Source organism: Serratia sp. NFX21 (assembly GCF_048517035.1).
Classification (GTDB): domain Bacteria; phylum Pseudomonadota; class Gammaproteobacteria; order Enterobacterales; family Enterobacteriaceae; genus Serratia; species Serratia quinivorans.
Genome location: NZ_CP183196.1, coordinates 1 through 53,215, shown reverse-complemented (window position 1 = coordinate 53,215; position 53,215 = coordinate 1). Strand labels below are relative to the sequence as shown.

General features: G+C 53.1%; 67 protein-coding genes, 1 tRNA gene and 3 rRNA genes (1 of these 71 cut by a window edge). 63 read left to right on the top strand and 8 right to left on the bottom strand.

All coding sequences use genetic code 11. From position 1 onward, the window contains the following. The 9 genes from ACNT1W_RS00355 to tauD form a co-directional block, all read left to right on the top strand. Window positions 1–875: the 3' portion of a GNAT family N-acetyltransferase gene (locus ACNT1W_RS00355; RefSeq protein ID WP_419246268.1), read on the top strand. Its footprint begins 43 nt before the window's first position; 875 of the gene's 918 nt are visible here — the last part of the coding sequence; the start codon falls outside the window, past its left edge; it ends in the stop codon at window positions 873–875. A 31-nt stretch (window positions 876–906) separates the two neighbouring features. Then, window positions 907–2,166 (top strand): MFS transporter, encoded by a 1,260-nt coding sequence (locus ACNT1W_RS00350; protein WP_017894264.1) that lies wholly within the window; start codon window positions 907–909, stop codon window positions 2,164–2,166. Further along, entirely contained in the window at window positions 2,159–3,238 is a 1,080-nt protein-coding gene (locus ACNT1W_RS00345; protein WP_012147247.1) for a Gfo/Idh/MocA family protein, read from the top strand. The genes ACNT1W_RS00350 and ACNT1W_RS00345 overlap by 8 nt, the downstream gene beginning before the upstream one ends. Next, window positions 3,235–4,299: a sugar phosphate isomerase/epimerase family protein gene (locus ACNT1W_RS00340; protein WP_261139879.1), complete on the top strand. Its 1,065-nt coding sequence runs from the start codon at window positions 3,235–3,237 to the stop codon at window positions 4,297–4,299. Before ACNT1W_RS00345 ends, ACNT1W_RS00340 begins: the two co-directional genes overlap by 4 nt. Beyond that, a complete protein-coding gene (locus tag ACNT1W_RS00335; protein WP_419246267.1) occupies window positions 4,296–5,417 on the top strand; it encodes a Gfo/Idh/MocA family protein in 1,122 nt (373 codons plus the stop codon). Before ACNT1W_RS00340 ends, ACNT1W_RS00335 begins: the two co-directional genes overlap by 4 nt. A 107-nt stretch (window positions 5,418–5,524) precedes the next feature. Next, complete coding sequence (gene tauA, locus ACNT1W_RS00330) at window positions 5,525–6,520, top strand: taurine ABC transporter substrate-binding protein (protein WP_017894260.1); 996 nt, start codon at window positions 5,525–5,527, stop codon at window positions 6,518–6,520. 9 nt (window positions 6,521–6,529) lie between these two features. Next, window positions 6,530–7,297, top strand: a complete 768-nt coding sequence (gene tauB, locus ACNT1W_RS00325) for a taurine ABC transporter ATP-binding subunit (RefSeq protein ID WP_017894259.1) — start codon at window positions 6,530–6,532, stop codon at window positions 7,295–7,297. Next, window positions 7,294–8,133 carry a taurine ABC transporter permease TauC gene (gene tauC, locus ACNT1W_RS00320; protein ID WP_012147242.1) on the top strand — a complete coding sequence of 280 codons (840 nt, stop codon included), beginning with the start codon at window positions 7,294–7,296 and terminating at the stop codon, window positions 8,131–8,133. The genes tauB and tauC overlap by 4 nt, the downstream gene beginning before the upstream one ends. After that, the gene (gene tauD, locus ACNT1W_RS00315) at window positions 8,130–8,978 is read left to right on the top strand and encodes a taurine dioxygenase (RefSeq protein ID WP_218218338.1); all 849 of its coding nucleotides are present in this window, start codon (window positions 8,130–8,132) and stop codon (window positions 8,976–8,978) included. The genes tauC and tauD overlap by 4 nt, the downstream gene beginning before the upstream one ends. Here the strand turns inward: tauD and ACNT1W_RS00310 are convergent. Then, entirely contained in the window at window positions 8,975–10,888 is a 1,914-nt protein-coding gene (locus tag ACNT1W_RS00310) for an ABC transporter ATP-binding protein (RefSeq protein WP_017894257.1), read from the bottom strand. The two genes, tauD and ACNT1W_RS00310, sit on opposite strands and share 4 nt — an antisense overlap. Before the next feature lie 133 nt (window positions 10,889–11,021). Here ACNT1W_RS00310 and kefG point away from each other — a divergent pair, with 133 nt between their 5' ends. The 4 genes from kefG to slyD all read left to right on the top strand — a co-directional run bounded on the left by kefG (window position 11,022) and on the right by slyD (window position 14,327). Then, window positions 11,022–11,573, top strand: a complete 552-nt coding sequence (kefG, locus tag ACNT1W_RS00305; RefSeq protein ID WP_012147239.1) for a glutathione-regulated potassium-efflux system ancillary protein KefG — start codon at window positions 11,022–11,024, stop codon at window positions 11,571–11,573. Window positions 11,574–11,575: 2 nt separating this feature from the next. Continuing rightward, a complete protein-coding gene (gene kefB, locus ACNT1W_RS00300) occupies window positions 11,576–13,384 on the top strand; it encodes a glutathione-regulated potassium-efflux system protein KefB (RefSeq protein ID WP_012147238.1) in 1,809 nt (602 codons plus the stop codon). Between the two features lie 14 nt (window positions 13,385–13,398). Continuing rightward, window positions 13,399–13,602 (top strand): YheV family putative zinc ribbon protein, encoded by a 204-nt coding sequence (locus tag ACNT1W_RS00295; protein WP_012147237.1) that lies wholly within the window; start codon window positions 13,399–13,401, stop codon window positions 13,600–13,602. 122 nt (window positions 13,603–13,724) lie between these two features. Continuing rightward, window positions 13,725–14,327: a peptidylprolyl isomerase gene (gene slyD / locus ACNT1W_RS00290; protein WP_012147236.1), complete on the top strand. Its 603-nt coding sequence runs from the start codon at window positions 13,725–13,727 to the stop codon at window positions 14,325–14,327. 60 nt (window positions 14,328–14,387) lie between these two features. Here slyD and ACNT1W_RS00285 read toward each other — a convergent pair whose 3' ends face one another. Then, complete coding sequence (locus ACNT1W_RS00285) at window positions 14,388–14,615, bottom strand: SlyX family protein (protein ID WP_012147235.1); 228 nt, start codon at window positions 14,613–14,615, stop codon at window positions 14,388–14,390. 369 nt (window positions 14,616–14,984) lie between these two features. Here ACNT1W_RS00285 and fkpA point away from each other — a divergent pair, with 369 nt between their 5' ends. The 41 genes from fkpA to ACNT1W_RS00080 all read left to right on the top strand — a co-directional run bounded on the left by fkpA (window position 14,985) and on the right by ACNT1W_RS00080 (window position 38,393). After that, window positions 14,985–15,818 carry an FKBP-type peptidyl-prolyl cis-trans isomerase gene (fkpA, locus tag ACNT1W_RS00280; protein ID WP_012147234.1) on the top strand — a complete coding sequence of 278 codons (834 nt, stop codon included), beginning with the start codon at window positions 14,985–14,987 and terminating at the stop codon, window positions 15,816–15,818. A 400-nt stretch (window positions 15,819–16,218) separates the two neighbouring features. After that, the gene (locus ACNT1W_RS00275; RefSeq protein WP_012147233.1) at window positions 16,219–16,941 is read left to right on the top strand and encodes a helix-turn-helix transcriptional regulator; all 723 of its coding nucleotides are present in this window, start codon (window positions 16,219–16,221) and stop codon (window positions 16,939–16,941) included. Next, window positions 16,941–17,330 carry a sulfurtransferase complex subunit TusD gene (gene tusD, locus ACNT1W_RS00270; RefSeq protein WP_017894253.1) on the top strand — a complete coding sequence of 130 codons (390 nt, stop codon included), beginning with the start codon at window positions 16,941–16,943 and terminating at the stop codon, window positions 17,328–17,330. The genes ACNT1W_RS00275 and tusD overlap by 1 nt, the downstream gene beginning before the upstream one ends. Before the next feature lie 8 nt (window positions 17,331–17,338). After that, complete coding sequence (gene tusC / locus ACNT1W_RS00265; protein ID WP_012147231.1) at window positions 17,339–17,698, top strand: sulfurtransferase complex subunit TusC; 360 nt, start codon at window positions 17,339–17,341, stop codon at window positions 17,696–17,698. A gap of 8 nt (window positions 17,699–17,706) precedes the next feature. Then, window positions 17,707–17,994, top strand: coding sequence for a sulfurtransferase complex subunit TusB (tusB, locus tag ACNT1W_RS00260; protein ID WP_012147230.1), 288 nt, complete (start codon window positions 17,707–17,709; stop codon window positions 17,992–17,994). Window positions 17,995–18,136: 142 nt separating this feature from the next. Then, window positions 18,137–18,511 carry a 30S ribosomal protein S12 gene (gene rpsL, locus ACNT1W_RS00255; RefSeq protein WP_004930426.1) on the top strand — a complete coding sequence of 125 codons (375 nt, stop codon included), beginning with the start codon at window positions 18,137–18,139 and terminating at the stop codon, window positions 18,509–18,511. Between the two features lie 96 nt (window positions 18,512–18,607). Next, entirely contained in the window at window positions 18,608–19,078 is a 471-nt protein-coding gene (gene rpsG / locus ACNT1W_RS00250; protein ID WP_012147229.1) for a 30S ribosomal protein S7, read from the top strand. 97 nt (window positions 19,079–19,175) lie between these two features. Beyond that, window positions 19,176–21,290: an elongation factor G gene (fusA, locus tag ACNT1W_RS00245; RefSeq protein ID WP_012147228.1), complete on the top strand. Its 2,115-nt coding sequence runs from the start codon at window positions 19,176–19,178 to the stop codon at window positions 21,288–21,290. Window positions 21,291–21,360: 70 nt separating this feature from the next. Beyond that, on the top strand, window positions 21,361–22,545 hold the full coding sequence (tuf, locus tag ACNT1W_RS00240) for an elongation factor Tu (RefSeq protein WP_012147227.1): 1,185 nt from the start codon (window positions 21,361–21,363) through the stop codon (window positions 22,543–22,545). A gap of 132 nt (window positions 22,546–22,677) precedes the next feature. Continuing rightward, on the top strand, window positions 22,678–22,872 hold the full coding sequence (gene bfd / locus ACNT1W_RS00235; protein ID WP_017894251.1) for a bacterioferritin-associated ferredoxin: 195 nt from the start codon (window positions 22,678–22,680) through the stop codon (window positions 22,870–22,872). Window positions 22,873–22,946: 74 nt separating this feature from the next. Further along, the gene (gene bfr, locus ACNT1W_RS00230) at window positions 22,947–23,411 is read left to right on the top strand and encodes a bacterioferritin (protein WP_017894250.1); all 465 of its coding nucleotides are present in this window, start codon (window positions 22,947–22,949) and stop codon (window positions 23,409–23,411) included. 406 nt (window positions 23,412–23,817) lie between these two features. Next, window positions 23,818–24,129 (top strand): 30S ribosomal protein S10, encoded by a 312-nt coding sequence (gene rpsJ / locus ACNT1W_RS00225; RefSeq protein ID WP_001181005.1) that lies wholly within the window; start codon window positions 23,818–23,820, stop codon window positions 24,127–24,129. 32 nt (window positions 24,130–24,161) lie between these two features. Then, entirely contained in the window at window positions 24,162–24,791 is a 630-nt protein-coding gene (gene rplC, locus ACNT1W_RS00220; protein WP_012147224.1) for a 50S ribosomal protein L3, read from the top strand. A gap of 10 nt (window positions 24,792–24,801) precedes the next feature. Beyond that, window positions 24,802–25,407 (top strand): 50S ribosomal protein L4, encoded by a 606-nt coding sequence (rplD, locus tag ACNT1W_RS00215; protein WP_012147223.1) that lies wholly within the window; start codon window positions 24,802–24,804, stop codon window positions 25,405–25,407. Beyond that, entirely contained in the window at window positions 25,404–25,706 is a 303-nt protein-coding gene (gene rplW, locus ACNT1W_RS00210) for a 50S ribosomal protein L23 (protein WP_012147222.1), read from the top strand. Before rplD ends, rplW begins: the two co-directional genes overlap by 4 nt. An 18-nt stretch (window positions 25,707–25,724) precedes the next feature. After that, window positions 25,725–26,549, top strand: coding sequence for a 50S ribosomal protein L2 (gene rplB, locus ACNT1W_RS00205; protein ID WP_012147221.1), 825 nt, complete (start codon window positions 25,725–25,727; stop codon window positions 26,547–26,549). A 14-nt stretch (window positions 26,550–26,563) separates the two neighbouring features. After that, the gene (gene rpsS / locus ACNT1W_RS00200; protein ID WP_004929772.1) at window positions 26,564–26,842 is read left to right on the top strand and encodes a 30S ribosomal protein S19; all 279 of its coding nucleotides are present in this window, start codon (window positions 26,564–26,566) and stop codon (window positions 26,840–26,842) included. A 14-nt stretch (window positions 26,843–26,856) separates the two neighbouring features. Next, window positions 26,857–27,189, top strand: coding sequence for a 50S ribosomal protein L22 (gene rplV / locus ACNT1W_RS00195; RefSeq protein ID WP_004391423.1), 333 nt, complete (start codon window positions 26,857–26,859; stop codon window positions 27,187–27,189). A 17-nt stretch (window positions 27,190–27,206) separates the two neighbouring features. Further along, complete coding sequence (rpsC, locus tag ACNT1W_RS00190; RefSeq protein WP_012147220.1) at window positions 27,207–27,905, top strand: 30S ribosomal protein S3; 699 nt, start codon at window positions 27,207–27,209, stop codon at window positions 27,903–27,905. A 12-nt stretch (window positions 27,906–27,917) separates the two neighbouring features. Next, window positions 27,918–28,328 (top strand): 50S ribosomal protein L16, encoded by a 411-nt coding sequence (gene rplP, locus ACNT1W_RS00185; RefSeq protein WP_004951171.1) that lies wholly within the window; start codon window positions 27,918–27,920, stop codon window positions 28,326–28,328. Next, a complete protein-coding gene (gene rpmC, locus ACNT1W_RS00180) occupies window positions 28,328–28,519 on the top strand; it encodes a 50S ribosomal protein L29 (protein WP_004951169.1) in 192 nt (63 codons plus the stop codon). Before rplP ends, rpmC begins: the two co-directional genes overlap by 1 nt. Further along, window positions 28,520–28,774 carry a 30S ribosomal protein S17 gene (rpsQ, locus tag ACNT1W_RS00175; protein ID WP_012147219.1) on the top strand — a complete coding sequence of 85 codons (255 nt, stop codon included), beginning with the start codon at window positions 28,520–28,522 and terminating at the stop codon, window positions 28,772–28,774. It abuts the gene before it with no gap. 165 nt (window positions 28,775–28,939) lie between these two features. After that, window positions 28,940–29,311 (top strand): 50S ribosomal protein L14, encoded by a 372-nt coding sequence (rplN, locus tag ACNT1W_RS00170; RefSeq protein WP_004951161.1) that lies wholly within the window; start codon window positions 28,940–28,942, stop codon window positions 29,309–29,311. 10 nt (window positions 29,312–29,321) lie between these two features. Further along, entirely contained in the window at window positions 29,322–29,636 is a 315-nt protein-coding gene (rplX, locus tag ACNT1W_RS00165) for a 50S ribosomal protein L24 (protein WP_004951158.1), read from the top strand. 14 nt (window positions 29,637–29,650) lie between these two features. Continuing rightward, window positions 29,651–30,190 (top strand): 50S ribosomal protein L5, encoded by a 540-nt coding sequence (rplE, locus tag ACNT1W_RS00160; protein WP_004951155.1) that lies wholly within the window; start codon window positions 29,651–29,653, stop codon window positions 30,188–30,190. 13 nt (window positions 30,191–30,203) lie between these two features. Next, window positions 30,204–30,509, top strand: coding sequence for a 30S ribosomal protein S14 (gene rpsN, locus ACNT1W_RS00155; protein WP_012147218.1), 306 nt, complete (start codon window positions 30,204–30,206; stop codon window positions 30,507–30,509). Window positions 30,510–30,539: 30 nt separating this feature from the next. Continuing rightward, complete coding sequence (rpsH, locus tag ACNT1W_RS00150) at window positions 30,540–30,932, top strand: 30S ribosomal protein S8 (protein WP_004951149.1); 393 nt, start codon at window positions 30,540–30,542, stop codon at window positions 30,930–30,932. A 14-nt stretch (window positions 30,933–30,946) separates the two neighbouring features. After that, a complete protein-coding gene (gene rplF, locus ACNT1W_RS00145) occupies window positions 30,947–31,480 on the top strand; it encodes a 50S ribosomal protein L6 (RefSeq protein WP_012147217.1) in 534 nt (177 codons plus the stop codon). Between the two features lie 9 nt (window positions 31,481–31,489). Further along, complete coding sequence (rplR, locus tag ACNT1W_RS00140) at window positions 31,490–31,843, top strand: 50S ribosomal protein L18 (RefSeq protein ID WP_012147216.1); 354 nt, start codon at window positions 31,490–31,492, stop codon at window positions 31,841–31,843. A 14-nt stretch (window positions 31,844–31,857) separates the two neighbouring features. Beyond that, entirely contained in the window at window positions 31,858–32,361 is a 504-nt protein-coding gene (gene rpsE / locus ACNT1W_RS00135) for a 30S ribosomal protein S5 (RefSeq protein ID WP_004951140.1), read from the top strand. A gap of 2 nt (window positions 32,362–32,363) precedes the next feature. After that, window positions 32,364–32,543 carry a 50S ribosomal protein L30 gene (rpmD, locus tag ACNT1W_RS00130; protein WP_012147215.1) on the top strand — a complete coding sequence of 60 codons (180 nt, stop codon included), beginning with the start codon at window positions 32,364–32,366 and terminating at the stop codon, window positions 32,541–32,543. A gap of 3 nt (window positions 32,544–32,546) precedes the next feature. Continuing rightward, window positions 32,547–32,981, top strand: coding sequence for a 50S ribosomal protein L15 (gene rplO / locus ACNT1W_RS00125; RefSeq protein ID WP_012147214.1), 435 nt, complete (start codon window positions 32,547–32,549; stop codon window positions 32,979–32,981). A 7-nt stretch (window positions 32,982–32,988) separates the two neighbouring features. Then, window positions 32,989–34,320, top strand: coding sequence for a preprotein translocase subunit SecY (secY, locus tag ACNT1W_RS00120; RefSeq protein ID WP_004929740.1), 1,332 nt, complete (start codon window positions 32,989–32,991; stop codon window positions 34,318–34,320). Window positions 34,321–34,352: 32 nt separating this feature from the next. Then, the gene (rpmJ, locus tag ACNT1W_RS00115; RefSeq protein ID WP_002227352.1) at window positions 34,353–34,469 is read left to right on the top strand and encodes a 50S ribosomal protein L36; all 117 of its coding nucleotides are present in this window, start codon (window positions 34,353–34,355) and stop codon (window positions 34,467–34,469) included. A gap of 146 nt (window positions 34,470–34,615) precedes the next feature. Continuing rightward, on the top strand, window positions 34,616–34,972 hold the full coding sequence (gene rpsM, locus ACNT1W_RS00110) for a 30S ribosomal protein S13 (RefSeq protein WP_012147213.1): 357 nt from the start codon (window positions 34,616–34,618) through the stop codon (window positions 34,970–34,972). Between the two features lie 16 nt (window positions 34,973–34,988). After that, entirely contained in the window at window positions 34,989–35,378 is a 390-nt protein-coding gene (gene rpsK / locus ACNT1W_RS00105; RefSeq protein WP_004951128.1) for a 30S ribosomal protein S11, read from the top strand. A 31-nt stretch (window positions 35,379–35,409) separates the two neighbouring features. Then, a complete protein-coding gene (rpsD, locus tag ACNT1W_RS00100) occupies window positions 35,410–36,030 on the top strand; it encodes a 30S ribosomal protein S4 (protein ID WP_012147212.1) in 621 nt (206 codons plus the stop codon). A gap of 25 nt (window positions 36,031–36,055) precedes the next feature. Beyond that, entirely contained in the window at window positions 36,056–37,045 is a 990-nt protein-coding gene (locus tag ACNT1W_RS00095; protein ID WP_002919219.1) for a DNA-directed RNA polymerase subunit alpha, read from the top strand. 40 nt (window positions 37,046–37,085) lie between these two features. Next, window positions 37,086–37,475 carry a 50S ribosomal protein L17 gene (rplQ, locus tag ACNT1W_RS00090; RefSeq protein ID WP_004929726.1) on the top strand — a complete coding sequence of 130 codons (390 nt, stop codon included), beginning with the start codon at window positions 37,086–37,088 and terminating at the stop codon, window positions 37,473–37,475. Between the two features lie 195 nt (window positions 37,476–37,670). Then, window positions 37,671–38,102 (top strand): Zn(2+)-responsive transcriptional regulator, encoded by a 432-nt coding sequence (zntR, locus tag ACNT1W_RS00085; RefSeq protein WP_012147211.1) that lies wholly within the window; start codon window positions 37,671–37,673, stop codon window positions 38,100–38,102. A gap of 84 nt (window positions 38,103–38,186) precedes the next feature. After that, entirely contained in the window at window positions 38,187–38,393 is a 207-nt protein-coding gene (locus ACNT1W_RS00080; RefSeq protein ID WP_012147210.1) for an alternative ribosome-rescue factor A, read from the top strand. Window positions 38,394–38,450: 57 nt separating this feature from the next. Here ACNT1W_RS00080 and mscL read toward each other — a convergent pair whose 3' ends face one another. From mscL to def, 5 genes are all read right to left on the bottom strand, one after another. After that, the gene (gene mscL, locus ACNT1W_RS00075) at window positions 38,451–38,867 is read right to left on the bottom strand and encodes a large-conductance mechanosensitive channel protein MscL (protein WP_012147209.1); all 417 of its coding nucleotides are present in this window, start codon (window positions 38,865–38,867) and stop codon (window positions 38,451–38,453) included. A 140-nt stretch (window positions 38,868–39,007) separates the two neighbouring features. Next, window positions 39,008–40,384: a Trk system potassium transporter TrkA gene (gene trkA, locus ACNT1W_RS00070; protein ID WP_012147208.1), complete on the bottom strand. Its 1,377-nt coding sequence runs from the start codon at window positions 40,382–40,384 to the stop codon at window positions 39,008–39,010. Between the two features lie 77 nt (window positions 40,385–40,461). Next, window positions 40,462–41,751, bottom strand: a complete 1,290-nt coding sequence (gene rsmB, locus ACNT1W_RS00065; protein ID WP_012147207.1) for a 16S rRNA (cytosine(967)-C(5))-methyltransferase RsmB — start codon at window positions 41,749–41,751, stop codon at window positions 40,462–40,464. Window positions 41,752–41,824: 73 nt separating this feature from the next. Further along, window positions 41,825–42,769 (bottom strand): methionyl-tRNA formyltransferase, encoded by a 945-nt coding sequence (fmt, locus tag ACNT1W_RS00060; RefSeq protein ID WP_419246266.1) that lies wholly within the window; start codon window positions 42,767–42,769, stop codon window positions 41,825–41,827. A gap of 17 nt (window positions 42,770–42,786) precedes the next feature. Next, window positions 42,787–43,296 carry a peptide deformylase gene (gene def, locus ACNT1W_RS00055; RefSeq protein ID WP_012147205.1) on the bottom strand — a complete coding sequence of 170 codons (510 nt, stop codon included), beginning with the start codon at window positions 43,294–43,296 and terminating at the stop codon, window positions 42,787–42,789. Between the two features lie 133 nt (window positions 43,297–43,429). Between def and dprA the strand changes: the two genes are divergently transcribed. From dprA to aroE, 5 genes are read left to right on the top strand one after another with little or no spacing between them, the layout of a single operon-like run. Beyond that, window positions 43,430–44,551: a DNA-protecting protein DprA gene (dprA, locus tag ACNT1W_RS00050; RefSeq protein WP_012147204.1), complete on the top strand. Its 1,122-nt coding sequence runs from the start codon at window positions 43,430–43,432 to the stop codon at window positions 44,549–44,551. After that, the gene (gene smg, locus ACNT1W_RS00045) at window positions 44,523–44,996 is read left to right on the top strand and encodes a DUF494 family protein Smg (protein WP_012147203.1); all 474 of its coding nucleotides are present in this window, start codon (window positions 44,523–44,525) and stop codon (window positions 44,994–44,996) included. Before dprA ends, smg begins: the two co-directional genes overlap by 29 nt. 25 nt (window positions 44,997–45,021) lie before the next feature. Beyond that, complete coding sequence (locus ACNT1W_RS00040) at window positions 45,022–45,567, top strand: type I DNA topoisomerase (protein ID WP_012147202.1); 546 nt, start codon at window positions 45,022–45,024, stop codon at window positions 45,565–45,567. A gap of 7 nt (window positions 45,568–45,574) precedes the next feature. Further along, window positions 45,575–46,144, top strand: a complete 570-nt coding sequence (gene tsaC, locus ACNT1W_RS00035) for an L-threonylcarbamoyladenylate synthase type 1 TsaC (protein ID WP_012147201.1) — start codon at window positions 45,575–45,577, stop codon at window positions 46,142–46,144. 11 nt (window positions 46,145–46,155) lie between these two features. Beyond that, window positions 46,156–46,974 carry a shikimate dehydrogenase gene (aroE, locus tag ACNT1W_RS00030; protein ID WP_012147200.1) on the top strand — a complete coding sequence of 273 codons (819 nt, stop codon included), beginning with the start codon at window positions 46,156–46,158 and terminating at the stop codon, window positions 46,972–46,974. A gap of 37 nt (window positions 46,975–47,011) precedes the next feature. Here aroE and ACNT1W_RS00025 read toward each other — a convergent pair whose 3' ends face one another. Next, window positions 47,012–47,554, bottom strand: a complete 543-nt coding sequence (locus ACNT1W_RS00025; RefSeq protein ID WP_012147199.1) for a gamma carbonic anhydrase family protein — start codon at window positions 47,552–47,554, stop codon at window positions 47,012–47,014. Window positions 47,555–48,090: 536 nt separating this feature from the next. Here ACNT1W_RS00025 and ACNT1W_RS00020 point away from each other — a divergent pair. From ACNT1W_RS00020 to rrf, 4 genes are all read left to right on the top strand, one after another. Continuing rightward, a 16S ribosomal RNA gene (locus ACNT1W_RS00020) occupies window positions 48,091–49,633 on the top strand. Between the two features lie 143 nt (window positions 49,634–49,776). After that, window positions 49,777–49,852, top strand: a tRNA-Glu gene (locus ACNT1W_RS00015). Window positions 49,853–50,087: 235 nt separating this feature from the next. Next, window positions 50,088–52,997 (top strand): 23S ribosomal RNA (locus ACNT1W_RS00010). Between the two features lie 98 nt (window positions 52,998–53,095). Beyond that, a 5S ribosomal RNA gene (gene rrf, locus ACNT1W_RS00005) occupies window positions 53,096–53,211 on the top strand. The 16S, 23S and 5S rRNA genes sit together here with 1 tRNA gene alongside, the layout of an rRNA operon. Window positions 53,212–53,215: the final 4 nt, after the last annotated feature.

The following is a 53,215-nucleotide window of genomic DNA, read 5'->3' as shown; positions in this document are numbered from 1 at the left end:
CGGTCGCACAACTGATTCATCTGTCGACCAATGCCTGGTATCAACGCCACGGCATGGGCGCCATCTTTTCCGCAGCACCGACCAGCTGCGGGCTGTTTGTTGACGTCTATCGCCATCTGGATACCGGACAGCACTGGGTTGCGCACGATGAACAGGGCGTGCTGTGCGGTTCCTGCTTCTTTCACCCGCGTGAAACTCATCTCGGGCTGGGCATCATGAATGTACATCCCGACTACTTTGGTCGTGGTATCGCCGTGCAGCTGATGGCGAAAGCCGACGAACTGGCGGGATCGCTACCTATACGCCTGATTTCCAGCGCGTTAAATCTGGACTCCTACGCGTTGTACCACCGTGCCGGCTTCACGCCCTATGCGATTTATCAGGATATGGCGATCCCGGTGCCGGTAGAGGGATTTTCCTTCCCCAGTCTGACGCGCGGCAGAGTGCGCGCCGCCCAGCCAGATGATCTGCCCGGCATCCTGCAGTTGGAACGAATGCTGTTGGGCATCGAACGTCGGCGCGATATTGACTACTTCCTCAATGACGCCAGCGGGCTATGGCGCACTGCCGTGTGGGAACTTGACGGCAGCATGGGCGGTTATCTGGCTTCGGTGGCGCATCCGGCTTCCCGCCTGTTGGGGCCGGGCTGTAGCCACAGCGAAGAGATTGCCCTGGAGTTGATCGGTTGGATGCTGGATCGCCACCATCGCGGTACCACGCCTGTGGTGCTGGTACCGGCGCAACGTTCCGCCCTCAGCCAGGTGCTGTTGCGGTGGGGCGGGCGGATTTGTGAATTGCATTTGGCGCAGGTGAAAGGCCGTGCGCTACAACCCGGCGGTGTGGTTATGCCGTCCTTCCTGCCGGAAAGCGGTTAGACAACACCACAACAAGACCAATGGGGGAATTATGCAAACTGACAGCGCGGTCCTGGGGACCAAAAGCGTCACATTCAAATGGGTGGTGCCGCGGTTGGCACTGATGATGTTTCTGCAGTTCTTTGTTTGGGGGGCGTGGTACGTCACGCTCGGCGTAGTGATGGGTAAGTTCGGCCTGGCGGCGATCATCGGCGATGCTTACTCGACCGGGCCGATCGCTTCGATTCTGTCACCGTTTGTGCTGGGCATGCTGGTCGATCGCTTCTTCGCCTCGCAGAAGGTGCTGGGGGTACTGCATCTGATCGGTGCCGGGTTGTTGTGGCTGATGCCCGGCTTCTTCAGCAGTGGACAGAGCGGCCTGTTGTGGATCATTTTCGGTTATATGTTGTGTTATATGCCGACTATCGCTCTCAGCAACAACGTGGCGTTTTATAGCCTGAGCAACAGCGAAAAAGCCTTTCCTGTGGTGCGGGCGTTCGGCACCTTTGGCTGGATTGTCGCTGGGCTGATCGTCGGTGCCAGCGGATTGTCAGACAGTACCGGTATTTTCACACTGGCGGCGGTGGCCTCGTTGATGTTGGCCATTTACAGCTTCACCTTGCCACACACCCCGGCACCGGAACGCGGCAAACCGATAAAAATGCGTGACCTGCTGTGTGCCGATGCTTTCGCCATGCTCAAGCAGCGGCACTTCCTGGTGTTTATCATCTGCGCGACGCTGATCTCTATCCCGCTGGCGGCCTACTATGCCTATGCCGCGCCTTTCATCGCGGCGACCGGTTTCAGCAATGTCGGCGGGGTGATGTCGCTGGGGCAGATGTCCGAACTGTTCTTTATGCTGCTGATCCCGTTTCTGTTTGTACGGCTGGGCATCAAGGTGATGCTGTTGATTGGCATGTTGGCGTGGTTCCTGCGCTACGTGATGTTTGCGCTGGGGATTACCGAAGAACTGCGCTGGATGATTTACCTCGGCATCATTCTGCACGGTATGTGCTACGACTTCTTTTTCGTGATCGGTTTTATCTACACCGACAAGGTGGCCGGTGACAAGGTCAAGGGCCAGGCCCAGAGTCTGCTGGTGTTGTTCACCTATGGTCTGGGCATGTTGATCGGTTCGCAAATCAGCGGTGCACTGTTCAATCGTTTGGTGACGGCGGAAGGGGCGGCAGCGCTGCCACAGTGGCAGAGTTTCTGGTGGTATCCGGCCATCGGTGCGCTGGCGATCGCGGCACTGTTCTTCTTCACCTTCAATTACCGGGAAATCCCGCAGGGGGAGAAACGCGATGACTGATTTGCGTGTGCTGGTGGTGGGCTGCGGCAATATGGGGGCTTCACATGCTGAAGCCTATCACGATATGGACGGCGTCGAGATTTGCGGCTTGGTGGCGCGCGGTGATTCCCGACATCGGCTCAATACCCGGTTGGGGGGCGGTTACCCGGTGTTCAGTGATTTCGCCCAGGCGCTGACGGTGACGCGTCCGGATGCGGTTTGCCTGACCACCTGGCCAGATACCCATGAAGCCTACGCGTTGGCGGCGCTGGCTGCCGGTTGCCATCTGTTCATTGAAAAACCGCTCGCCACTACCCTTGTCGGTGCGGAGAGAGTGATTGCCGCCGCGCGGGCCGCCGGGCGGCAACTGGTGGTCGGCTATATTCTGCGTCACCATCCGTCATGGCAACAATTTGTCGAATTGGCCCGTGACCTGGGCAAACCGCTGGTGATGCGCATGAACCTCAATCAACAGAGTCACGGTGCGATGTGGGATGTGCACCGCAATTTGATGCAGTCGCTGTCGCCGATTGTCGACTGTGGCGTGCATTACCTTGACGTGATGTGCCAGATGACCCAGTCGGAGCCGGTCAGCGTCAGCGCCATCGGAGCACGACTGAGTGAGGAGCTGCCGCCGGAAATGTACAACTATGGCCAGTTACAGGTGCGTTTTGCCGATGGCTCCGTTGGCTGGTACGAAGCCGGCTGGGGGCCGATGATCAGCGAAACCGCCTACTTCGTCAAAGACGTGATTGGACCGCGTGGCTCAGTCTCGATCGTCGCGCGGCAGGCGGATGCGGATTCAGATAACGTCGACGGCCACACCCGTACCGACTCGTTGCGTATCCACAGCGCGGCGTTGGATAGCACTAATCAGTTTCTCCAGTCGGACCGCTGGATTGACTGTCAGGACGAACCGGACCATTTGGCGCTGTGCCTGAGCGAGCAGCGCTATTTTCTTCAGGCGATCCAGGACGGGTTGGATCTCGACCGGCATTGGCAGGATGCCCTGAACAGCCTGCGGGTGGTACTGGCGGCGGACGAAGCGGTGCGCAGCCGGCAAACAGTAATGTTAGGGAGGTCATCAGCATGAAAACCATTCAGGGGCCGGGGCTGTTTCTGGCCCAGTTTATCGGCCCGCAGGCGCCGTTTGATTCGCTGGACGGGTTGGCCGCTTGGGCCGCCGGGCTGGGGTTTAAAAGCCTGCAGATCCCGACCACGTCCCCTGCTATTTTTGATCTCAAGCGGGCGGCCCACAGCCAGGAGTATTGTGACGAGGTGCGCGCGTTGCTGGCGAGGCACGGCTTGGCGATCTCCGAGTTATCCACCCATTTGCAGGGGCAACTGGTGGCGGTGCATCCGGCTTACGATCCGGCTTTTGACGGCTTTGCTCCGGTTCAGGTGCGCGGCAATTCTCAGGCCCGGCAAGCATGGGCAACGGAGCAATTGCTGATGGCAGCACAGGCATCGCAGAGGTTGGGATTAGCCGCACACGTGACTTTTTCTGGCGCGCTGGCCTGGCCCTATTTTTACCCCTGGCCACCGCACAATGCGCTGTTGCTGGAGGAAGCCTTCGGGCAACTGGCACAGCGTTGGCGGCCGATCCTCGATGCTTTTGACGACGTCGGTGTCGACCTTTGCTATGAACTGCACCCAGGGGAGGATCTGCATGACGGTGTGACCTTTGAGCGCTTTCTACGGCAGGTTGGCAATCACCCGCGTTGCCATATCCTGTATGACCCCAGCCATCTGCATTTGCAGCAGATGGACTATCTTGGCTTTATTGATGTTTATCACCCGCGCATTCGGGCGTTTCACGTCAAGGATGCTGAATATCGGCCCAATGCTCGCAGCGGCGTGTATGGCGGTTATCAGCCGTGGCTGGAAAGACCCGGACGCTTTCGTTCACTCGGCGATGGGCAGATCGACTTCCCTGCAATTTTCAGCAAGCTGGCGCAGTACGATTTTCCCGGCTGGGCCACGCTGGAGTGGGAGTGCTGTCTGAAATCGCCGGAGGCCGGTGCGCGGGAAGGGGCTGAGTTTATCGCCCGCCATATTATTCCAGTCGCTGAGAGGGCGTTTGATGATTTTGCCGCCGTCGGCGGTGAACGCAAACAGGTCAGACAGATGTTGGGTGTGGGAGAGCAACCATGAGATTACGCTTGGGGATGGTCGGCGGGGGCGAAGGGGCCTTTATCGGCGCGGTGCACCGTCTGGCGGCGCGGATGGACGATGAGTTTGAGCTGGTAGCCGGGGCTTTCTCTGCTGATTGGGAAAACTGTCGTCGCACCGGCGAACGGCTACACCTCGACCCACAGCGCTGCTATCACGATTTTAACCAGATGGCGCAAGCAGAGGCGGCGCGCGAAAACGGCATCGATGTGGTGGCTATCGTCACCCCCAATTATCTGCATGCGCCGGTGGCGACCGCGTTTCTTAACGCCGGCATCGACGTCATCTGCGACAAGCCTCTGTGCAACAGCTATGCCGAGGCGTTGCAGTTGGCCGAGACGGTGCGGCGTAGCGGAAAGCAACTGATATTGACCCATAACTACAGTGCCTATCCGTTGGTGCGCGAGGCGCGTAGCCGGGTATTCGCCGGTGAATTGGGGGCGATCCGCTTTATCGAGGTGGAGTATTTGCAAGAATGGCTGGCGCAGCCGCTGGAACTGACCGACAACAAGCAGGCTGGCTGGCGTTCCCAGCCAGAAAAGGCCGGGGCCGGCTGTATTGGTGATGTGGGTACCCATGCCTGGCAGTTGGCGCACTTTGTCAGCGGCCTGTTGCCGCAGGCGATCAGCGCCGAACTCACTGCGTTTATTGCTGGGCGCCAGATAGACGACGATGTGCGGGTGCAGATGCGCTACGCCAACGGTGCCAGAGGCCGACTGTGGGCCAGTCAGGTGGCTTGTGGCCATGAGAACGGCCTGCGGTTGAGAGTCTATGGTAGCGACGGCAGCCTGGAATTTTGTCAGGAACAACCGAATCAGTTGCGGATGCGGCCCCGGGATGCGCCAGCCTATTGCATAACCCGCGCCTCTTCATTCCAGTATGTGGAGAACCGTTCACTGGCACGGGTACCGGCAGGGCATCCTGAAGGCTATCTGGAAGGATTTGGTCAGATTTACCGCGAGGCGGCGGCACGATTGCGGAATGGGCCGCAGGCGGCCCCCCTGTTACCGGGGATTGAGACCGGGGTGCAGGGCATGGCATTTATCGATGCTGCCCAACGTAGCAGTGCTGCCGGCGGGCAATGGATCGACCTGAATTAATTTATATTCCCATAAGTAATAACGCAGTTTTTTTTATTCTTTTATAGCTCGTCACCGCTCAGATAAAACTGTCAGCAACTGAACAGACTTTTATCAACGGAGCGATCATGGCGAGCAAACACTTTTCATTACGCGGCGCGGCACTGCTGGTGTTATCACTTGCTGCGGCTAACGCCTATGCGGTGGACGTGACCGTGGCGTACCAGACTTCGGCGGAACCCGCCAAGGTGGCGCAGGCGGAAAACAGCTTCGCCAAACAGTCTGGTGCCACCGTTGACTGGCGTAAATTCGACAGCGGCTCCAGCGTGCTACGCGCGTTGGCCTCCGGTGACGTGCAGATCGGTAATATCGGTTCCAGCCCACTGGCGGTGGCCGCCAGCCAAAAACTCCCTATCGAAGTCTTCCTGATCGCCTCCCAGCTCGGCAGCTCCGAAGCCCTGGTGGTGAAGAAAGAGATCAAAACCCCGCAGGATTTGATCGGCAAGCGAATCGCCGTGCCCTTTATCTCAACCACCCACTACAGTCTGCTGGCCTCGCTCAAACACTGGGGCATCAAGCCTGAGCAGGTCAAAATTCTCAATCTGCAACCGCCGGCCATTGCCGCCGCATGGCAGCGCGGTGACATCGACGGAGCCTACGTCTGGGCGCCGGTAGTCAATGAATTAGCCAAGCAGGGCAAGGTACTGACCGATTCCGCCCAGGTTGGACAATGGGGCGCGCCGACGCTTGACGTCTGGGTGGTGCGCAAGGACTTTGCCGAAAAACACCCGGAAGTGGTGACCGCCTTTGCCGCCAGCGCGTTGAACGCCCAAAAAGCCTACCTGGCGCAGCCGGAGCAGTGGCTGAAGGATAAAGGCAATCTCAACACGCTGTCCCGTTTGAGCGGCGTGCCGGAAGAACAGATACCGGTGCTGGTGAAGGGCAATACCTATTTGCCGGTGGCGGAGCAAATAACCCAACTTGGCCAGCCGGTGGACAAGGCTATCCGTGATACCGCCGAGTTCCTTAAACAGCAGGGCAAAATTCCGCAGGTCGACGGTGATTACAGTGCCTACGTCACCGATCGCTTTGTGAAACAGGTGCAGGCTGCGCCGCAGTCGTAGGGGAGCAGCATGTTAAACGTTAATCACCTTTCAGCAGAGTATCAGGGGCGCCCTGCGCTGCGCGACGTCTCGTTCCAGATTGACGCCGGGCAACTGGTGGTGGTGCTTGGCCCTTCGGGCTGCGGCAAAACCACGCTGCTGAATTTGATCGCCGGGTTTATCGAGCCTTCAGCTGGCAGCATCACGCTTGACGAAGTTCCCGTAAAAGGCCCCGGAGCCGAACGGGGCGTGGTGTTCCAGCATGAAGGTTTACTGCCGTGGCGCAACGTGGTGGATAACGTGGAGTTTGGTCTGCAACTGGCCGGCGTCGGCAAACAGCAGCGACGTCAGGTGGCACAAGAGATGTTGCAACGCGTCGGATTGGCCGGCTATGAACAGCACTTTATCTGGCAACTCTCCGGCGGCATGCGTCAGCGGGTAGGGATTGCCCGTGCGCTGGCTGCCGATCCGCGCCTGTTGCTGCTGGATGAGCCGTTTGGCGCGCTGGATGCATTTACCCGCGAACAAATGCAGGAACTGCTGTTGACCATTTGGCGGGATACCGGCAAACAGGTGCTGCTGATCACCCACGATATTGAAGAAGCGGTGTTTCTGGCCAGTGAACTGCTGTTGCTGTCGCCGGGACCGGGGCAGGTGGTGGAACGCCTGGCGCTTAACTTCGGCCAACGTTATGCCAACGGCGAGGCGTGCCGCTCGATCAAGTCCGACCCTGAATTTATCGCGCAGCGCGAATATGTGCTGGGCAAAGTCTTTCAACAGCGCGAGGCCTTGCTATGAGCCTGCATTCCGCCCTCAAAGAAGTTGTTCAGCCGCAGGCTGCAGCCCCGACGCGCCGTTTTAGCGTGCCGCGTAACCTCTGGCTGAGCAGCGCCACCCTGCTGGTGGTATTGGCCATCTGGTGGGGCGTGACCGCGCTGAACCTGATCAGCCCGTTATTTCTACCGGCACCGCAGCAGGTGCTGCATCAACTGATTACCATCGCCAGCCCGCAAGGCTTTATGGACGCCACGCTATGGCAGCATTTGGCCGCCAGCCTGGGGCGCATTCTGGTGGCGCTGTTGGCGGCGGTGATTATCGGTGTACCTGTGGGTATCGCCATGGGGCTGAACGATACGGTGCGCGGCATTCTCGATCCGTTGATTGAAATTTACCGCCCGGTGCCGCCGCTGGCCTATTTACCGCTGATGGTGATTTGGTTCGGCATTGGCGAAACCTCGAAAATCTTGCTGATTTATCTGGCGATCTTCGCTCCGGTGACATTGTCTGCCGTAGCCGGTGTGCGCAGTGTGGCGCAGGTTCGCGTGCGGGCCGCCCGTGCGCTGGGGGCCAACCGTTGGCAGTTGCTGCGTTTTGTTGTGCTGCCTAGCGCCTTGCCGGAGATTTTAACCGGCATCCGCATTGGGCTGGGGGTCGGTTGGTCGACGCTGGTGGCCGCAGAACTGATCGCCGCCACCCGCGGCCTGGGATTTATGGTGCAATCCGCCGGTGAGTTTCTGGCTACCGATGTGGTGCTGGCCGGTATCGGCGTGATTGCGATTATTGCATTTGGGCTGGAGCTGGGGCTGCGTGCCCTGCAGCGCCGATTGACCCCGTGGCACGGAGTAAACCAATGAACGAACGTTTAAATATCACCCCATTGGGGCCTTATATCGGTGCGCTGGTGGAAAACGTTAATCTGGCACGCCCCCTGGGTGATGGCCAATTCGAACAGCTCTACCATGCATTGCTGAAACATCAGGTGCTGTTTCTGCGTAATCAGCCGATCACCCCGTTGCAACAGCGGAATTTGGCCGGTCGCTTCGGCGACCTGCATATTCACCCGGTCTATCCGCAAGCCGCCGATGTGAAAGAGATTATCGTGCTGGATACCCATGACAATAATCCGCCGGACAATGATAACTGGCATACCGACGTGACCTTTATCGAGAATCCGCCGCTGGGGGCGATACTGGCGGCGAAAACCCTGCCTTCCACCGGCGGCGATACGCTGTGGGCCAGTGGTATTGCGGCCTTTGAAGCGCTGTCTGAGCCGTTCAGGCAACTGTTGGCCGGGCTGAAGGCGGAGCATGATTTCACCAAGTCATTCCCGGAACACAAGCATCGCGGCAGCGAAGAAGAGCGCCAGCGCTGGCAGGTAGCGGTACAGAAAAATCCGCCGTTGCTGCATCCGGTAGTGCGCACGCATCCGGTCAGCGGCCGGCAGGCCCTGTTCGTCAATGAAGGTTTTACGACGCGGATTGTTGATCTGGCACCGAAGGAAAGCGACGCGCTGCTGAACTTTCTGTTCGCCCACATCACCAAGCCGGAGTTTCAGGTGCGTTGGCGTTGGCAGGAAAATGACATTGCCATCTGGGATAACCGCGTGACGCAGCATTACGCCAACGCGGATTATCTGCCGCAGCGGCGCATTATGCACCGCGCGACCATTCTGGGGGACAAGCCTTTCTACAAGGCTTAAAGGTCAAACTCGTTGGTGAACTGTTCCAACTGCTCTTGCGCATCCAGCCAGGTCATTTCCGTTTCTTCCAACGCGGACTTGGCCTGGCTTTGCTGTTGCAGACAAAGCGTCAAATCGGCCTTGCGGCTGATGTCGTACAACGCGGAATCCGCCAGCTTCTCTTCCACCGCCGCCAATTCGGCACTCAGTTTTTCCATCTGCTGTTCCAGCTTGGCGATCTGCTTGCGCAGCGGCTGAGTCTGGCTGCGGAACTCGGCTTCCCGACGTTTCTGATCTTTACGGGCTTGCGCGCTGTTGGCGTTGTTTTCCTTGTCCGGCGCGTCCTGCTGGTTTTCCTGACGTTGCAGGTCAACCAGCCATTGCTGATAGTCGTCCAAATCGCCGTCGAACACTTCCACCTGGCCATCGTGCACCAGATAGAGATCGTCAGTGGTGGAGCGCAACAGGTGACGGTCGTGCGAGACCACCACTAACGCGCCTTCAAAGTCGATCAGCGCTTCGGTCAGCGCCTGACGCATATCCAGATCCAGGTGGTTGGTCGGTTCATCGAGCAGCAGCAGGTTAGGGCGCTGCCAGACAATCAGCGCCAACACCAACCGCGCCTTTTCGCCACCGGAGAAACGTTCGGTAATCTCAGTGACCTTATCGCCCTGGAAGCCAAAACCGCCCAAATAGTCGCGCAGCTGCTGTTCCAGCACCCGCGGGGCGATGCGGCTCAGATGTTGCAACGGGGATTCGTCGGCGCGCAAGAACTCCAACTGATGCTGGGCGAAGTAACCCAGCTTGATGCCTTTCGCCAGACCAATCTCACCGCTCAGCGGCTCCAGCGAACCGGCCAGCATTTTGATCAGGGTGGATTTACCGGCGCCATTACGGCCCAGCAGACCGATACGTGAGCCGGGTACCAGGTTCAGTTTGATCGAGTTCAGGATCACCTTGTCGCCATAACCGGCGCTGACCTTCTCCATGCGCAGCAGCGGGTTCGGCAGGCTTTCCGGCTGGCGGAAACTGAAGCTGAACGGGTTATCGACGTGGGCCGGTGCAATCAGCTCCATGCGTTCAAGCATTTTGATACGGCTTTGCGCCTGCTTGGCCTTGGTGGCCTGCGCGCGGAAGCGGTCAATGTAGCTTTGCAGATGCGCCACTTTCTCCTGTTGGTTCTGGTACAGCGCCTGCTGCTGTGCCAGTTTGGTCGAACGTTGGCGTTCGAACGAGGAGTAGTTACCGGTATATTCGTTAATGGTTTCTTGTTCGATATGCAGAATCTTATCGACGATCGGATCAAGGAAATCGCGGTCGTGCGAAATCAGCACCAGCGTGCCTGGGTAGCTTTTCAACCAGCGTTCCAGCCAGATCACCGCGTCCAAATCCAGGTGGTTGGTCGGTTCGTCGAGCAGCAGCAGGTCTGAACGACAGACCAACGCTTGTGCCAGGTTAAGGCGCATACGCCAGCCGCCCGAGAAGGCGCGTACCGGATTGAGCAACTGTTCGTTGGAAAAGCCCAGGCCGTGCAGCAGGCTGGCGGCGCGAGAACGGATGGTCCAGGCATCAAGGGCATCGAGTTTGCCGTGCAGTGTGGCGATGGCGTGGCCGTCGTTTTTATCGTTTGCCACCTGCAATTCGGCTTCAAGCTGGCGGAATTCGCGATCGCCGTCGATCACATACTCAAGCGCAGGCACGTCCAGCGCCGGTGTTTCCTGATTAACCCAGGCCAGGGCCCAGTTGCTTGGAAAGGTGTAGCTGCCGCCGTCCGCGGCCATCTCGCCCTTCAGCAATGACAGCAACGTGGATTTGCCGCAGCCGTTTTTACCCACCAGGCCGACCTTCTGACCTGGATTAACCGTCGCCGTGGCGTTGTCCAACAGGACGCGGGTGCCGCGTCGGATTTGTAGCGAGGAAAATACAATCATAAAGTGCCGTATGTTCAGAGTATGTTAAATTGAGTGAGTTCTAAGTTAACAGGACGCAGACTGTCCTATTATTAGTCTTTGCGGAGCATGGTAACGGAAAACCGCTACCCTGACGACGCTTTGGAGGGGAATGATGTCGCAGCCGCCGAAGGTCTTGCTGCTGTATGCCCATCCGGAATCCCAGGACTCGGTCGCGAATCGGGTTTTGCTTCGACCGGCACAGCAGTTGGAACATGTCACCGTGCACGATTTATACGCGCACTATCCTGATTTTTTTATTGATATTCACCACGAACAACAACTGCTGCGTGAACATCAGGTCATTGTTTTTCAACATCCTCTCTATACCTACAGTTGCCCGGCCCTGCTGAAAGAATGGCTGGATCGCGTGCTGTCGCGTGGTTTTGCCAGCGGCATGGGGGGCAATGCGCTGGCGGGAAAATACTGGCGTTCGGTGATCACCACCGGTGAACCGGAGGGCGCCTACCGTACCGGCGGTTATAACCGCTATCCGATAGAAGATATTTTGCGCCCGTTTGAGTTGACCGCCGCCATGTGCCATATGCACTGGCTGACGCCGATGCTGGTGTATTGGGCGCGTCGGCAGAAGCCAGAGGTGCTGGAAAGCCATGCCACGGCGTATGGCGACTGGTTGCGCAACCCGCTGCCACACGGAGGGAGGTAAACATGGAAGGCTCAACCTTACTGACCGCAATTTTACTGTTTCTGTTCGCTGCGGTGGTCACGGTGCCGATTGCACGCCGCCTGGGTATTGGCGCGGTCTTGGGCTACCTGATCGCCGGCATTGCCATCGGCCCCTGGGGGCTGGGCTTCATTCGCGACGTCGACGAGATCCTGCACTTTTCCGAACTGGGCGTGGTGTTTCTGATGTTTATCATCGGCCTGGAGCTGAACCCCAGCAAGCTGTGGGAGTTGCGGCGTTCAATCTTTGGCGTCGGTGCCGGACAGGTGCTGATCACCGCCGCGGTGCTGGGGGCCCTGCTTTATCTGACCCATTTTGCCTGGCAGGCCGCCGTGATAGGCGGTATCGGGCTGGCGATGTCGTCAACCGCCATGGCGTTGCAGCTAATGCGCGAGAAGGGCATGAACCGCAATGAGGGCGGCCAACTGGGGTTCTCGGTGCTGCTGTTCCAGGATATGGCGGTGATCCCGGCGCTGGCGCTGATCCCGATCCTCGCCGGGGCCGGGGGTAGCAGTGACGACTGGGCACAAATTGCACTCAAGGTGGCGGCGTTCGGCGGCATGCTGATTGGCGGGCGGTTCCTGTTGCGGCCACTGTTCCGCTATATCGCCTCTTCCGGAGTACGCGAAATCTTCACCGCTGCCGCTCTGCTGGTGGTGTTGGGGGCGGCGATGTTTATGGATGCGCTCGGCCTGTCGATGGCGCTCGGCACCTTTATCGCCGGCGTGTTGCTGGCGGAGAGTGAATATCGCCATGAGTTGGAGATTTCAATCGAGCCATTCAAGGGGCTGCTGCTGGGGCTGTTCTTTATCTCGGTGGGCATGGCGCTGAATATCGGCGTACTCTATACCCATCTGGCCGAAGTGCTGCTGGGCGTGGTGCTGCTGGTGGCGATCAAGTCGGGCGTCCTGTATTCGCTGTCGCGTATTTTTGGCCTGCGCAGTTCGGTGCGTTTGCAGTTTGCCGGCGTGCTTAGCCAGGGCGGCGAGTTTGCCTTCGTACTGTTTTCGGCGGCGGGCACGCAGAAGGTGCTGCAGCCCGATCAACTCGCGCTGTTGCTGGTGGTGGTGACCTTGTCGATGATGACTACGCCGCTGTTGATGCAAATTATCGACCGTATTTTGGTGCGCCGATACAACGCCAGGGATGAAGACGAAGAGACACCCTATGTGGAGGACGATGACCCGCAGGTGATCATCGTCGGCTTCGGGCGTTTTGGTCAGGTGATCGGCCGATTGCTGATGGCCAACAAGATGCGCATCACCGTATTGGAGCGCGATGTCAGCGCCGTTGGCGTGCTGCGCCGCTACGGTTACAAGGTATATTACGGCGACGCCACCGAGCTGGAGCTGCTGCGTGCGGCCGGTGCGGCGAAGGCCAGGTCGATCGTGATCACCTGTAATGAGCCGGAAGACACTATGGAAATTGTGCGGCTGTGTCAGCAGCATTTCCCCGATCTGAGCATTTTGGCGCGAGCACGCGGTCGTGTTGAGGCGCACGAATTGCTGCAGGCCGGGGTCAAGCAGTTCAGCCGCGAAACCTTCTCCAGCGCGCTGGAACTGGGGCGAAAGGCACTGATGGAGTTAGGTATGCATCCGCATCAGGCCTATCGTGCGCAACAGCACTTCCGCCGGCTGGACATGCGTATGCTGCGTGAATTGATGCCGCCGCATCACGGCGATGTGGCGCAAATTTCCCGCGTGAAAGAAGCGCGGCGTGAGTTGGAAGAACTTTTCCACCGAGAAATGCAAAAAGAGAGTCGCCAGTTCGACGGCTGGGATGAATACGAATAATTTGGAGCACTGAGATGTCTGCAACACGTAAAAGATTTATCGCCGGAGCAGTCTGCCCGAGCTGTAAGGCTATGGATACGCTGGCAGTTTGGCGTGAAGACCAGGTCGAAGTGGTGGAGTGCGTCAAGTGCGGCCATCACCAGCGACAGACCGAAGAACAGGTGGAAAAGCACGTCCGGCCGCAGGAGCAGGTGATCGGTATTTTCCATCCGGAGTAGCGTTATCGGGCGCGATTTTTTATGCTGAAGGGTACAGCGGGAAAGATTTCCGATACAATCTGTCCGGTTAAGGCGCGGCCCCCATGACGGTTGCGTCCAAGTATCCAACGGTAGGAGATATCATGAAAGTAGCAAAAGACTTGGTGGTCAGCCTGGCTTACCAAGTACGTACAGAAGACGGTGTGTTGGTTGATGAGTCTCCGGTGAGTGCGCCGCTGGACTATCTGCATGGGCATGGTTCACTGATTGCGGGTCTGGAAAAAGCACTCGAAGGCCACGAAGCGGGCGATCGTTTTGACGTGAATGTTGGCGCTAACGATGCGTACGGCAACTACGACGAAAACCTGGTGCAGCGCGTGCCGAAAGACGTCTTTATGGGCGTTGACGAGTTGGAAGTGGGTATGCGCTTCCTGGCTGATACCGATCAGGGCCCAGTGCCAGTCGAAATCACCGAAGTGGACGGCGACCACGTAGTGGTTGACGGTAACCACATGCTGGCGGGTCAGAACCTGAACTTCAACGTGGAAGTTGTCGCGATCCGCGAAGCTACCGCTGAAGAACTGGCGCACGGCCACGTACATGGCGAGCACGATCATCATCACGACCATGAACACGGTGAAGGCTGCTGCGGCGGTCATGGCCATGACCACGATCATGACCATGCACATGACCAGGCTCCGGCCAAGAAAGGCGGTTGCGGTAACGGCGGTTGCGGTTGCCACTAATCGCAATGCTGTAACGGCAAAAAAAAGGGCGGCCCTGGGGCTGCCCTTTTTTATTGTTTATCAATAATGTGGCGGCGGAGTCTCTTCCGACTGCGAAGCTATCATCGACGTCTGGCTCGAACGCAGTTTATCGGTCAGCACGCGCAGGTGCTCTTGTAATTTCAGCATTTCAAACTGGTGCTGCACCACGATCTGATTGAGCTCTTCGATGGTGACTTCCTGGAAGGCCTGGCGGCTCTCCAGCTCTTCCAGCCGCAGTAACAGGCTGTGGTTATCGGCGTTGTGCATGGTGCTACCTCTGACGCGGTTTAATCCTGAATCTGACGCTATGTTAACAGCTGCCGCCGGCTTTGCGCTGCGCTATTTCACCCCGTTTCATGGGGGCGATAACCGCACGCGTCATAGCACTGTGTAAAGTGCTGAAAAATAGAGCGCTTACCATGGGCGGATTTGTTACCGTTGGGCGTCGGATGATGGAAAAATCTGATTTATCATACGGGTAGCACATTAAACGAAACTTCTGTTTAAAGCTGGAGTCACACTTTGACTCGATTGGTTACCTGTGTGACTGTTTTGTTTTGTTTCGGACAGCTATAGTAGCCCGGTTATCTTACTTAATGATTGTTTGGGGCATCGCTTCAGACACTGGAGAAATGGATGAAATCTTTGTTTAAAGTCACGCTTCTGGCAACCACCATGGCTTTTGCTTTGAATGCGACCCAGGTTATGGCTGCTGATGCAGCTAAACCAGCAGAAGCGGCTAAAGCTGCCGACGCGGCACCAAGCACTGGCAAGTTCAAGAACGATGACGAGCAAGCGGCTTACGCACTGGGTGCATCCCTGGGCCGTTACATGGACAACTCGCTGAAAGAGCAAGAAAAACTGGGCATCAAACTGGATAAAGACCAGTTGATCTCAGGCGTTCAGGACGCTTTTGCCAACAAGAGCAAGCTGAACGATGCAGATATCGAAAAAACCCTGCAAAGCTTTGAAGCACGCGTGAAGGCTTCCGCTCAGGCGAAGATGGAGCAGGATGCGAAAGATAACGAAGCGAAAGGCACCAAGTACCGTGATACCTTCGCTAAAGAAAAAGGCGTGAAGAAAACCGAGTCTGGCCTGCTGTATCAGGTAGAGAAGCCAGGTACCGGCGCGGCGCCTAAAGACAGCGATACCGTTGTGGTGAACTACAAGGGCACCCTGACCGACGGTACCGAGTTTGACAACTCCTACACCCGTGGTGAGCCACTGTCATTCCGTCTGGACGGTGTGATCCCAGGCTGGACTGAAGGCCTGAAACACATCAAGAAAGGCGGCAAAATCAAGCTGGTTATCCCACCGGCGCTGGCCTACGGTAAAACTGGCGTCCCGGGTATTCCGGCTAACTCCACTCTGGTGTTCGACGTTGAGCTGCTGGATGTGAAAGCCGCGCCGAAAGCGGACGCCAAGGCTGAGAAACCGGCTGACGCAGCGGCCGATGCCAAAGCGCAGTAAGTCTGCCTGAGCCCCACACCGCCGCGAACATTCTTCGCGGCGGTGTTCATTTCAACCTGCCAAATCAGGCGTAACTTTCACCTCCTCCCCCACTGATCGCTTGACGCCTGCCGGGCATCGGGCTTAACGTCAATACCACGCGCAAACGCAAGGACTTTACTCTGGCTGTTTTGCTAGACTAATTATCCGGACTTATAAGTCATGCGCCTGCCCCTTAGGGCGTGTACCTAAAACTGTTCCTGGTCGTCAAGGCCGGCGGACGCACATCGTGCTGTTTCAGACTGATATCAGCCAGCCACCCTGCGTATTCACAAGGGTGTGCCGCCTGTGGAAGGGAACCCGCACGAGCAGTTTTAGCTGCGCCCCCTGGCACAGGCGATCTTTGAGGGTGGTATTTTCGATGTCTAATTCGCTTTTATCCAGCGAAGCCAGCGAACTTGATTTGCTGAACGAACGTCCGTTTACCCAAACGGATCATGAAATTTTGAAGTCTTACGAAGCGGTAGTTGATGGCCTGGCGATGTTGATCGGCGGGCACTGTGAGATCGTGCTGCACGCACTGGAAGATTTGAAATGCTCGGCGGTACGTATTGCCAACGGTGAGCATACCGGGCGGCAAATCGGTTCGCCGATTACCGATCTGGCGCTGCGCATGTTGCACGATATGGCCGGCAATGACAGTAGCGTATCGCAGGCCTATTTTACTCGCGCCAAGAGCGGTGTGCTGATGAAGTCGGTGACTATCGCCATCCGCAATCGCGAGCAGCGAGTGATCGGCCTGCTGTGTATCAACATGAACCTCGACGTGCCTTTCTCGCAGGTGATGCAGACATTTATGCCGCCGGAAACCCAGGAAGTGGCCCCTTCGGTCAACTTTGCGTCCTCCGTTGACGATCTGGTGGCACAAACGCTGGAGTTCACCATCGAAGAAGTTAATGCCGATCGTAACGTTTCCAACAATGCCAAAAATCGTCAGGTGGTGCTGAACCTCTATGAGAAGGGCATTTTTGATATCAAGGATGCGATTAATCAGGTGGCGGATCGTCTGAATATCTCCAAGCACACCGTCTATCTGTATATCCGCCAGTTCAAAAGCGGCGATCTGTTGGGAACTGAACGCTGATGCTGGATTACTGCCTTGTGGTCACCGGTCCGGCGTATGGCACCCAGCAGGCCAGTAGCGCCTATCAGTTTGCTCAGGCTTTGCTGGCGAAAGGGCACCGCCTCTCCAGCGTGTTTTTTTACCGTGAAGGGGTGTTGAACGCCAACCAGCTGACGGCACCAGCCGGTGATGAGTTTGATTTGGTCCGTGGCTGGGTACAATTGGCGCAGCAGCATGGCATCGAGCTCAATGTCTGCGTTGCCGCTGCGTTGCGACGTGGGGTGACCGATGAGCAGGAGGCGGCACAACAGGGGTTGCCCGCGGCAAACCTCCAACCGGGTTTTATCCTCAGCGGGTTGGGCTCACTGGCCGAGGCTGCGCTGAGCAGTGACCGCCTGGTGCAGTTCTGAGAGAATTTATGAAACGAGTTGCTTTTGTTTTTACCCAGGGCCCTCACGGCAACGCCGGCGGCAGGGAAGGGCTGGATGCGTTACTGGCCACCTCGGCGCTGAGCGAAGATCTGGGCGTGTTTTTTATCGGTGATGGCGTATTGCAGCTATTGCCGGGGCAGCAACCGGAAAAAATTCTGGCTCGCAATTACATCGCCACCTTTGGTGTACTGCCATTGTATGACGTTGAACGCTGCTATCTGTGCCAGGCATCCTTGCAGGAACGCGGTCTGAGTCAGGTGACTGACTGGGTGCTGGACGCCGAGGTATTGGCACCGGACGCGCTGGGCCAACTATTGGCCGGCTATGATGCGGTGATGACTTTTTAGGAAACCTGATGCTGTATACCCTTAGCCGTTCCCCCACTCAATGCGATTTGCCTGCGCTGCTGCGCCTGACGGCAGCGGGCGACGACCTGCTGCTGCTACAGGATGGTGTGCTGGCCGGCCTGGCCGGTAGTGCGCATCTTGAATTGCTGCTTAATGCCCCCATATCCCTTTATGCACTGCAAGATGACCTGGAAGCCAGAGGCTTGACTGGTCATTTTTCACACAAAATCACTGTCATCGGCTATAATCACTTCGTTGAATTAACCGAAAAGCATCGCAGTCAAATGTCCTGGTGATGAGAGTAATGTTGTATATTTCTTGACACCTCTACTGCTCAGCCATAAAATTCTGCGTCCCGTACTTTGCCTGTAGTGCATACGGGGGGATTTATCACATGTTTACGAAGCAACAAACGAAGCAAAAACCAGGAGCTTTTTAATGGCAACAATTAATCAGCTGGTACGCAAACCACGCTCTGTGAAGGCTGCTAAAAGCAACGTTCCAGCGCTGGAAGCTTGCCCGCAGAAACGTGGCGTATGTACTCGCGTATATACCACCACTCCTAAGAAACCAAACTCCGCACTGCGTAAAGTATGCCGTGTGCGTTTGACTAACGGTTTTGAAGTTACCTCCTACATCGGCGGTGAAGGTCATAACCTGCAGGAACACTCCGTGATCCTGATCCGTGGCGGTCGTGTAAAAGACTTGCCAGGTGTGCGTTACCACACCGTCCGTGGTGCACTTGACTGCTCCGGTGTTAAAGACCGTAAGCAAGCTCGTTCCAAGTACGGCGTGAAGAAGCCAAAGGCTTAATGGTTCTCCGTTAAGTAAGGCCAAACATTTTCACTTTAATGTCAAAATAAACTCGTAGAGTTTTGGACAATCCTGAATTAACAACGGAGTATTTCCATGCCACGTCGTCGCGTAATCGGCCAACGTAAAATCCTTCCAGATCCTAAGTTCGGATCCGAACTGTTGGCCAAATTTGTAAACATCCTGATGGTAGATGGTAAAAAATCTACTGCAGAAGCAATCGTCTATACCGCGCTGGAAACCCTGGCTCAGCGTTCTGGTAAAGATCACCTGGAAGCTTTTGAAGTAGCTCTCGACAACGTTCGCCCGACTGTAGAAGTTAAGTCGCGCCGCGTTGGTGGTTCTACTTATCAGGTACCAGTTGAAGTCCGCCCGGTCCGTCGTAATGCTCTGGCAATGCGCTGGATCGTTGATGCTGCTCGTAAACGCGGTGATAAATCCATGGCTCTGCGCTTGGCGAACGAACTTTCTGATGCAGTTGAGAACAAAGGTTCTGCTGTTAAGAAACGTGAAGACGTTCACCGTATGGCAGAAGCCAACAAGGCGTTCGCCCACTACCGCTGGTAATTGCCACGCAGTAGTTATGCTAACCAAGCGGGCGCTTCAAGAAGCCAACCCGCTTGGGTTAACTGAACTTGAACGCCTAAGGCAATAGAGGAATCAAATGGCTCGTAAAACACCCATTGAGCGCTATCGTAACATCGGTATCAGCGCTCACATCGACGCCGGTAAAACGACCACTACCGAACGTGTTTTGTTCTACACCGGTGTAAACCACAAAATCGGTGAAGTGCACGACGGCGCAGCTACCATGGACTGGATGGAGCAGGAGCAGGAACGTGGTATTACCATCACGTCCGCTGCGACTACCTGTTTCTGGTCTGGTATGGCTAAGCAGTTCGACGCACACCACATCAACATCATCGACACCCCAGGACACGTTGACTTCACCATCGAAGTAGAACGTTCCATGCGTGTTCTTGATGGCGCGGTAATGGTTTACTGTGCAGTTGGTGGCGTTCAGCCACAGTCTGAAACCGTATGGCGTCAGGCTAACAAATATAAAGTTCCACGCATCGCGTTCGTTAACAAAATGGACCGCATGGGTGCTAACTTCCTGAAAGTTGTTGATCAGATTGAAAAACGTCTGGGCGCAACTCCGGTCCCTCTGCAGCTGGCTATCGGCGCAGAAGAGAAATTCACCGGTGTTGTTGACCTGGTGAAAATGAAAGCCATCAACTGGAACGAAGCCGATCAGGGCGTGACCTTCGAATACGAAGAGATCCCGGCTGATATGCAAGAACTGGCTGAAGAATGGCGTCAGAAGCTGGTAGAGTCCGCTGCTGAAGGTTCTGATGAGCTGATGGAGAAATTCTTTGGTGGCGAAGAGCTGACTGAAGAAGAGATCAAAACTTCTCTGCGTAAGCGCGTTCTGAACAACGAAATCATCCTGGTTACCTGTGGTTCTGCGTTTAAAAACAAAGGCGTACAGGCAATGCTGGATGCTGTTGTTGAGTATCTGCCGGCACCAACTGACGTTGCAGCAATCAACGGCATTTTGGATGACGGTAAAGACACTCCAGCAGTTCGTCGTTCTGACGATGCTGAGCCGTTCTCTGCTCTGGCGTTCAAAATCGCTACTGACCCATTCGTGGGTAACCTGACGTTCTTCCGTGTTTACTCCGGTCTTGTTAACTCAGGTGACACTGTATTTAACCCAGTGAAATCTCAGCGTGAACGTCTGGGCCGTATCGTTCAGATGCATGCTAACAAGCGTGAAGAGATCAAAGAAGTTCGCGCAGGCGACATCGCTGCAGCTATCGGTCTGAAAGACGTGACTACCGGTGACACTCTGTGTGATCCGAACAACGTGATCATTCTGGAGCGCATGGAGTTCCCTGAGCCGGTAATCTCCGTTGCAGTTGAACCAAAAACCAAAGCTGACCAGGAAAAAATGGGTCTGGCTCTGGGCCGTCTGGCGAAGGAAGATCCATCATTCCGCGTATGGACTGACGAAGAATCAGGTCAGACTATCATCGCAGGTATGGGTGAACTTCACCTGGACATCCTGGTTGACCGTATGCGTCGTGAATTCAACGTTGAAGCAAACGTGGGCAAACCTCAGGTTGCTTACCGTGAAGCGATTCGTTCGAAAGTTACCGATATCGAAGGTAAACACGCCAAGCAGTCTGGTGGTCGTGGTCAGTATGGTCACGTTGTGATCGACATGTACCCACTGGAGCCGGGCTCAAATCCGAAAGGCTACGAGTTCATCAATGACATTAAAGGTGGTGTAATCCCAACGGAATACATCGGTGCCATTGATAAAGGCCTCCAGGAGCAGCTTAAGTCTGGTCCGCTGGCCGGTTACCCGGTAGTTGATCTCGGTGTGCGTCTGCATTTCGGTTCTTACCACGATGTTGACTCCTCCGAATTGGCGTTTAAACTGGCCGCTTCTATCGCCTTTAAAGATGGCTTTAAGAAAGCGAAACCTGTTTTGCTTGAGCCAATCATGAAGGTTGAAGTTGAAACGCCGGAAGAGAACACTGGTGACGTCATCGGTGACCTTAGCCGTCGTCGTGGTCAACTGAAAGGTCAGGAATCCAACGCTACTGGCGTTCAGATTCACGCTGAAGTTCCGTTGTCCGAGATGTTCGGCTACGCAACTCAACTGCGTTCTCTGACCAAAGGCCGTGCTTCTTACTCCATGGAGTTCCTGAAGTACGATGATGCGCCGAACAACGTCGCTCAGGCCGTTATTGAAGCCCGTGGTAAATAAGCTTTCGGGTTTAACACATTGATCAGTGCTCTCTCCATGAGGGGAGAGCATAAGAGTAAGGAATATAGCCGTGTCTAAAGAAAAATTTGAACGTTCCAAACCGCACGTTAACGTTGGTACTATCGGCCACGTTGACCACGGTAAAACTACCCTGACTGCAGCAATCACCACCGTTCTGGCTAAAACCTACGGCGGTTCTGCACGTGCTTTCGACCAGATCGATAACGCGCCAGAAGAAAAAGCTCGTGGTATCACCATCAACACTTCTCACGTTGAATATGACACCCCAAGCCGTCACTACGCGCACGTTGACTGCCCAGGGCACGCCGACTACGTTAAAAACATGATCACCGGTGCTGCTCAGATGGACGGCGCTATCCTGGTTGTTGCTGCGACTGATGGCCCTATGCCTCAGACCCGTGAGCACATCCTGCTGGGTCGTCAGGTTGGCGTTCCTTTCATCATCGTATTCATGAACAAATGCGACATGGTTGATGATGAAGAGCTGCTGGAACTGGTAGAAATGGAAGTTCGTGAACTTCTGTCTGCTTATGACTTCCCTGGTGATGACCTGCCGGTTGTTCGTGGTTCAGCGCTGAAAGCACTGGAAGGCGAAGCTGAGTGGGAAGCTAAAATCATCGAACTGGCTGGCTACCTGGATTCTTACATCCCAGAACCAGAGCGTGCTATCGACAAGCCGTTCCTGCTGCCAATCGAAGACGTATTCTCCATCTCCGGTCGTGGTACTGTTGTTACCGGTCGTGTTGAGCGCGGTATCGTTAAAGTTGGCGAAGAAGTTGAAATCGTTGGTATCAAAGACACCGTTAAGTCTACCTGTACTGGCGTTGAAATGTTCCGCAAACTGCTGGACGAAGGCCGTGCTGGTGAGAACGTTGGTGTTCTGCTGCGTGGTATCAAGCGTGAAGACATCGAACGTGGTCAGGTACTGGCTAAACCAGGTTCTATCAAGCCACACACCAAATTCGACTCAGAAGTTTACATCCTGAGCAAAGAAGAAGGTGGTCGTCATACTCCATTCTTCAAAGGCTACCGTCCACAGTTCTACTTCCGTACAACTGACGTGACCGGTACCATCGAACTGCCAGAAGGCGTTGAGATGGTAATGCCTGGCGATAACGTGAACATGGTTGTTACCCTGATTCACCCAATCGCGATGGACGACGGTCTGCGTTTCGCAATCCGTGAAGGCGGCCGTACTGTAGGCGCTGGTGTTGTTGCTAAAGTTATCGCTTAATCGCGAATAATTTTTCGACACAAAAAGAGGGCACTTCGGTGCCCTTTTTTTATGCAATTTTTCCAAATCTTAATTGAAATAAAAAGCATTCCTATTTAGACTTACAGCATTGGTTAAGAAGTGAGTCCCCCTATGTATGTATGTCTGTGTAATGCCGTGACTGACAAAGCGATCCGCAAGGCCGTGCGTCAGCACAATCCGCATACCATGAAACAACTGCGTGAACTTGTACCTATTGGTACCGATTGTGGAAAGTGCATTCGCCAGGCGAGACAGATTATGGTGGAGGAAAGCGGAACCATTATCCATATGCACGAAGTTGCCTAACTAAAGGTAAGGTTATTTTTTGACTCTTGGCTTTCAGCTTCTACACTTTTAGAACTGGCCAGGAGGAGTTACCTATGAAAGGCGATAAAAAGATCATTGCTCACCTCAACAAACTGCTCGGCAACGAGCTGGTTGCCATCAATCAATATTTCCTGCATGCCCGAATGTTCAAGAACTGGGGTTTAACTCGCCTCAATGATAAGGAATACCACGAGTCGATCGACGAAATGAAGCATGCCGATCGTTACATCGAACGTATTTTGTTTTTGGAAGGTATCCCGAACTTGCAGGACCTCGGCAAGTTGAATATTGGCGAAGATATTGAAGAAATGTTGCGTTCAGATCTGACTCTGGAGTTGGACGGTGCCAAGGGGCTGCGTGAAGCTATAGCTTACGCCGATTCCATCCATGACTACGTCAGCCGTGATTTGATGATAGAGATCCTGGCAGATGAGGAAGAGCATATCGACTGGCTGGAAACAGAACTTGATTTGATCGACCGCCTGGGTATTCAGAACTACGCACAAGCCCAACTTTAGCAATGTAAAAGCTGTTTCTCCGACTTAACAACAATGCTTCCCTGCCGGCATGTTTTATCTCCGGCAGGGCAGGGGAGCAGCCTCAACGCCCCACTGATTTCCTCGCAAGCCAATGCTCCCAGCTTACCGAATCGTCATCCAAGAGCTAAAACTGTATTAAATGTCGATATCCTGAGCATATTTCCATCTGCGCCTTGCTTCTCGCTCTGTTTTGCGTATAATGCGCGGGCTTACCTAATCTTGGTAAGCCTGATTTTAGCGAATCAGTCGATAGGCAAGTTCGTTTTGCCCTTCGAACAATACTCCCGATATGGGGGTTATATGTTGACGATTACACTCCCCCATCAATCGAAATGGGTGTGAGGAGTAATTATTTACGTTTATAAATAATTGGAGCTCTGGTCTCATGCAGAACCAAAGAATCCGTATCCGCCTGAAAGCGTTTGATCATCGTCTTATCGATCAATCAACCGCGGAAATCGTCGAGACTGCTAAGCGCACTGGTGCGCAAGTCCGTGGTCCGATCCCGCTGCCAACTCGCAAAGAGCGCTTTACCGTTCTGATCTCTCCGCACGTTAACAAAGACGCGCGTGATCAGTACGAAATTCGCACTCACAAGCGTCTGGTTGACATCGTTGAGCCAACCGAGAAAACCGTTGATGCTCTGATGCGTCTGGATCTGGCTGCTGGTGTAGACGTGCAGATCAGCCTGGGTTAATCAGGTCATTGAGCGATTGAGAGGTTGAAACAATGATTGGTTTAGTCGGTAAGAAATTGGGCATGACTCGTATCTTCACTGAAGATGGCGTTTCTATCCCAGTAACCGTGATTGAAATTGAAGCGAACCGCGTGACTCAGGTCAAAGACCTGGCTAACGACGGGTACCGTGCTGTGCAGGTTACTACCGGTAGCAAAAAAGCTAACCGCGTAACCAAGCCGGAAGCGGGCCATTTCGCTAAAGCTGGCGTTGAAGCTGGCCGTGGTCTGTGGGAATTCCGCACTGCTGAAGGTGAAGAATTTACTGCAGGTCAAAACATCAGCGTAGAAATCTTCGCTGAAGTTAAAAAAGTCGATGTTACCGGTACTTCTAAAGGTAAAGGTTTTGCTGGCACTGTAAAGCGCTGGAACTTCCGTACCCAAGACGCTACCCACGGTAACTCCTTGTCTCACCGCGTTCCGGGTTCTATCGGTCAGAACCAGACTCCGGGCAAAGTGTTCAAAGGCAAGAAAATGGCTGGCCACCTGGGTGACGAGCGTGTAACCGTTCAAAGCCTGGACGTAGTACGTGTTGACGCTGAGCGCAACCTGCTGCTGGTTAAGGGTGCTGTACCGGGCGCAACCGGTGGCAACCTGATCGTTAAACCAGCTGTGAAGGCGTAAGGGGATAGCAATGGAATTAGTATTGAAAGACGCGCAAAGCGCGCTGACTGTTTCCGAAACTACCTTCGGTCGTGACTTTAACGAAGCGCTGGTACACCAGGTTGTTGTTGCTTATGCAGCAGGTGCCCGTCAAGGTACTCGTGCTCAGAAGACCCGTGCTGAAGTAACTGGTTCCGGTAAAAAACCGTGGCGCCAGAAAGGTACCGGCCGTGCGCGTTCAGGTTCTGTAAAGAGCCCGATCTGGCGTTCAGGTGGCGTGACCTTTGCTGCGAAGCCTCAGGACCACAGTCAGAAAGTAAACAAAAAGATGTACCGCGGCGCGCTGAAAAGCATCCTGTCCGAACTGGTACGTCAAGATCGTCTGATCATTGTCGAGAAGTTCTCTGTAGAAGCGCCTAAAACTAAGCTGCTGGCACAGAAACTGAAAGATATGGCTCTGGAAGATGTGCTGATCGTAACCGGCGAACTGGATGAGAATCTGTTCCTGGCTGCTCGCAACCTGTACAAGGTTGACGTGCGCGATGTAGCAGGTATCGACCCGGTTAGCCTGATCGCCTTCGACAAAGTGGTTATGACTGCTGATGCTGTGAAGCAAGTTGAGGAGATGCTGGCATGATCCGTGAAGAACGTCTGCTGAAAGTGCTGCGTGCACCGCACGTATCTGAAAAAGCATCCGCTGCGATGGAAAAAACTAACACCATCGTTCTCAAAGTTGCCAAAGACGCGACCAAAGCAGAAATTAAAGCTGCAGTGCAGAAACTGTTTGAAGTCGAAGTCGAAGACGTTAACACCCTGGTAGTTAAAGGGAAAGTGAAGCGTCACGGTCAGCGTGTTGGTCGTCGTAGCGACTGGAAAAAAGCTTACGTCACCCTGAAAGAAGGCCAGAATCTGGACTTCATCGGCGGCGCAGAGTAAGTCGGAGGAGTAAGAACAATGGCAATTGTTAAATGTAAACCTACATCTCCGGGTCGTCGCCACGTTGTTAAAGTGGTTAACCCTGAGCTGCACAAGGGTAAACCTCATGCCCCGCTGCTTGAGAAACTGAGCAAAAGCGGTGGCCGTAACAACAATGGCCGTATCACCACCCGTCATATCGGTGGTGGCCACAAGCAACATTATCGTCTGGTTGACTTCAAACGCAACAAAGACGGTGTGGCTGCAGTGGTTGAGCGTCTGGAGTACGATCCGAACCGTTCCGCGAACATCGCGCTGGTTCTGTACAAAGACGGCGAACGCCGTTATATCCTGGCGCCGAAAGGTCTGAAAGCTGGTGACCAGATCCAATCTGGCGTTGATGCTGCAATCAAGGTAGGTAACGCCCTGCCAATGCGCAACATCCCAGTGGGTTCAACGGTTCATAACGTAGAAATGAAACCAGGTAAAGGCGGTCAAATCGCTCGCTCTGCTGGTGCCTACGTTCAGATCGTTGCACGTGATGGTTCCTACGTAACTCTGCGTCTGCGCTCAGGCGAAATGCGTAAAGTTCCAGTTGATTGCCGCGCCACCCTGGGTGAAGTCGGTAACGCTGAACATATGCTTCGCGTTCTGGGTAAAGCAGGTGCTGCACGTTGGCGTGGTATTCGTCCTACCGTTCGCGGTACGGCGATGAACCCGGTAGATCACCCGCACGGTGGTGGTGAGGGTAAAAACTTTGGTAAACACCCAGTAACACCATGGGGCGTTCAGACCAAAGGTAAGAAAACCCGCAGCAACAAGCGTACTGATAAGTTCATCGTACGTCGCCGTAGCAAAAAATAATTAGAGGATAAGCCATGCCACGTTCTCTCAAGAAAGGTCCTTTTATTGACCTGCACTTGCTGAAGAAGGTAGAGAAAGCGGTGGAAAGCGGTGACAAGAAGCCTTTGCGCACTTGGTCCCGTCGTTCAACGATCTTTCCTAACATGATCGGTTTGACCATCGCTGTCCATAATGGTCGTCAGCACGTACCAGTGTTCGTTTCCGATGAAATGGTCGGTCACAAACTGGGTGAATTCGCGCCGACTCGCACTTATCGCGGCCATGCGGCTGATAAAAAAGCTAAAAAGCGCTAAGGTAGGAGGAAGAGATGGAAACTATCGCTAAACATCGCCACGCTCGTTCTTCTGCACAGAAGGTCCGCCTTGTTGCAGACCTGATCCGCGGTAAGAAAGTGTCGCAAGCTCTGGAAACTCTGGCCTACACCAACAAGAAAGCTGCTGGTCTGGTTAAGAAAGTGCTGGAGTCTGCCATTGCTAACGCAGAACACAACGATGGCGCTGACATCGATGATCTGAAAGTCACGAAAATCTTCGTAGACGAAGGCCCAAGCATGAAGCGCATTATGCCGCGTGCAAAAGGTCGTGCAGATCGCATCCTGAAGCGCACCAGCCACATTACTGTGGTTGTGTCCGATCGCTGAGACTCTGGAGACTAGCAATGGGTCAGAAAGTACATCCTAATGGTATTCGCCTGGGTATTGTCAAACCTTGGAACTCTACTTGGTATGCGAATACCAAAGAATTCGCTGACAACCTGGACAGCGACTTTAAAGTTCGCCAATTCCTGATTAAGGAACTGGCGAAAGCTTCCGTTTCTCGCATCGTTATCGAGCGTCCTGCGAAGAGCATCCGTGTGACTATTCACACTGCTCGTCCAGGCATCGTTATCGGCAAGAAAGGTGAAGATGTCGAAAAACTGCGTAAGGTCGTAGCGAACATCGCTGGCGTTCCTGCGCAAATTAACATCGCCGAAGTCCGTAAACCGGAACTTGACGCTAAATTGGTTGCTGACAGCATCACTTCACAGTTGGAACGTCGCGTTATGTTCCGTCGTGCTATGAAGCGTGCTGTACAGAACGCAATGCGTCTTGGCGCTAAAGGTATCAAAGTTGAAGTAAGCGGCCGCCTTGGCGGTGCTGAAATCGCGCGTACCGAATGGTACCGTGAAGGTCGTGTTCCGTTGCATACACTGCGTGCGGATATCGATTACAACACATCTGAAGCGCACACCACTTATGGTGTAATCGGCGTTAAGGTATGGATCTTCAAAGGTGAGATCCTGGGTGGTATGGCTGCAGTTGAACAACCGGAACCGGCTGCTCAACCTAAAAAGCAGCAGCGTAAAGGCCGCAAGTAAGGAGAGTCGCTGATGTTACAACCAAAGCGTACAAAATTCCGTAAGATGCACAAAGGCCGCAACCGTGGTCTGGCGCAGGGTACGGATGTTAGCTTCGGCACTTTCGGTCTGAAAGCTGTTGGCCGTGGCCGTCTGACTGCTCGTCAAATCGAAGCAGCTCGTCGTGCAATGACTCGTGCAGTTAAGCGTCAAGGTAAAATTTGGATCCGTGTATTCCCGGACAAACCAATTACCGAGAAGCCGCTCGAAGTGCGTATGGGTAAAGGTAAGGGTAACGTGGAATATTGGGTTGCCCTGATCCAACCTGGGAAAGTCCTGTACGAAATGGACGGTGTACCAGAAGAGGTCGCCCGTGAGGCATTCAAGCTGGCTGCAGCTAAATTGCCGATCAAAACCACCTTTGTAACTAAGACGGTGATGTAATGAAAGCACAAGAGCTGCGTGAAAAAAGCGTTGAAGAGCTGAACACTGAGCTGCTCAACCTGCTGCGTGAGCAATTTAACTTGCGCATGCAGGCGGCAAGTGGCCAGCTGCAACAAACTCACCTGTTGAAACAAGTGCGTCGTAATGTCGCACGCGTTAAGACTTTACTGACTGAAAAGGCGGGTGTGTAAATGACTGATATTAACCGTACTCTGCAGGGTCGTGTTATTAGTGACAAAATGGAGAAATCCATGGTTGTTGCTATCGAGCGCACGGTGAAGCACCCGATCTACGGGAAATTCATCAAGCGTACGACCAAGCTGCACGTACATGACGAGAACAACGAATGTGGTATCGGTGACGTGGTAGAAATCCGCGAATGCCGTCCACTGTCCAAGACTAAGTCCTGGACGTTGGTTCGCGTTGTAGAGAAAGCGATTCTGTAATAGAGTAGCTGGCTCTAACTTATAAACGGCTCAGAAAATGAGCCGTTTATTTTTTCTACCCATACTCTGGAAGCGGTGTTATAATGCTGCGCCCTTGGTTATGGGGCTTTTCAACGATCTAGTAATAGGTCCTAAAGTTGTAGTTGACATTAGCGGAGCACTAACATGATCCAAGAACAGACTATGCTGACCGTGGCCGACAACTCCGGTGCACGTCGCGTAATGTGTATCAAGGTTCTAGGTGGCTCGCACCGTCGCTACGCAGGCATTGGCGATGTCATCAAAATTACCATCAAGGAAGCAATTCCTCGCGGTAAGGTGAAGAAAGGCGATGTGCTGAAGGCGGTAGTGGTGCGCACCAAGAAGGGTGTACGTCGCCCGGACGGTTCTGTCATTCGCTTCGATGGTAATGCATGCGTTATTTTAAACAATAACAGCGAGCAACCTATCGGTACGCGTATTTTTGGGCCGGTAACTCGTGAACTGCGTAATGAGAAGTTCATGAAAATTATCTCTCTGGCACCAGAAGTACTCTAAGGAGCGAAACATGGCAGCGAAAATCCGTCGTGATGACGAAATTATCGTGCTTACCGGGAAAGACAAAGGTAAACGCGGTAAAGTAAAAAATGTCCTGTCTGCTGGTAAGGTCATTGTTGAAGGTATCAACCTGGTTAAGAAACATCAGAAGCCGGTCCCGGCCCTGAACCAACCAGGTGGCATTGTTGAAAAAGAAGCTGCAATTCAAGTTTCTAACATTGCTCTCTTCAACGCGGCTACCGGTAAGGCTGACCGTGTAGGCTTTAGATTCGAAGACGGGAAAAAAGTCCGTTTCTTCAAATCTAACAGCGAAACTATCAAGTAATTTGGAGTAATACGATGGCGAAACTGCATGATTACTACAAAGACGAGGTAGTCAAACAACTGATGTCTCAGTTTGATTACAACTCTGTCATGCAAGTCCCTCGGGTCGAGAAGATCACCCTGAATATGGGTGTTGGTGAAGCGATCGCTGACAAGAAACTGCTGGATAATGCAGCAGCGGATCTGGCAGCAATCTCCGGTCAAAAGCCGTTCATCACCAAAGCACGCAAATCTGTTGCAGGCTTCAAAATCCGCCAGGGCTATCCGATCGGCTGTAAAGTAACTCTGCGTGGCGAACGCATGTGGGAGTTCTTTGAGCGACTGATTTCCATTGCTGTTCCACGTATCCGTGACTTCCGTGGCTTGTCCGCTAAGTCATTCGATGGCCGTGGTAACTACAGCATGGGTGTGCGTGAGCAAATCATCTTCCCAGAAATCGACTACGACAAAGTCGATCGCGTTCGTGGTTTGGATATTACCATTACCACTACTGCGAAATCTGATGATGAAGGCCGCGCGCTGTTGGCTGCTTTTAACTTCCCGTTCCGTAAGTAAGGCAGGGTTACTGATGGCTAAGCAATCAATGAAAGCACGCGAAGTCGTTCGCGTGAAACTGGCTGAAAAGTACCGCGCTAAACGCGAGGAACTGAAGGCTATCATTTCTGGTGTGAACTCTTCCGACGAAGATCGTTGGGATGCTGTTCTCAAGCTGCAAACTCTGCCGCGTGATTCCAGCCCGTCTCGTCAGCGTAAACGCTGCCGCCAAACTGGCCGTCCACATGGTTATGTGGGCAAATTCGGGTTGAGCCGTATCAAGTTACGTGAAGCCGCTATGCGCGGTGAAGTACCAGGCTTGAAAAAGGCTAGCTGGTAATTACCAATTGAATCACGGGAGTAAAGACAGATGAGCATGCAAGATCCGATCGCGGATATGCTGACCCGTATCCGTAACGGTCAAGCCGCGAACAAAGTTGCGGTCACCATGCCTTCCTCCAAGCTGAAAGTGGCAATTGCCAACCTGCTGAAGGAAGAAGGTTTTATTGAAGATTTCAAAATCGAAGGCGACACCAAGCCTGTTCTGGAACTGGTACTGAAGTACTTCCAGGGCAAGGCAGTGGTAGAAAGCATTCAACGAATCAGCCGTCCTGGTCTGCGCATCTACAAGAAAAAAGATGCACTGCCAAAAGTTATGGCTGGTTTGGGTATTGCTGTTATTTCTACCTCTAAAGGTGTTATGACCGATCGTGCAGCTCGCCAAGCAGGTCTTGGTGGCGAGATTATCTGCTACGTAGCTTAATTCGGGAGGAAAGAATGTCTCGTGTTGCAAAAGCACCCGTCGTCATTCCTGCCGGCGTAGAGGTAAAACTCAACGGTCAGGTTATTTCGATTAAGGGTAAGAACGGCGAGCTGACTCGTACTGTCCACAACGCCGTTGAAGTGAAGCAAGAAGCTAACGCACTGACTTTCGCCCCGCGCGAAGGTTTTGCTAACGCATGGGCCCAAGCGGGTACTACGCGCGCTCTGCTGAACGCAATGGTTGTTGGTGTTACCGAAGGCTTCACCAAGAAGCTTCAACTGGTAGGTGTTGGTTATCGTGCTGCTGTTAAAGGCAACGTGGTGAATTTAGCCTTAGGCTTCTCTCACCCGGTCGATCACCAGCTGCCAGCAGGTATTACTGCTGAATGCCCAAGCCAAACTGAAATCGTGCTGAAAGGCGCTGATAAGCAGGTTATTGGCCAGGTTGCTGCAGATCTGCGTGCCTACCGCCGTCCTGAGCCTTACAAAGGCAAGGGTGTCCGTTACGCCGACGAAGTCGTGCGTACCAAAGAGGCTAAGAAGAAGTAAGGTAACACTATGGATAAGAAATCTGCTCGTATCCGTCGTGCGACCCGCGCACGCCGTAAGATCAAAGAACTGGGTGCAACCCGCCTGGTGGTACATCGTACCCCGCGTCACATTTACGCACAGGTAATTGCTCCAAATGGTTCTGAAGTACTGGTAGCTGCTTCTACTTTAGAAAAAGCTGTCACAGAGCAATTGAAGTATTCCGGTAACAAAGACGCAGCAGCAGCCGTAGGTAAAGCTCTGGCTGAGCGCGCGTTGGAAAAAGGGATCTCTAAAGTATCCTTTGACCGTTCCGGTTTCCAATATCATGGTCGAGTCCAGGCACTGGCAGATGCTGCCCGTGAAGCTGGCCTTCAGTTCTAAGGAAGAGGTTTAAGATGGCTCACATCGAAAAACAAGCTGGCGAACTGCAGGAAAAGCTGATCGCGGTAAACCGCGTATCTAAAACCGTAAAAGGTGGCCGTATTTTCAGCTTTACCGCACTGACAGTAGTTGGTGATGGTAACGGTCGCGTTGGTTTTGGCTACGGCAAAGCACGCGAAGTTCCGGCAGCGATCCAGAAAGCGATGGAAAAAGCCCGTCGCGCTATGATTAATGTTGCTTTGAATAGCGGTACTCTGCAGCACCCTGTTAAAGGTGCTCACACGGGTTCTCGCGTGTTCATGCAACCAGCTTCCGAAGGTACCGGTATCATCGCCGGTGGTGCAATGCGCGCCGTCCTGGAAGTTGCAGGGGTTCATAACGTATTAGCTAAAGCATATGGTTCTACTAACCCGATCAACGTGGTTCGTGCAACTATTGCTGCTTTGGAAGATATGAAATCCCCAGAAATGGTCGCTGCCAAGCGTGGTAAGTCCGTCGAAGAAATTCTAGGGAAATAACCATGGCAAAGACTATTAAAGTAACTCAAACAAAAAGCAGCATCGGCCGTTTGCCAAAGCACAAGGCAACCTTGCTCGGTTTAGGTCTGCGTCGTATTGGTCATACTGTAGAGCGTGAGGATACTCCTGCTGTACGTGGTATGGTCAACTTGGTTTCCTACATGGTTAAGGTTGAGGAGTAACAGATGCGTTTAAATACTCTGTCTCCGGCTGAAGGTGCCAAGCATGCGCCTAAGCGTGTAGGTCGTGGTATTGGTTCTGGCCTGGGTAAAACCGCTGGTCGTGGTCACAAAGGTCAGAACTCACGTTCTGGCGGTGGCGTACGTCGTGGTTTTGAAGGTGGTCAGATGCCTTTATATCGTCGTTTGCCGAAATTCGGCTTCACCTCTCGCAAAGCTATGATCACGGCAGAAGTTCGTCTGTCTGAACTGGCTCTTGTTGAAGGCGACGTAATCGACCTGAACACGCTGAAAGCCGCTAACGTTGTTGGTGTCCAGATCGAATTCGCGAAAGTTATGCTTTCTGGCGAAATCGCTCGTCCGGTTACCCTGCGTGGTCTGCGTGTCACCAAAGGCGCTCGTGCTGCTATCGAAGCTGCTGGCGGTAAAATTGAGGAATAAGTAGCAGATGGCTAAGCAACCAGGATTAGATTTTCAAAGTGCTAAAGGCGGGCTCGGCGAGCTGAAGCGCAGACTTTTGTTTGTAATCGGCGCGCTGATTGTCTTCCGTATCGGCTCTTTTATTCCGATTCCTGGTATCGATGCCACTGTGCTTGCCAAATTGCTCGAGCAGCAGAGAGGCACTATCATTGAAATGTTTAACATGTTCTCTGGTGGTGCCCTCAGCCGTGCTTCTATCTTTGCCCTGGGGATCATGCCGTATATTTCGGCGTCGATCATTATCCAGCTGTTAACGGTGGTTCATCCAGCGTTAGCAGAAATCAAGAAAGAAGGGGAGGCTGGCCGTCGCAAGATTAGTCAGTACACCCGTTACGGTACGCTGGTGTTGGCTATATTCCAGTCGATCGGTATTGCTACCGGTTTGCCGAATATGCCTGGTATGCAAGGTCTGGTGTTAAACCCAGGCTTTGCGTTCTACTTTACTGCAGTAGTGAGCTTGGTTACCGGGACAATGTTCCTGATGTGGCTGGGTGAACAGATTACTGAACGTGGTATCGGTAACGGTATCTCGATCATTATCTTTGCAGGCATTGTAGCGGGACTCCCGCCGGCTGTGGCCCATACTATCGAACAAGCCCGGCAAGGCGACCTGCACTTCCTCCTGTTGCTGTTGGTTGCAGTATTGGTGTTTGCAGTAACCTTCTTCGTTGTTTTCATCGAACGTGGTCAACGTCGTATCGTCGTTAACTATGCGAAACGTCAACAAGGTCGTCGTGTTTATGCAGCACAGAGCACACACTTACCGTTGAAAGTGAACATGGCAGGGGTTATCCCGGCAATCTTCGCTTCCAGCATTATTCTGTTCCCTGCCACGATTGCATCATGGTTTGGGGGCGGTACCGGTTGGAACTGGCTGACAACGATTTCGCTGTATTTGCAGCCAGGGCAACCGCTTTATGTGTTACTCTATGCGTCTGCAATCATCTTCTTCTGTTTCTTTTACACGGCGTTGGTTTTCAACCCGCGTGAGACAGCAGATAACCTGAAGAAGTCCGGTGCCTTCGTACCAGGAATTCGTCCGGGAGAGCAAACGGCGAAGTATATCGATAAAGTAATGACGCGTTTAACCCTGGTGGGCGCGATGTACATTACTTTCATCTGCCTGATCCCGGAGTTCATGCGTGATGCAATGAAAGTACCATTCTACTTTGGTGGTACCTCGCTACTGATCGTGGTTGTCGTCATCATGGACTTTATGGCTCAAGTGCAAACTCTGATGATGTCAAGTCAGTACGAGTCTGCATTGAAGAAAGCAAACCTGAAAGGCTATAACCGCTAACAGGTTCGTTTGAGAAGTTACGGAGAGTAAAAATGAAAGTTCGTGCTTCCGTCAAGAAATTATGTCGTAACTGCAAAATCGTTAAGCGTAACGGTGTCGTTCGTGTGATTTGCAGCGCCGAGCCGAAGCATAAACAGCGTCAAGGCTGATTATCTCGCATATTTTTCTTGCAAAGTTGGGTTGAGCTGGCTAGATTAGCCAGCCAATCTTTTGTATGTAGCTGCAACATTATTTGAGTATCCTGAAAACGGGCTTTTCAGAATGGTGTTGCCGTATAAAATAGTAGGAGTGCATAGTGGCCCGTATAGCAGGCATTAACATTCCTGATCATAAACATACCGTAATCGCCTTAACGTCGATCTTCGGAATCGGTAAAACCCGCTCACAGTCTATCTGTGCGTCTACGGGTATTGCTGAACATGTTAAGATCAGTGAGCTGTCTGAAGAGCAAATTGAACAGCTGCGTGAAGCAGTCGCCAAATTCACTGTAGAAGGTGATTTGCGTCGTGAAGTTACCCTGAGCATCAAGCGTCTGATGGATCTTGGTACTTACCGTGGTTTGCGTCATCGTCGTGGTCTGCCAGTTCGCGGTCAGCGTACTAAGACCAACGCACGTACCCGTAAGGGTCCGCGTAAACCAATCAAGAAATAATCAGGGTGATTGAATAATGGCAAAGGCACCTGTTCGTACACGTAAGCGTGTAAGAAAACAAGTCTCTGACGGCGTGGCTCATGTCCATGCGTCTTTCAACAACACCATTGTGACTATTACCGATCGTCAGGGTAATGCATTGGGTTGGGCAACTGCCGGTGGTTCTGGTTTCCGTGGTTCTCGTAAGTCAACTCCGTTTGCAGCTCAGGTTGCAGCCGAACGTTGTGCTGACGCAGTAAAAGAATACGGTATCAAGAATCTGGAAGTTATGGTTAAGGGACCGGGTCCAGGCCGCGAATCAACTATTCGTGCTCTGAACGCCGCTGGTTTCCGCATCACTAATATTACTGATGTGACTCCTATCCCTCACAACGGTTGTCGTCCGCCGAAAAAGCGCCGCGTATAACGTAAGCTTTTAGGTTTGTTGGAGAAAGAAAATGGCAAGATATTTGGGTCCTAAGCTCAAGCTTAGCCGCCGTGAGGGCACAGACTTGTTCCTGAAGTCTGGCGTTCGCGCGATCGATACCAAGTGTAAAATTGAGCAACCGCCTGGTCAACACGGTGCGCGTAAACCGCGTCTGTCTGACTATGGTGTACAGTTACGTGAGAAGCAAAAAGTTCGCCGTATGTACGGTGTTCTGGAGCGTCAATTCCGTAACTATTACAAAGAAGCAGCACGCCTGAAGGGCAACACCGGTGCAAACCTGTTGCAACTGCTGGAAGGTCGTTTGGACAACGTTGTTTACCGTATGGGCTTCGGCGCTACTCGTTCAGAGTCACGTCAGTTGGTTAGCCACAAAGCAATTATGGTAAATGGTCGCGTTGTTAACATCGCTTCTTATCAGGTATCTCCGAATGACGTAGTCAGCATCCGCGAGAAGGCTAAAAAGCAATCTCGTGTTAAAGCTTCTCTGGAGCTGGCTGAGCAGCGTGAAAAGCCGACCTGGCTTGAAGTTGATGCTGCTAAGATGGAAGGCGTGTTCAAGCGTATGCCTGAACGTACCGATCTGTCTGCGGACATTAACGAACACCTGATCGTCGAGCTTTACTCCAAGTAAGGCTTAGTACCAAAGAGAGGACACAATGCAGGGTTCTGTGACAGAGTTTCTAAAACCGCGCCTGGTAGATATCGAGCAAGTCAGTTCGACGCACGCCAAGGTGACCCTTGAGCCGTTAGAGCGTGGCTTTGGCCATACTCTCGGCAATGCACTGCGCCGTATTCTGCTTTCGTCTATGCCGGGTTGCGCGGTGACCGAGGTTGAGATTGATGGTGTACTGCATGAGTACAGCACCAAAGAAGGCGTACAGGAAGATATCCTGGAGATCCTGCTCAACCTGAAAGGGCTGGCGGTGAGAGTTCAAGGGAAAGATGAAGTTATCCTTACCCTGAATAAATCTGGCATTGGCCCTGTGACCGCTGCCGACATTACCCATGATGGTGATGTCGAAATCGTCAAGCCTCAGCACGTGATCTGCCACCTGACCGATGAAAACGCTGCTATCAGCATGCGTATCAAAGTTCAACGTGGTCGTGGTTATGTGCCGGCTTCTGCCCGAATTCATTCGGAAGAAGATGAGCGCCCGATCGGTCGTCTGTTGGTTGACGCCTGCTATAGCCCTGTAGAGCGTATTGCCTACAATGTTGAAGCAGCGCGTGTAGAACAGCGTACTGACCTGGACAAGCTGGTCATCGAAATGGAAACCAATGGCACGATCGATCCTGAAGAGGCGATCCGCCGTGCGGCTACCATCCTGGCTGAACAACTTGAAGCTTTTGTTGACTTACGTGATGTTCGTCAACCAGAAGTTAAAGAAGAGAAACCAGAATTCGATCCGATTCTGCTGCGCCCTGTTGACGATCTGGAATTGACTGTCCGCTCTGCTAACTGCCTTAAGGCAGAAGCTATCCACTACATCGGTGATCTGGTACAGCGTACCGAGGTTGAGTTGCTGAAAACGCCGAACCTGGGTAAAAAATCTCTTACTGAGATTAAAGACGTGCTGGCCTCCCGTGGACTGTCACTGGGCATGCGCCTGGAAAACTGGCCACCGGCAAGCATTGCTGACGAGTAACCGGATCACAGGTTAAGGTTTTACTGAGAAGGATAAGGTCATGCGCCATCGTAAGAGTGGTCGTCAACTGAACCGTAACAGCAGCCATCGCCAGGCTATGTTCCGTAACATGGCCGGCTCTTTGGTTCGTCATGAGATCATCAAGACGACCTTGCCAAAAGCAAAAGAGCTGCGTCGCGTTGTTGAGCCGCTGATTACTCTTGCCAAGACCGACAGCGTAGCTAATCGTCGTCTGGCATTCGCCCGTACTCGTGATAACGAGATCGTGGCAAAACTGTTTAACGAGCTGGGCCCGCGTTTCGCGAGCCGTGCCGGTGGTTACACTCGCATTCTGAAGTGTGGCTTCCGCGCAGGCGACAACGCGCCGATGGCATACATCGAGCTGGTTGATCGTGCTGAGTCTCAAGCAGAAGTAGCAACTGCAGAGTAATCTGTGGACGCGTGAAAAAACCGGGCTTGCCCGGTTTTTTTACGTCTATCGTCAGCCAAACGTGCGTTCTTTCCCCGCTAGACTTAAGATCCCCGTCTCTATCCGCTATGCTAACGCTATTAACATGAGTACCGATTTCTTGCATGGTGAATATCAACGTGCACTGAGTGGAAAATTTTCACCGGAGAAAGAGTGATGCTTAAAATTGGCCAACTGGCAAAGCTTGCTGACGTGACCCCTGACACCGTGCGTTACTACGAGAAGCAGGGAATGATGGATCATAACATCCGTACCGAGGGCGGTTATCGGTTGTATAGCCAGCAAGACTTGCAGCGGCTACGTTTTATCCGTTATGCCAAACAACTCGGTTTTACATTGGAAACCATTGCTGAACTATTATCTATCCGGGTTGACCCTGTACATCATACCTGTCGGGAGTCGAAGTCGATCGTCGATGCACGGCTCAGTGAAGTAGAGAATAAGCTTAAAGAGCTGACCCGGATGCGTGAGTCGCTAAAGCGCCTCAGCGATGCTTGCTGCGGTAGCGCGCATACCAGCAATTATTGCTCGATTTTGGAAGCGCTAGAACAGGGTGCCAGTGATGAAAAGGCAAAAAAAGATGCCTGAAAGGGCTGGCGGCTCTTTAATTTTTACACGGGCAGCAGTATTATCGCCGTGATTTATATCCATACATAAACAAGGAGAATTACCATGACTAAATACCGTCATACCAAAGGCCAGATACAGGACAATGCCATTGAGGCACTGTTGCACGATCCGTTATTCCGCCAAAGGATTGAGAAAAATACCAAAGGGAAAGGCAGCTACCGGCGTAAAGACAAACACGCAAAAGGCGGTAACTGGGAGGCCAGTGGTAAACTATCAAAGGATAATTTACCACTGGCCTTCTGGTTTTAAGGCATTAAAAAAGCCATCTGAATAAGATGGCTTTTTAGTAATCCCAGATAAACTATTTTATAGTTTTGGCTGTTGCTGTTGGCTCAGTAAATCGCGAATTTCAGTCAGCAATTTTTCTTCTGCAGTTGGCGCAGGCGGCGCTGCCGGCGCTTCTTCCTGTTTACGGCGTACTTTATTCATTAATTTAATTGCCAGGAAAATAGCGAAGGCAACAATCACGAAATCGAAAATGGTTTGGATGAATGAACCGTAGTTCATCACTACTGCAGGAACCGCGCCTTGAGCTTCGCGCAATACCAGGTGGAATTGTTTGAAATCAACACCACCGATCAGCAAGCCTAGCGGTGGCATGATGATATCTGCAACGAAAGACGATACGATCTTACCAAACGCCGCACCAATAATTACACCCACTGCCAAATCAACCACGTTGCCACGCATGGCAAATTCGCGGAACTCTTTCATCATACTCATAGAACGCACCCCTTGCAGAATTTAATAACTCAAGTTTAACAAAGCAATTTCCCTTTGCCACAAAAGGAGCGAAAAGTTTTATCTCTTTCTATGGCAGAGAACAACCTCGCAATTATAGACCATTCATTACTACATTTGTTCTACAGGAAGAAAGGACTTGGCTGGAACAGCCGCTCAACGTCAGGAACGAACTTTTTATCGGTTATAAACATAATGACGTGATCGCCCTGTTCGATTTTGCTGTTACCGTTGGCAATAATAACGTCATCACCGCGCACAATGGCGCCAATAGTAGTACCTGGCGGCAATTTAATATTTTCAACGGTGCGGCCGACCACTTTTGAAGTACTTTCGTCGCCGTGCGCAATGGCTTCGATGGCTTCCGCGACGCCGCGACGGAGTGAGGAAACGCTGACGATATCTGCTTTCCGCACGTGGCCCAACAGCGCTGAAATGGTGGCTTGTTGTGGAGAAATTGCAATGTCGATGACGCTGCCTTGTACCAGGTCAACATAGGCACGACGCTGAATCAGCACCATTACCTTTTTGGCCCCCATACGTTTGGCGAGCATGGCGGACATGATATTTGCTTCGTCATCGTTGGTGATGGCGATAAAAACATCCACCTGATCAACATGTTCTTCTGCCAGCAGCTCCTGGTCAGAAGCATCACCATAAAATACGATGGTGTCATGCAGTTGTTCGGCCAGCTCTGCGGCACGTTGCTGATTACGTTCAATCAGCTTCACGTTGTAAGATTTCTCCAACCTTTGCGCCAGGCCTGCGCCGACGTTGCCACCGCCAACAATCATGATGCGTTTATAGGGCTTTTCCAGTCGTTGCAACTCACTCATTACCGCACGGATATGCTGTGATGCAGCTACAAAGAACACTTCATCGCCAGCCTCGATAATGGTGGAGCCCTGCGGACGAATCGGTCGATCCTGACGGAAGATAGCGGCGACGCGAGTATCAATATGCGGCATATGCTCGCGCATTGAAGACAAGGCATTACCCACCAACGGCCCACCGTAGTAGGCTTTTACCGCGGCAATGCTGACCTTGCCCTCTGCAAAGTTGACCACCTGCAGCGCACCCGGATACTCAATCAATTTATAGATGTAGTCGATAACCAGCTGTTCTGGTGAGATCAGGTGGTCGATGGGTACCGCTTCAGGGTGAAACAGCTTCTCTGACTCGCGGATATATTCTGGCGCACGGATACGGGCGATTCGGTTAGGTGTATTAAACAGTGAGTAGGCAATCTGACAGGCAATCATGTTGGTTTCGTCCGAATTAGTGACGGCAACCAGCATATCGGCATCTTCCGCCCCCGCTTCCCGGAGTACACGTGGATGAGAGCCGTAGCCCTGAACGACCCGCAGGTCGAACTTATCCTGTAACTGACGCAGGCGGCCGGAATCGGTATCCACGACGGTAATATCGTTATTTTCACCCACCAGGTTTTCTGCCAGTGTCCCGCCAACCTGACCCGCGCCAAGAATAATTATTTTCATTCGCTTCTCTGCTTCACACTGAAACCGCTGAAGATTATCTGAAAGGGCGCAACAGCCGCGCCCAGAGTACTGAACAGCTACATTTTAATCAGCTTAGCGTAAAAGAAGCCATCCCCATCCTCTGGATGCGGAAGATTCTGTCGGCCAGGCTGCTGCTGGTTGCCGGTCTCAACCAGACGGGCATCGGCATGACGCTGGAGGAAGGCGCTAACCTGCTCAGCATTTTCTGCCGGCAAGATGGAGCAGGTGGCATACACCATCACTCCTCCGCTTTTGAGATGCGGCCAGATGGCCTCAATAATCTCGGCCTGCAGTGCGGCCAGTTCAGCGATATCACTGTCGCGTCGCAACCATTTAATATCTGGGTGACGGCGGATCACACCGGTGGCAGAGCAAGGAGCATCCAGCAAAATGCGATCGAATTGCTTGTCGCCGCACCATTGTTGCGGAGTGCGGCCATCGCCTTGCTTTACTTCGGCGTGTAAACGCAGACGTTGCAGGTTTTCTTTGACCCGCTTCAGGCGCTGTTCATCGATATCGACGGCCATCACATGGGCTTTGGGTGCCGCCTCTAAAATATGGGTAGTTTTTCCACCGGGAGCCGCACACAAATCGAGGATCTGTTCCCCGTCTTGCGGATCCAGCAGATCGACACAGCCCTGCGCGGAGGCATCCTGCACGGTGACCCAGCCGTCGGCAAAGCCTGGCAGGTCGGTAACGGCGCAGGGTGCCAGCAAACGTACCGCATCGCGATATTCGGCATGAGGTTCCGCGGCAATGCCCGCCTGTTCCATCAACTGCAAGTAGTCTTCGCGAGTATGATGCAAACGGTTGACGCGCAGCCACATTGGCGGCTTCTGATTATTGGCATCGATGATCTGCTCCCACTGTGCGGGATAGGCCTGCTGGATACGTTTCAACAGCCAGCTCGGGTGCAGATAGCGGCTGTCATTATTGGCAGCACGTTGCAGTAATTCTTCTTGCTGGCGTTGGAACTGGCGCAATACGCCGTTGATCAGGCCCTTAAGCTGCGGGCGTTTCAGCGCTACTGCGCCTTCTACGGTTTCCGCCAGCACCGCATGAGCGGGGATACGGGTATACAGCAGTTGGTATAAGCCGACCATCAACAAATAGTGCAGCGTGCGCTGCTTGCCGGTCATTGGCTTGGCCATTAATTGTTGAATACACCATTCCAACTGTGGCAGGACGCGCAGGGTGCCAAAGCACAGTTCCTGCAGCAGAGCACGATCCTTGTCAGAAATGGTTTTTTGCAGTGACGGCAGGACAGTACTGAGTGACTGGCCCTGATCCAACACCTGACCGATGGCAATGGCTGCGATGCTGCGGAGATTGTAATTGTTTTTCATAGGCTAAAGCTGATAACGATCGGCATTAAGAAAGAAACAGCCCGGCGATTATTGGCCGGGCAGTGGGGGCGGTTTATAACCGGTTGCCCGGCGTAAACCATTCACGACGTGAGTTCAGCAAATCCTGAGCAGACATGGGTTTTTTGCCTGCCGGCTGCAGTTGAGTCAGGTTAAGAATACCCTCGGCGGTCGCCACCTGAATACCGTGCTTGTCGGCATGGATGATGGTGCCAGGTTCTGCATCCGCGTTTTGTGCCAGAACCGTTGCCTGCCACACTTTCACCGGTTGATCGTCAATGGTGAAGTAACTGACTGGCCACGGGTTAAAGGCACGAACGCAGCGTTCAAGCTGCACGGCGGGCAGGTTCCAGTCCAGGCGGGCTTCTTCTTTGCTGAGCTTTTCGGCATAGGTGACCAGCGATTCATCCTGCACTTCACGTTTCGCCGTACCTGCAGCCATCTGCTGCAACGTGGTCAGCATGCCCTGCGGGCCGAGCTGCGCCAGTTTATCGTACAGGCTGGCGCTGGTGTCATCGGCTTCGATCGGGCAGGCAATCTTGTGCATCATATCGCCGGTGTCCAAACCCACGTCCATCTGCATGATGGTAACGCCGGTTTCATGATCGCCGGCCCACAGTGAACGTTGGATCGGTGCGGCTCCACGCCAGCGAGGCAGCAGTGAACCATGGACGTTAATGCAACCGAGTCGCGGCATATCCAACACCGCTTTGGGTAGAATCAGACCGTAAGCCACGACCACCATGACATCGGCGTTGAGATCGGCAACCAGGTGCTGATTCTCTTCCGGGCGCAGTGATTTGGGCTGAAACACCGGTAAATGGTGCTGCTCGGCCAGAACCTTGACTGGGCTGGGCGTCAGCCTATTGCCGCGACCCGCAGGGCGGTCGGGTTGAGTGAAAACCCCGACAATCTGGTGCCCAGATGACAACAGCGCGTCAAGATGACGCGCTGCGAAGTCTGGAGTTCCGGCGAAAATAATCCGTAAAGAGTCAGACACGTTGATTTCCTGATCGGTTAGGCGCGGGCGTTAAGCTTGGCCATTTTTTCCAGTTTCTGACGGATACGCTGGCGCTTGAGTGGCGACAGGTAATCGACGAACAGCTTGCCTACCAGGTGGTCCATCTCGTGCTGGATACAGATGGCCAACAGGTCGTCGGCTTCCAGCTCAAAAGGTTTGCCGTCACGGTCCAGCGCTCTGATTTTCACAGCAGCGGCACGCGGGACTAAAGCTCGTTGTTCAGGAATGGAAAGGCAGCCTTCCTCAATCCCGGTTTCACCGCTTTTTTCCAGCAGTTCCGGGTTGATCAGCACCAGGCGCTGATCGCGGTTCTCAGAAACGTCAATGACGATAATGCGCTGATGGATATCCACCTGTGTCGCAGCCAGGCCAATGCCTTCCTCTGCGTACATGGTTTCAAACATATCATCCACGATGCGCTGGATATTCGCATTGACTTCTTTTACCGGGGCCGCGACTTTGCGCAGCCGGTCATCTGGGTAATGTAATACCTGCAATACTGACATATATCTTGAGATCTGTATCCGAGTGATAAACGAGGTTTAGCTTCTATTCTAGACATTTCCCAGCCTGATTGACAGCATTGCGCACCAATTGCTCGAATTGGTAATACCACCATTTTCTGCGAGGGAACAGGCGATGCAGGCACAGGAAATCGGCTTACGGATGCGTGGGGTCACCGGGCTGGGGGCGGCTCAGGCCAGCCAGATAATACGGCAGATGGTGGCGACTGGAGGAGAGCCTTATCTCCTGTTTCGGGAATTGGGGTTGAATGAGCGACAGCAGGCCCAGTTTCGTCAGGCCGATCCGCGCTATCTGGCGGCTACGCTTGCCTGGTTGGAACAGCCCGGCAACTTGATGTGGGTCTACGGTGAGGTTGGTTACCCAGAACTATTGCTCCCTATCGATGATGCTCCGCTGTTGCTGCTGGTAAAGGGGAATCCGGCTGCTGCGCAGCAGCCGCAAATCGCCATGGTAGGTAGCCGTCAGTTTAGTCATTACGGTGAACACTGGGCCAATTACTTTGCCACCGGATTAGTGCACTGCGGGTTTACCATCACCAGTGGTCTGGCGCTTGGAATTGACAGTATTTGCCACCGTGCGGCGCTGGCGGCGGAAGGAGGAACGGTAGCCGTATTAGGCAGCGGCTTGGACAACATCTATCCGCGCCGACATCGCCGCCTGGCAGAACGAATTGTTGAGAACGGTGGGGCGTTGATCTCTGAATATCTGGTCACCGATCTGCCGATGCCCGACCATTTTCCTCGTCGTAACCGTATCATTAGTGGGTTGAGTCTGGGTGTGGTGGTGATTGAAGCCTCTTTGCGTAGTGGAACGCTGATTACCGCACGTTATGCGCTGGAGCAGGGGCGTGAAGTGTTCGCTTTACCTGGGGCGCTGGGCAACCCGATGAGCGAGGGCACGCATTGGTTGATCCAACAGGGAGCCTATCTGGTTACCGGCCCGAAAGAGATCGCTGAACAACTGGGAAGTGGGCTGCATTGGCTGTCACTGAACGAAAATACAACTATTTGTGCGTCAGAGGCCGAAGTTGAATTGCCATTTGCCGATGTGTTGGCTAACGTAGGAGATGAGGTGACACCTGTTGACGTCGTCGCTGAACGTGCCGGCCAACCTGTGCCAGAGGTGGTAATCAAATTACTCGATCTGGAGTTAGCAGGGTGGATCGCAGCTGTACCCGGCGGCTATGTCCGAATAAGGAGGGCAGGCCATGTTCGACGTACTGATGTACTTGTTTGAAACTTATATCCACAATGAACCAGAGATGCGCGTCGATCAGGATCAACTGACTGATGATCTCGCTCAGGCGGGGTTTCATCGGGATGATATCTACAACGCGTTGAATTGGCTTGAAAAACTCGCTGACCTGCAGGAAGGCGAAAATGCGCCGTATTTTATGGATGCCGATCCGCTGGCAATGCGGATTTACACCGAAGAAGAAGGCGTGCGTTTGGATGCCAGTTGCCGTGGTTTCCTCCTGTTCCTGGAGCAGATTCAGGTATTGAACCTCGAAACCCGTGAAATGGTTATCGATCGTGTTATGGCTTTGGATAACACGGAATTCGATCTCGAAGATCTGAAATGGGTGGTGCTGATGGTGCTGTTTAATATTCCCGGATATGAAAGTGCCTATCAGCAAATGGAAGAACTGTTGTTTGAAGTAAACGAAGGTTATCTGCACTGAGCCGATAACATGCATAGAAGAAGTTATGACAAAAGCCGCGATTTTTGCCGCCAGGCAAAATGAACCCTGTCCGGAATGCGGGGCCGAGCTGGTGATCCGCAGTGGTCGCCACGGCCCCTTCCTCGGCTGTACCCGTTACCCTGAATGCCAACATATCCGGCCGCTGAAAGCGCAGGCCGATGGCCATATCGTCAAAATGCTGGATGGACAGGAATGTCCAAAATGCCAGGCGACGCTGGCCTTGCGCCAGGGACGTTACGGCATGTTTATCGCTTGCAGTAACTACCCGGAGTGCGACCACACCGAGGTTATCGATAAACCTGACGAAACCAGTATCAGCTGTCCGCAGTGCGAACAGGGCAAATTGCTGCAGCGGAAATCGCGCTATGGCAAGGTGTTCCACTCCTGCGATCGCTACCCGGAATGCCAGTTTGTTCTCAATTTTAAACCCGTTGCCGGTGAGTGTGAGTACTGCCACTATCCGTTGCTGATGGAAAAGCGCACGGCGAAAGGTCCAACCCTTTGCTGTGCCAGTAAACTTTGCGGGAAACCCGTAGTAACCACAGAATAATGACATCATGAGCTCAGAATCCACAGCCATCTTCACGCCAATTATTGACGCACTGCATAATCAACAGGTCATTGCCTATCCGACCGAGGCGGTGTTTGGCCTGGGTTGCGATCCCGACAGCGAGCAGGCGGTTAATGCCTTATTGGCACTGAAACAGCGCCCATGGGAAAAAGGATTGATCCTGATTGCAGCGGATTACGCACAGTTAACACCTTATATAGATGACACCGCGTTGAACGAACAGCAACGCGCTACGATGTTTGCCAGCTGGCCGGGGCCGGTGACCTGGGTGATCCCTGCCCGGTCGGAAACCTCGCGTTTGCTGACCGGCCGTTTCAATTCGTTGGCTGTACGTGTTAGCGATCATCCGTTGGTACAGCAACTTTGTCGGCAGTTTGGCAAACCGCTGGTATCGACCAGCGCCAACCTCAGCGGGCAGGAACCTTGCCGTAGTGCCGATGAAGTACAGCAGCAGTTTGGTGCCGCTTTCCCGCTGCTGGCCGGCAGCGTCGGTGGCCGTCTTAACCCTTCCGAAATCAGAGATGTCCTGACCGGTGAGCAGATCCGTCAAGGCTAGAGGCAACGTGCATGGAGAAGTTTGCAGTATTCGGTAATCCTATCGGCCACAGCAAGTCACCGCGTATTCATGCGCTATTTGCCGCGCAAACAGGGATAGAACATCCCTATGGCACTGTGCTGGCACCACTGGATGGTTTCGAAACCACTTTGCAGACGTTTATTCAGGCGGGTGGCAAGGGAGCGAACGTCACGGTGCCTTTTAAAGAAAATGCTTATGAAGCGGCGACCGAACTGAGTCAACGAGCCTCGCTGGCCGGTGCGGTAAATACCTTGAAGATACTGCCAGACGGTGGGTTACTGGGTGACAACACTGACGGGATCGGCCTGCTGACCGATCTTGAACGTCAGGGGTTGATCCAACCCAAGGATCGTATCCTGTTGGTGGGGGCTGGTGGCGCGGCACGTGGCGCGATCTTGCCGCTACTGTCTTTTGGTTGTGAAGTGGTGATCACCAACCGTACTTTTAGCCGTGCGCAGACATTGGCGCAGGTGTTCCAGCATCTGGGTGAAATATCCGCGTTACCCCTGGATCAACTTGATCAACAGCGGTTTGATTTAGTGATTAACGCTACGGCATCCGGTATCAGCGGTGACATCCCGGCGCTACCGGTTGGTACGGTCAATGGCCATACGCGTTGTTATGACATGTTTTATCAGCAGGGATTAACTCCGTTTCTGGCCTGGGCGCAGCAACAGGGTGCCACAGAATATGCCGACGGTTTAGGGATGCTGGTGGGGCAGGCCGCGCATGCGTTCCTGCTGTGGCATGGTGTGATGCCGGAGATCGAACCGGTATTGCGCCAGCTGCGTCACGAACTGGCAGTGTAACTCTGAGCCCGTTCCCCTGAGCGGGAACGGGCGCCTGTCAGATATCCTCTGACAAATATTCGTCTTTCCAACGTACATAGTTAGTAGAAGAGTAAAGCAACCCTTCCCGTTCCGCAGCGGTCAATGGGCGAACCTGGCGTGCCGGGCTGCCCATATAGAGATAGCCGCTCTCCAGGCGTTTACCCGGTGCAACCAGGCTGCCGGCACCAATCATCACATCATCTTCTATTACTGCACCATCCAACAGGATCGATCCCATACCTACCAGCACCCGATTGCCAATCGCGCAGCCATGCAACATGGCCTTGTGCCCAACAGTAACGTCTTCACCGATCAATAATGGGTAACCCTCAGGGTTATATTCAGACTTATGGGTTACGTGTAACACGCTGCCATCCTGAATATTGCTGCGTGCACCGATTTTTACTGCGTTCACATCTCCGCGGATAGCAACCAACGGCCAGATACTGACGTCATCGGCCAGCTCAACGTTACCGATCACCACACTGGAAGGGTCGATCATGACGCGCAGGCCCAGTTTAGGAGAGTAATGAAGATAAGAACGTACTGCATCAGACATGGTAATAGGCTCGCATCGGGATCATATTTACCGGCAATACTAGACGTTGGTGGTGGAATTACAACCAACTGAAGTGATGGATCCTGCGGAAAACGGCCCTGATCGCGCAAGATCCACCCGAAAGGGCCGAAAAGTGTGCAAACAGTAAGAAAAGATCAAAAAAGGGGTTGTGCAAAAAACTCGGTTCCCTATAATGCGCCTCCATCGACACGGCGCAAGTGATTCACTTCACATAGCGGCCGGGAAGAAAGAGAAAAAATCCTGAAAATTAGGGGTTGACTCTGAAAGAGGAAAGCGTAATATACGCCACCTCGAGATAGCAAGCTACGGCGGCTAACTCACTGCTCTTTAACAATTTATCAGACAATCTGTGTGGGCACTCCACAAGACGATATCCAGAACCTTCGGGTTCGAAAAAATATCAAGTCTTGAAGAGTGACCAAGCAATAAGTTGTTTCGTTGGCTTGTCCAACTGAATGACTATTACGAAAGTTATTTTCGAGCATCGCTTCACGAGTTGAAGCAAATCAAGCTTTTAATTGAAGAGTTTGATCATGGCTCAGATTGAACGCTGGCGGCAGGCCTAACACATGCAAGTCGAGCGGTAGCACAAGAGAGCTTGCTCTCTGGGTGACGAGCGGCGGACGGGTGAGTAATGTCTGGGAAACTGCCTGATGGAGGGGGATAACTACTGGAAACGGTAGCTAATACCGCATAACGTCTTCGGACCAAAGTGGGGGACCTTCGGGCCTCACGCCATCAGATGTGCCCAGATGGGATTAGCTAGTAGGTGGGGTAATGGCTCACCTAGGCGACGATCCCTAGCTGGTCTGAGAGGATGACCAGCCACACTGGAACTGAGACACGGTCCAGACTCCTACGGGAGGCAGCAGTGGGGAATATTGCACAATGGGCGCAAGCCTGATGCAGCCATGCCGCGTGTGTGAAGAAGGCCTTCGGGTTGTAAAGCACTTTCAGCGAGGAGGAAGGGTAGTGTGTTAATAGCACATTGCATTGACGTTACTCGCAGAAGAAGCACCGGCTAACTCCGTGCCAGCAGCCGCGGTAATACGGAGGGTGCAAGCGTTAATCGGAATTACTGGGCGTAAAGCGCACGCAGGCGGTTTGTTAAGTCAGATGTGAAATCCCCGCGCTTAACGTGGGAACTGCATTTGAAACTGGCAAGCTAGAGTCTTGTAGAGGGGGGTAGAATTCCAGGTGTAGCGGTGAAATGCGTAGAGATCTGGAGGAATACCGGTGGCGAAGGCGGCCCCCTGGACAAAGACTGACGCTCAGGTGCGAAAGCGTGGGGAGCAAACAGGATTAGATACCCTGGTAGTCCACGCTGTAAACGATGTCGACTTGGAGGTTGTGCCCTTGAGGCGTGGCTTCCGGAGCTAACGCGTTAAGTCGACCGCCTGGGGAGTACGGCCGCAAGGTTAAAACTCAAATGAATTGACGGGGGCCCGCACAAGCGGTGGAGCATGTGGTTTAATTCGATGCAACGCGAAGAACCTTACCTACTCTTGACATCCAGAGAATTCGCTAGAGATAGCTTAGTGCCTTCGGGAACTCTGAGACAGGTGCTGCATGGCTGTCGTCAGCTCGTGTTGTGAAATGTTGGGTTAAGTCCCGCAACGAGCGCAACCCTTATCCTTTGTTGCCAGCACGTAATGGTGGGAACTCAAAGGAGACTGCCGGTGATAAACCGGAGGAAGGTGGGGATGACGTCAAGTCATCATGGCCCTTACGAGTAGGGCTACACACGTGCTACAATGGCGTATACAAAGAGAAGCGAACTCGCGAGAGCCAGCGGACCTCATAAAGTACGTCGTAGTCCGGATCGGAGTCTGCAACTCGACTCCGTGAAGTCGGAATCGCTAGTAATCGTAGATCAGAATGCTACGGTGAATACGTTCCCGGGCCTTGTACACACCGCCCGTCACACCATGGGAGTGGGTTGCAAAAGAAGTAGGTAGCTTAACCTTCGGGAGGGCGCTTACCACTTTGTGATTCATGACTGGGGTGAAGTCGTAACAAGGTAACCGTAGGGGAACCTGCGGTTGGATCACCTCCTTACCTAATGATATTGATTGCGTGAAGTGCTCACACAGATTGTCTGATGAAAAAGTAATGAGCAAAAGCGCTACCTGTTGATGTAATGAGTCTCTGACTCATGCTGATACGAACCGATTAAGACGTGAGTCTAATCGGAATTTCGTGTCCCCATCGTCTAGAGGCCTAGGACACTGCCCTTTCACGGCTGTAACAGGGGTTCGAATCCCCTTGGGGACGCCATTCCGATAATGAGTGAAAGACATTATCACCGGTGCTTGCTGCACCGAAAACATCTTAAAGATGACTTTAACGAGTCGTGTTTAAGATATTGCTCTTTAACAATCTGGAACAAGCTGAAAATTGAAACATGACAGCTGAAACTTACTCCTCCGTAGAAGTATTGGAGTAAGGAGTACCCTGTCATAGAGTCTCTCAAATGTAGCAGCATGAAAGTGGAAACACTTTTGGGTTGTGAGGTTAAGTGACTAAGCGTACACGGTGGATGCCTAGGCAGTCAGAGGCGATGAAGGGCGTGTTAATCTGCGATAAGCGTCGGTAAGGTGATATAAACCGTTATAACCGGCGATACCCGAATGGGGAAACCCAGTGCAATTCGTTGCACTATCATACGATGAATACATAGTCGTATGAGGCGAACCGGGGGAACTGAAACATCTAAGTACCCCGAGGAAAAGAAATCAACCGAGATTCCCCCAGTAGCGGCGAGCGAACGGGGAGGAGCCCAGAACCTGAATCAGTTCTTGTGTTAGTGGAAGCGTCTGGAAAGTCGCACAGTAAAGGGTGATAGTCCCGTACACTAAAATGCATTAATTGTGAGTTCGATGAGTAGGGCGGGACACGTGACATCCTGTCTGAATATGGGGGGACCATCCTCCAAGGCTAAATACTCCTGACTGACCGATAGTGAACCAGTACCGTGAGGGAAAGGCGAAAAGAACCCCGGCGAGGGGAGTGAAATAGAACCTGAAACCGTGTACGTACAAGCAGTGGGAGCCTACTTTGTTGGGTGACTGCGTACCTTTTGTATAATGGGTCAGCGACTTATATTTTGTAGCAAGGTTAACCGTATAGGGGAGCCGTAGGGAAACCGAGTCTTAACTGGGCGAATAGTTGCAAGGTATAGACCCGAAACCCGGTGATCTAGCCATGGGCAGGTTGAAGGTTGGGTAACACTAACTGGAGGACCGAACCGACTAATGTTGAAAAATTAGCGGATGACTTGTGGCTGGGGGTGAAAGGCCAATCAAACCGGGAGATAGCTGGTTCTCCCCGAAAGCTATTTAGGTAGCGCCTCGTGAACTCATCTTCGGGGGTAGAGCACTGTTTCGGCTAGGGGGCCATCCCGGCTTACCAAACCGATGCAAACTCCGAATACCGAAGAATGTTATCACGGGAGACACACGGCGGGTGCTAACGTCCGTCGTGAAGAGGGAAACAACCCAGACCGCCAGCTAAGGTCCCAAAGTCATGGTTAAGTGGGAAACGATGTGGGAAGGCATAGACAGCCAGGATGTTGGCTTAGAAGCAGCCATCATTTAAAGAAAGCGTAATAGCTCACTGGTCGAGTCGGCCTGCGCGGAAGATGTAACGGGGCTAAACCATGCACCGAAGCTGCGGCAGCGACGCTTAGGCGTTGTTGGGTAGGGGAGCGTTCTGTAAGCCGTTGAAGGTGGTCTGTGAGGATTGCTGGAGGTATCAGAAGTGCGAATGCTGACATAAGTAACGATAAAGCGGGTGAAAAACCCGCTCGCCGGAAGACCAAGGGTTCCTGTCCAACGTTAATCGGGGCAGGGTGAGTCGACCCCTAAGGCGAGGCCGAAAGGCGTAGTCGATGGGAAACAGGTTAATATTCCTGTACTCGGTGTTACTGCGAAGGGGGGACGGAGAAGGCTAGGCTAGCCGGGCGACGGTTGTCCCGGTTTAAGCGTGTAGGGGGAGTGACCTGGTAAATCCGGTGACTTATCTAACCCTGAGGCGTGATGACGATGCACTACGGTGCAGAAGTAGTTGATGCCAAGCTTCCAGGAAAAGCCTCTAAGCATCAGGTAACACAGAATCGTACCCCAAACCGACACAGGTGGTCAGGTAGAGAATACCAAGGCGCTTGAGAGAACTCGGGTGAAGGAACTAGGCAAAATGGTGCCGTAACTTCGGGAGAAGGCACGCTGGCGCGTAGGTGAAGAGACTTGCTCTCGGAGCCGAAGCCAGTCGCAGATACCAGCTGGCTGCAACTGTTTAATAAAAACACAGCACTGTGCAAACACGAAAGTGGACGTATACGGTGTGACGCCTGCCCGGTGCTGGAAGGTTAATTGATGGGGTCAGCCGCAAGGCGAAGCTCTTGATCGAAGCCCCAGTAAACGGCGGCCGTAACTATAACGGTCCTAAGGTAGCGAAATTCCTTGTCGGGTAAGTTCCGACCTGCACGAATGGCGTAATGATGGCCAGGCTGTCTCCACCCGAGACTCAGTGAAATTGAACTCGCTGTGAAGATGCAGTGTACCCGCGGCAAGACGGAAAGACCCCGTGAACCTTTACTATAGCTTGACACTGAACATTGAGCCTTGATGTGTAGGATAGGTGGGAGGCTTTGAAGCGTGGACGCCAGTCTGCGTGGAGCCAACCTTGAAATACCACCCTTTAATGTTTGATGTTCTAACTCGGCCCCATAATCTGGGGTGAGGACAGTGTCTGGTGGGTAGTTTGACTGGGGCGGTCTCCTCCCAAAGAGTAACGGAGGAGCACGAAGGTTAGCTAATCACGGTCGGACATCGTGAGGTTAGTGCAAAGGCATAAGCTAGCTTGACTGCGAGAGTGACGGCTCGAGCAGGTACGAAAGTAGGTCTTAGTGATCCGGTGGTTCTGAATGGAAGGGCCATCGCTCAACGGATAAAAGGTACTCCGGGGATAACAGGCTGATACCGCCCAAGAGTTCATATCGACGGCGGTGTTTGGCACCTCGATGTCGGCTCATCACATCCTGGGGCTGAAGTAGGTCCCAAGGGTATGGCTGTTCGCCATTTAAAGTGGTACGCGAGCTGGGTTTAGAACGTCGTGAGACAGTTCGGTCCCTATCTGCCGTGGGCGTTGGAAGATTGAGAGGGGTTGCTCCTAGTACGAGAGGACCGGAGTGAACGCACCACTGGTGTTCGGGTTGTCATGCCAATGGCATTGCCCGGTAGCTAAGTGCGGAAAAGATAAGCGCTGAAAGCATCTAAGCGCGAAACTTGCCTCGAGATGAGTCTTCCCTGGGAACTTGATTCCCCTGAAGGAACGTTTAAGACTAAGACGTTGATAGGCTGGGTGTGTAAGTGCAGCGATGCATTGAGCTAACCAGTACTAATGATCCGTGAGACTTAACCTTACAACACCAAAAGTGTTTTGATTTGAGAGATTTTCAGCGAGTTCCGAGATTGGTTCTGGTGGTCATGAAAATGACGGCCAAGAATGAAACAGAATTTGCCTGGCGGCAATAGCGCGGTGGTCCCACCTGATCCCATGCCGAACTCAGAAGTGAAACGCCGTAGCGCCGATGGTAGTGTGGGGTCTCCCCATGCGAGAGTAGGACACTGCCAGGCATCA

Excerpts from the sequence above, each read along its gene's own strand:
- ACNT1W_RS00275 (WP_012147233.1), top strand. The coding sequence starts at position 16,219 with ATGTCTAATTCGCTTTTATCCAGCGAAGCCAGCGAACTTGATTTGCTG.
- fusA (WP_012147228.1), top strand. The coding sequence starts at position 19,176 with ATGGCTCGTAAAACACCCATTGAGCGCTATCGTAACATCGGTATCAGC.
- rpmD (WP_012147215.1), top strand. The coding sequence starts at position 32,364 with ATGGCAAAGACTATTAAAGTAACTCAAACAAAAAGCAGCATCGGCCGT.
- rplO (WP_012147214.1), top strand. The coding sequence starts at position 32,547 with ATGCGTTTAAATACTCTGTCTCCGGCTGAAGGTGCCAAGCATGCGCCT.
- rpsL (WP_004930426.1), top strand. The coding sequence starts at position 18,137 with ATGGCAACAATTAATCAGCTGGTACGCAAACCACGCTCTGTGAAGGCT.
- bfd (WP_017894251.1), top strand. The coding sequence starts at position 22,678 with ATGTATGTATGTCTGTGTAATGCCGTGACTGACAAAGCGATCCGCAAG.
- rpsN (WP_012147218.1), top strand. The coding sequence starts at position 30,204 with ATGGCTAAGCAATCAATGAAAGCACGCGAAGTCGTTCGCGTGAAACTG.
- rpmJ (WP_002227352.1), top strand. The coding sequence starts at position 34,353 with ATGAAAGTTCGTGCTTCCGTCAAGAAATTATGTCGTAACTGCAAAATC.
- kefB (WP_012147238.1), top strand. The coding sequence starts at position 11,576 with ATGGAAGGCTCAACCTTACTGACCGCAATTTTACTGTTTCTGTTCGCT.
- rpsE (WP_004951140.1), top strand. The coding sequence starts at position 31,858 with ATGGCTCACATCGAAAAACAAGCTGGCGAACTGCAGGAAAAGCTGATC.
- tusD (WP_017894253.1), top strand. The coding sequence starts at position 16,941 with ATGCTGGATTACTGCCTTGTGGTCACCGGTCCGGCGTATGGCACCCAG.
- tauA (WP_017894260.1), top strand. The coding sequence starts at position 5,525 with ATGGCGAGCAAACACTTTTCATTACGCGGCGCGGCACTGCTGGTGTTA.
- def (WP_012147205.1), bottom strand. The coding sequence starts at position 43,296 with ATGTCAGTATTGCAGGTATTACATTACCCAGATGACCGGCTGCGCAAA.
- trkA (WP_012147208.1), bottom strand. The coding sequence starts at position 40,384 with ATGAAAATAATTATTCTTGGCGCGGGTCAGGTTGGCGGGACACTGGCA.
- rpsC (WP_012147220.1), top strand. The coding sequence starts at position 27,207 with ATGGGTCAGAAAGTACATCCTAATGGTATTCGCCTGGGTATTGTCAAA.
- rplX (WP_004951158.1), top strand. The coding sequence starts at position 29,322 with ATGGCAGCGAAAATCCGTCGTGATGACGAAATTATCGTGCTTACCGGG.
- rsmB (WP_012147207.1), bottom strand. The coding sequence starts at position 41,751 with ATGAAAAACAATTACAATCTCCGCAGCATCGCAGCCATTGCCATCGGT.
- ACNT1W_RS00025 (WP_012147199.1), bottom strand. The coding sequence starts at position 47,554 with ATGTCTGATGCAGTACGTTCTTATCTTCATTACTCTCCTAAACTGGGC.
- ACNT1W_RS00335 (WP_419246267.1), top strand. The coding sequence starts at position 4,296 with ATGAGATTACGCTTGGGGATGGTCGGCGGGGGCGAAGGGGCCTTTATC.
- rplW (WP_012147222.1), top strand. The coding sequence starts at position 25,404 with ATGATCCGTGAAGAACGTCTGCTGAAAGTGCTGCGTGCACCGCACGTA.
- rplV (WP_004391423.1), top strand. The coding sequence starts at position 26,857 with ATGGAAACTATCGCTAAACATCGCCACGCTCGTTCTTCTGCACAGAAG.
- zntR (WP_012147211.1), top strand. The coding sequence starts at position 37,671 with ATGCTTAAAATTGGCCAACTGGCAAAGCTTGCTGACGTGACCCCTGAC.
- rpsD (WP_012147212.1), top strand. The coding sequence starts at position 35,410 with ATGGCAAGATATTTGGGTCCTAAGCTCAAGCTTAGCCGCCGTGAGGGC.
- rplN (WP_004951161.1), top strand. The coding sequence starts at position 28,940 with ATGATCCAAGAACAGACTATGCTGACCGTGGCCGACAACTCCGGTGCA.
- ACNT1W_RS00285 (WP_012147235.1), bottom strand. The coding sequence starts at position 14,615 with ATGCACAACGCCGATAACCACAGCCTGTTACTGCGGCTGGAAGAGCTG.
- rplP (WP_004951171.1), top strand. The coding sequence starts at position 27,918 with ATGTTACAACCAAAGCGTACAAAATTCCGTAAGATGCACAAAGGCCGC.
- ACNT1W_RS00350 (WP_017894264.1), top strand. The coding sequence starts at position 907 with ATGCAAACTGACAGCGCGGTCCTGGGGACCAAAAGCGTCACATTCAAA.
- kefG (WP_012147239.1), top strand. The coding sequence starts at position 11,022 with ATGTCGCAGCCGCCGAAGGTCTTGCTGCTGTATGCCCATCCGGAATCC.
- rpsQ (WP_012147219.1), top strand. The coding sequence starts at position 28,520 with ATGACTGATATTAACCGTACTCTGCAGGGTCGTGTTATTAGTGACAAA.
- slyD (WP_012147236.1), top strand. The coding sequence starts at position 13,725 with ATGAAAGTAGCAAAAGACTTGGTGGTCAGCCTGGCTTACCAAGTACGT.
- rplC (WP_012147224.1), top strand. The coding sequence starts at position 24,162 with ATGATTGGTTTAGTCGGTAAGAAATTGGGCATGACTCGTATCTTCACT.
- rpsJ (WP_001181005.1), top strand. The coding sequence starts at position 23,818 with ATGCAGAACCAAAGAATCCGTATCCGCCTGAAAGCGTTTGATCATCGT.
- rpsS (WP_004929772.1), top strand. The coding sequence starts at position 26,564 with ATGCCACGTTCTCTCAAGAAAGGTCCTTTTATTGACCTGCACTTGCTG.
- rplB (WP_012147221.1), top strand. The coding sequence starts at position 25,725 with ATGGCAATTGTTAAATGTAAACCTACATCTCCGGGTCGTCGCCACGTT.
- tusC (WP_012147231.1), top strand. The coding sequence starts at position 17,339 with ATGAAACGAGTTGCTTTTGTTTTTACCCAGGGCCCTCACGGCAACGCC.
- rplE (WP_004951155.1), top strand. The coding sequence starts at position 29,651 with ATGGCGAAACTGCATGATTACTACAAAGACGAGGTAGTCAAACAACTG.
- dprA (WP_012147204.1), top strand. The coding sequence starts at position 43,430 with ATGCAGGCACAGGAAATCGGCTTACGGATGCGTGGGGTCACCGGGCTG.
- rplR (WP_012147216.1), top strand. The coding sequence starts at position 31,490 with ATGGATAAGAAATCTGCTCGTATCCGTCGTGCGACCCGCGCACGCCGT.
- ACNT1W_RS00310 (WP_017894257.1), bottom strand. The coding sequence starts at position 10,888 with ATGATTGTATTTTCCTCGCTACAAATCCGACGCGGCACCCGCGTCCTG.
- ACNT1W_RS00095 (WP_002919219.1), top strand. The coding sequence starts at position 36,056 with ATGCAGGGTTCTGTGACAGAGTTTCTAAAACCGCGCCTGGTAGATATC.
- tsaC (WP_012147201.1), top strand. The coding sequence starts at position 45,575 with ATGAGCTCAGAATCCACAGCCATCTTCACGCCAATTATTGACGCACTG.
- ACNT1W_RS00340 (WP_261139879.1), top strand. The coding sequence starts at position 3,235 with ATGAAAACCATTCAGGGGCCGGGGCTGTTTCTGGCCCAGTTTATCGGC.
- tauD (WP_218218338.1), top strand. The coding sequence starts at position 8,130 with ATGAACGAACGTTTAAATATCACCCCATTGGGGCCTTATATCGGTGCG.
- ACNT1W_RS00295 (WP_012147237.1), top strand. The coding sequence starts at position 13,399 with ATGTCTGCAACACGTAAAAGATTTATCGCCGGAGCAGTCTGCCCGAGC.
- rplF (WP_012147217.1), top strand. The coding sequence starts at position 30,947 with ATGTCTCGTGTTGCAAAAGCACCCGTCGTCATTCCTGCCGGCGTAGAG.
- ACNT1W_RS00345 (WP_012147247.1), top strand. The coding sequence starts at position 2,159 with ATGACTGATTTGCGTGTGCTGGTGGTGGGCTGCGGCAATATGGGGGCT.
- tusB (WP_012147230.1), top strand. The coding sequence starts at position 17,707 with ATGCTGTATACCCTTAGCCGTTCCCCCACTCAATGCGATTTGCCTGCG.
- rpsH (WP_004951149.1), top strand. The coding sequence starts at position 30,540 with ATGAGCATGCAAGATCCGATCGCGGATATGCTGACCCGTATCCGTAAC.
- rplQ (WP_004929726.1), top strand. The coding sequence starts at position 37,086 with ATGCGCCATCGTAAGAGTGGTCGTCAACTGAACCGTAACAGCAGCCAT.
- secY (WP_004929740.1), top strand. The coding sequence starts at position 32,989 with ATGGCTAAGCAACCAGGATTAGATTTTCAAAGTGCTAAAGGCGGGCTC.
- fkpA (WP_012147234.1), top strand. The coding sequence starts at position 14,985 with ATGAAATCTTTGTTTAAAGTCACGCTTCTGGCAACCACCATGGCTTTT.
- mscL (WP_012147209.1), bottom strand. The coding sequence starts at position 38,867 with ATGAGTATGATGAAAGAGTTCCGCGAATTTGCCATGCGTGGCAACGTG.
- smg (WP_012147203.1), top strand. The coding sequence starts at position 44,523 with ATGTTCGACGTACTGATGTACTTGTTTGAAACTTATATCCACAATGAA.
- tauC (WP_012147242.1), top strand. The coding sequence starts at position 7,294 with ATGAGCCTGCATTCCGCCCTCAAAGAAGTTGTTCAGCCGCAGGCTGCA.
- rpsG (WP_012147229.1), top strand. The coding sequence starts at position 18,608 with ATGCCACGTCGTCGCGTAATCGGCCAACGTAAAATCCTTCCAGATCCT.
- ACNT1W_RS00040 (WP_012147202.1), top strand. The coding sequence starts at position 45,022 with ATGACAAAAGCCGCGATTTTTGCCGCCAGGCAAAATGAACCCTGTCCG.
- bfr (WP_017894250.1), top strand. The coding sequence starts at position 22,947 with ATGAAAGGCGATAAAAAGATCATTGCTCACCTCAACAAACTGCTCGGC.
- ACNT1W_RS00080 (WP_012147210.1), top strand. The coding sequence starts at position 38,187 with ATGACTAAATACCGTCATACCAAAGGCCAGATACAGGACAATGCCATT.
- aroE (WP_012147200.1), top strand. The coding sequence starts at position 46,156 with ATGGAGAAGTTTGCAGTATTCGGTAATCCTATCGGCCACAGCAAGTCA.
- rplD (WP_012147223.1), top strand. The coding sequence starts at position 24,802 with ATGGAATTAGTATTGAAAGACGCGCAAAGCGCGCTGACTGTTTCCGAA.
- tauB (WP_017894259.1), top strand. The coding sequence starts at position 6,530 with ATGTTAAACGTTAATCACCTTTCAGCAGAGTATCAGGGGCGCCCTGCG.
- rpmC (WP_004951169.1), top strand. The coding sequence starts at position 28,328 with ATGAAAGCACAAGAGCTGCGTGAAAAAAGCGTTGAAGAGCTGAACACT.
- rpsK (WP_004951128.1), top strand. The coding sequence starts at position 34,989 with ATGGCAAAGGCACCTGTTCGTACACGTAAGCGTGTAAGAAAACAAGTC.